The following is a 57072-nucleotide window of genomic DNA, read 5'->3' on the forward strand; positions in this document are numbered from 1 at the left end:
CCACAACCACCTTCAACGGACGGATCGACGCCAGATCCACCAAAGACCGCAGATGCTCCGCATACCCCTTCAGGGAGTCCCGCTCCGTCACCGTCCCCGGCACCGTCCCCGCCGGAACCTCCGGAACACCCCCGTCCAGCCACCCCTCCACCAACACCCGGATCTGCGACAACCCCGTGTCCTGACCCACCGGCGCCGCACCCGCACGACACATCTTGATCCCGTTGTACCGCGCCGGATTATGCGACGCCGTGAACATCGCACCCGGCAGACCCATCGCACCCGACGCGTAATACAACTGATCCGTCGAACACAAACCGATCAACGTCACATCCACACCACGCGCCGCAGCACCCCGCGCAAAAGCCGCCGACAACCCCGGCGACGACGGACGCATGTCATGCCCCACCACGATCGCCGACCCACCCACGACCTCGACGAAAGCACCACCGAACAGCTCCGCCAGCGACTCGTCCCACTCGTCCGGCACAACGCCACGCACGTCATACGCCTTGACGATGTTCGAAAGATCTGCGGCCACTGCCTGCCCTCCTGAGGTTCTGTGCGGTTCGGCAAAACCTACCTTGAACCCACAGCTGTTCCGCAGATGGCCCGAGCGTCAGGAATCCGGCGATCTGAGGACGCGCAGGTGTCCGCGGCGGGTCTCGCCGGTGCTCTGGCCGCCCTTGCCGGACGTGCCGGATCCGCCGGGACCGGCCGGACGGGCCGGCGGGCGCGCGGCTTCGCGAACGGCGTTGGCCAGGGCTTCGAGGTCGTCGCCGCTGGGGCGCGACGGACCGGACCCGTCGGACAGACGGACGACCTCCCAGCCCCGCGGGGCCGTCAGGCGCTCCGAGTGCTCGGCGCACAGGTCGTAGCAGTGGGGTTCGGCGTATGTGGCGAGCGGGCCGAGAACTGCGGTCGAATCGGCGTAGACGTACGTCAGTGTCGCGACGGCAGGGCGGCCGCACGCGGTGCGCGAACAGCGACGTACAAGGCTCACGACGTTGGACGGTACCGCACTCTTGACCGGGCCGCGACGACTCCACCGCTGCTCACTCCCCCGTGTCGTGCTCGGAGCTACCCTGCGGGGGTGACGGACACGCCTCTTCCCCCCTGCCCCGCCGAGCCTCCCGCGGGGGTCCCCGTCGAGCCCAGAACGCGTCGGCGGGACCGGCACGGGCGCGGGATGCGCGGTCCGCTGGCCCCTCCCCAGGTACCCCTGGCGGCGAGCCGGGCGGAGCTGTTCGGGGATCTTGTGCGGGACTCCGTGGAGCGGTTGGAGCGGCGCTGGCCGCAGCTGTCCGAGGTGGAGTTCCTGGTCGGCGACGTGCCGGGGCCTCCGGGCGGTGCCGACGGCGGCTGGAACGACGAGGCGGTGCCGCTCGGTGCGGTGTCGGAGTCCCGGCCGGGACGGCCGGCCCGGATCATGGTCTTCCGGCGGCCGGTGGAGATCCGTACGAAGACGCGCGACGAGAAGGCGCTGCTGGTGCACGAGATCGTGGTGGAGCAGGTGGCGGAGCTGCTCGGACTCACTCCGGAGACGGTGGACCCCCGCTACGGCCAGGACTGATCCGGCCGCGGCGGGGTCCCGGCCCGTCACCTGGTCAGGACGGAGAGGTCCTGCTCGGCCTCGGGGACCGACACCGTGGAGTGGTCGTCGGAGAGCGCCTGGACGGTGAACATCGCGATGCCGTCGTTCGGGAGGGAGAGGGTGCGGGCCGCGTGGACCGGGCCGCCCGAGAGGGTTTCGACGGTGAGGGCGTAGGAGCCCTTTCCGCCCGCGGGGGCCAGGGTCAGCGTCTGGGTGGTGCCTGCCTTGACCGTGACCTCCTGGGAGGCGGGCTCGCCTCCTGCGGTGCCCGGGGACGCCGTCACCCTGACCTTCGCATCAGCGCCCGGCGCGGTCAGCGACAGCAGGGTGGTGTTCTCCTCGGGCCGGTTGTCGGCCACGGTGGCCCGATCGCCGACCGGCCCGGTGGCCGGGATGAAGCCGAGCTCCTGCTTGGCGCCGCTGCCGCGGACCACTCGGACCGCGGCGACCAGCGGTGTGGTCTTCTTGGCGTCCGCCGGGGCCAGCAGCAGCGAGCCCGGCTCGCCCCGGGTCAGGTCCTTGAGGTCCATGACCGCCGTCATGCCCGCCTTGACGTGCAGCTGCTCACTGCCCGCCGGGCTGATGGCGCCGCCCGGTCCGGCCAGGCGCAGCTTCAGGTCCGCGTCCTCCTCGCCGGGCACGAAGGCGACCAGCCGTACGGAGGCGGCGTCCGCCGGGATGCCGGGCAGCACCAGCGAGCCCGCCGGGTCGGTGGAGGCGGGCAGCCAGTCGGCGCCGACGCTCTCCTCGGAGACCTGCACGGAGGCGCCCACCCGACCGGCCCGGGTCGTCACGTGGGCGGTGGCGTCGGCGAGCTGGGTGGCCGGGAGGAGGGAGGAGAGCAGGACGGTCTTGGTGGACTTCGGGTCGACGCGGATGTTCTCGCCGGCGCCCGCGTCGGTCTTGGCCGCACCGTCGGGGCCGAAGAGCGCGATGTCGACGACGGCGGCCGCGTCGTCGGGGTTGGTGAGGTGGACGTAGTCCTCGCGCCCCTTGGCGGTGCTGACCCCGGGGAACCAGAAGTCGGTGCCGGGCTCCGTGCAGCCGACGCCGAGCAGGCCCCGGGCCCGGCCGACCGAGATCCTGGTGGTCAGCTGGGCCGTCCAGCCGGGGGCGAGGACCCCGTCGGCGCTGCCGGTGAGTGCGGGGGCGTCGGCACCACTGGCCGTGGCGCCGACCGGCTTGCCGGGCTCTTTGGGTTCCAGGACGGGTTTGGCGTCCTTGGTCGCGCCGAGCAGCCGGGCCGAGCCCTTGCCCTGGCCGGCGGGGGAACCCGGCGTGAAGGAGGTGTACGTGGTCTCGGCGATGTCCGAGGAGCTGGGCCCCGGGCACACCAGGAGGGATCGCTCGACCGGCATCCGGGCCGAGGCCGCCGCCTTGGCGTCGGGGGCTCCGCCCGCGGGGGCGGGCGCGGTGAGGGCGGCCGCGCCGGTGAGGGCGGCCAGTGCCGCGACCACGGCCGCCAGCGTCAGGGGTGCGCGCTGCTTCACTGCTGGGGGCTCCCGTCGGGACGCGGGTCGTGCTGTGCGTGGACGTCGTGCGGTGGGTACTGCTCGTGGGGCTCGTACGGGTAGGGGTACTGCTGTGGGTGGTGCTGCGGGTGGTGCTGCGGGTAGGGGGTCTCGTAGGCGGCGCTGTCCTGCTGCTGGTCGTACCCGGGGTACTGCTCGTACGGGTACTGCTCCTGGGGCTGCTGGGGCTGCTGGGGCTCGTACGCGTAGCCGCTCGGGTCTCCGTAGGCCTGATAGGCATAGGAGTCCTCGCCGTACGCCGGCTGCGCGGGAATCTGGGCGTAGGGGTCGGCGGCGGCCGCGGTCTCCACCGGTCCGGGGGCGGTGTCCGCCTCGGCCTCGGCGCGGAGCCTGCGGGCGCGGCGGCCCTCCGAGGCTTCGCCGGGGCCGGGCCCCGAGGCGGTCGCGACCTCCTCCTCGGGCAGGTCGTCGTCGAGCTCGGCCCGTCGGCCGGGCAGAGCCATGACCAGCAGGACCAGGGCGAGCAGGCCCTGGGTCCAGTTCCAGGCGGTCCGCAGCAGGGACGTCTCGTGGACGAGGTCGAGGCTGCCTCCGCCGGCGGGGAGCTCGAAGCCCTGGGCCCAGCCGTCGAGGGTCTTCGACGCGAGCGGCTTGCCGTCGAGGGTGGCCTGCCAGCCGCCGTCGGCCCGGTCGGCGATGCGCAGGACGCGGCCCGCCTCGCCCGCGGGGATCTTGCCGTGAACCTCGACGGGGCCCGCGGCGACCGGAATCGGGGCCTCGCCCGGCTGGGCGGAGACGATGACGGCGCGCGGCAGCCAGGGCTCGACGCCCCACAGCGCGGTGCCGTCCTGCTGGTGGCGGCGGCTCAGGCCCGGGGTGGCGTCGAGGACCCGGCGGATCTCCTCGGGACCGCCGGGGCGGAACATCACGAAGCGGATGGCATAGGCGCTGAGCTGGCTGGACTGGTCGGCGCCGGAGCCTGCGACGAGGTTGGAGACGACCTTGTCGAGCCGGGGGTCGTCGCCGGTCCGGGCGGCGATCTCGGCGTCGCCGAGGCGGCCGCCCGGGCCGCGGACGAGGCTGTAGGAGACCTTGGCGGGGCCGTCGAGGTCGAGGAGCAGGGTGCGGGTCTGGTTGTCGTCGTCGCCGGCGTCGGCGACGAAGGCCGGTACCTGCACCGGGTCGCGCCGCTGGAGCGGGCCGTCGGCGCCGGCGAGCGTCCAGGTGGCCGCGGCGATCAGCGGGCCCGCGGCGGCGGCGAGGGCGATCAGCGCGGCCAGTGGCTGGCGCCAGCCGAAGTTGCGGGCGGCGACGCGGTCCTTGGCGCCGTCCGCGCCGACCATGGCGGCAGCGAGGAGGGCGGCCCCGTACACGAGGGTGGCCGGTCCGGCCCAGGCGGTGCGGTTGGCGAGGACCGCAAGGAGGAGGGCGGCCAGGGCGGTGGCCCAGGCGGTGCGGACGGCGAACTGCCGGTCGGCGCGGAGCAGGGCGGCCAGGGCGGCCAGGACGATGCCGGCGAGGATCAGGCGCGCGCCGGTGCCGGGACCGCCGGGGCTGATGCCGAGCAGGTCCAGCGCGCCCGCGGAGCCGGCTCCGTAGGGCAGTCCGGCCTCCTGGAGGAGGCGGCCCGGGTGGGTGAGCAGGCCGAGCGACCAGGGGGCGAGGACGACGAGGGGGACGGTGAGGGTGGCGAGCAGCCGCAGGCCGTACGTCTTCCACTGCGCGCGGCGCAGGACGAGCGCGGCGGCGCCGAGGAGGACGGCGAGCGGCCAGACGGCCGGGGTGAAGGCGGTGGCGAGGGTCAGCAGGAGCGTGTAGGTCCACACCGCGCGCCAGCCGCCCCGCTGTTCGGCGGTGGCCGCCGGCTCGCCGAGGCCGAAGGCGGCGATCGCGGAGCGGGCGATGAGGGGGAGCACGAGGGCGAGGACGGCGGTGCCGAGGCGGCCGCCGGCGAGGGCGCCGGTGACGGCAGGGAGGAAGGCGTAGGCGGTGGCGGCCCAGGCGCGCAGCAGCCGGGACTCGACGAGCGGCCGGGAGGCGAAGTAGGCGGTGAGGCCGGCCAGCGGGACGGAGCCGACGAGCAGGAGGGTCAGGGCGGCCTGGGTGGAGCCGAGGAGCAGGGTGGAGAGGGCGCCGAGGACGGCGAGGTAGGGCGGGGCGGCGGCGGTGGAGCCGGTGCCCACGGGGTGCCAGCCGTCGGTGTGGATGCTCCACAGGTCCAGGCCGCCGGCGGGGGCGGGCAGCAGGGCGCCGCCCATGAGGGATCCTCCGCCGATCAGGGCGCGGCAGGCGGCGAGGGAGACCAGGAGGAGGAGGCCGAAGAGGAGGGGCGCCGGGTTGCGGGCGATCCGCTTGAGGCGCGCGAAGCGCTCGGTCTCCTCGTAGGGGCCGTCCTCGCCGGGCGCGTTCAGGATGCTGCCGCCACCGTGCCGGCCGGCGGGGGCGGCGGCGGTGTGGCGGTCGCCGCCGAAGTAGCCGGCGAGCTGGTCGGCGTTGGCCCGCAGGGAGGCTCCCGGCGGGGGGAAGAGCCGGCGCAGTTCGGAGGCGGGGACGGCGGGGCGGCGGCGGGCCCTGCGGGCGGCGAGGAGGCGGCCGGGGCGCAGCAGTGTGGCGAGGAGGCCGGTGATCTCGTCGACGGCCTGGCCGGGGGCCTTGCCGACGAGGTAGGCGAGGGTGCGCAGCACGGTGCCGAACAGGACGCGCAGCAGGACGTAGGGCAGGGCGCGGCCGGAGCTGTTGGCGAGGATCGTGTAGACGGCGCCGGCCTTGTCGACGCGGTGCGGGCTGGCGGTGGTGCGGCCGGCGCAGTCGACGGTGCGGCGTTCGCGGGCGGAGGCCTCGGCATGGCGCAGGACGGCGTCCGGGGCGACCAGGACGGTGTGGCCGGCGCTCTGGGCGCGCCAGCACAGGTCGACGTCGTCGCGCATGAGGGGCAGGCGCCGGTCGAAGCCGCCGAGCTCTTCGTAGACGTCGCGGCGCACGAGCATGCCGGCGGTGGACACGGACAGGACGGGGCGGACCTGGTCGTGCTGGCCCTGGTCCTGTTCGCGGCGGTCGAGCCCGGTCCAGCGGCGGCCGCTGCGGGCGATGGTGACGCCGGCTTCGAGGAGCTGCTTGTTGTCGTACCAGCCGCGGAGCTTGGGGCCGATGATCGCGGCGTCGGGGTTCTCGTCGGCGACGCGGAGCAGTTCGGCGAGGGCGTCGGGTTCGGGGGCGCTGTCGTCGTGGAGGAGCCAGAGCCACTGGACGGGTTCGCCGTGGGGCAGGTCGGGGAGGTCGTAGGCGTCGTCGCGCCAGGTGCGGCTGACCGGGTCCCAGCCGCTGGGGCGCTTGAGGTACGGGAGGTCCTCGGGGGTCAGGGTGCCGGCGGTGCGGGCGGATTCGTCGACGGCGGTGCCGAATCCGGTGCGGCGGGCGAGGTGCAGGACGCGGTCGTCGCCGAGGGCCTCGGTGAGCAGCCGGGCGGAGTCGTCGGCGCTGCCGGTGTCGGCGGCGACGTGGCTCTGGGCGGGGCGTTCCTGGCCGAGGAGGCCGGCGAGCGTCCGGGGCAGCCAGCGGGCGCCGTCGTGGGCCACGAGGACCGCGGTGACGACGTGCCGGGGGAACTCGGGTGTGACGGGCGCCTGGTAGGAGGCCGTCGACTGGCTGTGCAGGGACATCGCGGTACGGGCCCTCCGGCCGGGGGTCCGGGGGTGGTGTGCCCTCGGAGGCTGCTGGACAGCGCCCCACCCTAACGGCTGCCACAGCAGCGGTCCGCCTCCTGCGGGGAAGGTGCAGGAGGCGGACCGTGTGCGGTGCTCTGTGTTCGGCCGTGCGTCGCGTTCGACGCCGTGCTCCGATGTTCGGATATGTCGTGCGGGGTACTGCGGGTGCCGGGCCGGTGGGGCTCCGGCGGTGTCAGACGGCCGCCTTTTTCAGGCGGCGGCGCTCGCGCTCGGACAGGCCGCCCCAGATACCGAATCGCTCGTCGTTGGCGAGGGCGTACTCAAGGCATTCGGAGCGGACCTCACAGGCGAGGCAGACCTTCTTGGCCTCGCGGGTGGAGCCGCCCTTCTCGGGAAAGAAGGATTCGGGGTCGGTCTGGGCGCACAGGGCGCGCTCCTGCCATCCGAGCTCCTCGTCCGCTTCCTCGACCAGCAGTTCCTGAAACAGCTCGGTCATGTGCGCCCCTCGCTCTGTTGGTGCGTCCCCGTGGTCACGTCGTCACTCATAGCTACGTAACGACACGAGTGAAATTACAAGTGCGTGGCTCCGGGGCAGTCAAGCCGGGATCTGCTATCGGGCCCCTTATTCACTCTGCGGAACCAAGCCTATGCAGAAAGTGTTGATATCGCCAAAAATCGTGACACATGCCATCGGCGCCATCAGATGTCACCTTCACCCGTAATGCACGCGCCACCCCGACACGAGGTTGCGGCGCATCCCGAAGAGCGGCGTAGATCACATTCAGGTCACGACATGGCCGGATCAGGTTTGACTTCCGATGCAGCGCCGCATGCCCCGCCGCCGACTGCACAAACCTTTCTCCATGCGCGACAACCGGATGAGGTGAAACTTTTCCCCCAAACCAGACATTGAGTTGACAGCCGGACCCCTCACCCGTTCTCCTTATTCGCATGTCAGCGCCCGCAGCCACCACCCGGACCCCCATTCGTGGGTTCCTGTGCGCTGCCCAGGTTCGCTGCTGCTGTTGCTGCTGTTGATGCCCGTGGAGCCCCGGCTCCCCAGAGCTCCAGCCCTCCCCCCACAGCAACCGCCAGCACAACTGACATCCGTCGAGGTACACCCCGATGAACAGCACCACCACCAGCACGACCGCCGCCCCCGCGACCGTCGAAAGCGACCTGCAGATCGCCGGCGACATCCTCGCCGTCCAGCACCTCCTCCAGCCGGCCCGCGAACATCCGGCCACCGTCGCCGAGTTCGTCGGCCTGGCCCGCTCCATCGCCGAGGACCGCGCCTCCTGGCAGCACCTCGTCCAGTACGACGCCACCACCCGCTGGTACCACCGGCTGCGCACCGGCCCCGGCTACGAGGTCTGGCTGCTCAGCTGGGTCCCCGGCCAGGGAAGCGGCCTGCACGACCACGGCGCCTCCTCCGGCGTCCTGACGGTCCTGGAGGGCGAGCTCACCGAACACACCTCCCGCGGACGGCTCACCCACCGCGCCGGCGGCCAGCGCGTCTTCGCCCCCGGCTACACCCACGAGGTCGTCAACGACACCCTCGAAGGCGCGGTCAGCCTGCACGTCTACTTCCCCGGGCTCACCCAGATGCCGATGCACAACTGCTCCCCGGCCGCGTCCGCGTCCGAGTCCGAGTCCGTCCCCGCCTGAGCACGACCGGCCCGCGGCTCCCACCCGCCGCCCGACCACCACCCCTCGCATGACAGCCTTCGGCTGACAGACTGTCTGCATGCGCATTGTTGTTCTGGCCGGCGGTATAGGCGGCGCCCGGTTCCTTCGCGGACTCAAGTCGGCGGTGCCCGACGCGGACATCACGGTCATCGGCAACACCGGTGACGACATTCACCTCTTCGGGCTCAAGGTCTGCCCCGACCTGGACACGGTGATGTACACCCTCGGCGGTGGCATCAACGAGGACCAGGGGTGGGGCCGCACCGACGAGTCCTTCACCGTCAAGGAGGAGCTCGCCGCCTACGGGGTCGGACCCACCTGGTTCGGCCTCGGGGACCGCGACTTCGCCACCCACATCGTCCGCACGCAGATGCTCGGCGCCGGCTACCCGCTCAGTGCCGTCACCGAGGCACTCTGCGACCGCTGGCAGCCCGGGGTGCGGCTGCTGCCGATGTCCGACGACCGCGTCGAGACCCACGTCGCGATCACCGAGGCCGGAACGGGCGAGCGCCGGGTCATCCACTTCCAGGAGTACTGGGTCCGGCTGCGCGCCTCGGTGGACGCGGAGGCCGTCGTACCCGTGGGAGCCGAGCAGGCCAAGCCCGCGCCCGGCGTGCTGGAGGCCATCGCCGCGGCCGACGTGATCGTCTTCCCGCCGTCCAACCCCGTGGTCTCGGTCGGCACGATCCTCGCCGTGCCCGGCATCCGGGACGCCGTCGCCGCCGCCCGGGCCCCCGTCGTGGGCCTCTCCCCCATCGTCGGCGGCGCGCCCGTGCGCGGGATGGCCGACAAGGTGCTCGCCGCGGTGGGCGTCGAGTCCACCGCCGCCGCGGTCGCCCTGCACTACGGGACCGAACTGCTCGACGCCTGGCTCGTCGACACCTCCGACGCGGACGCCGTCGCCGAGGTCGAGGCGGCCGGCATCACCTGCCGCGCGGTGCCGCTGATGATGACCGACCTGGCGGCCACCGCCGTGATGGCCCGGGCCGCGCTGGAGCTGGCGGAGGCCTCCCGGTGACGGCGGCCCCTTCGTACGAGGTGCGGGCCGTCGACGGGATACCGGAGATCAGGCCGGGCGACGACCTGGCCAAGCTGATCACGACGGCCGCCCCCGATCTGTGCGACGGCGACGTCCTGCTCGTCACCTCGAAGATCGTGTCCAAGGCCGAGGGGCGGATCGTACGGGCGGAGTCGCGCGAGGCCGCCGTCGACGCGGAAACCGTACGGGTGGTCGCGCGGCGGGGCACCCTGCGGATCGTCGAGAACCGGCAGGGCCTGGTGATGGCCGCGGCCGGTGTGGACGCCTCCAACACCGCCCCCGGCACCGTGCTGTTGCTCCCGGAGGATCCGGACGCCTCGGCCGCCGCGATCCGCGCCGGAGTGCGCGACGCGCTCTGCGTGGACGTGGGCGTGGTCGTCACGGACACCTTCGGGCGGCCGTGGCGCAACGGGCTGACGGACGTCGCCATCGGCTCGGCCGGCGTGCGGGTCCTGGACGACCTGCGCGGCGCCACCGACGCCCACGGCAACCCGCTCAGCGCGACCGTGGTGGCGACGGCGGACGAGCTCGCCGCCGCCGGCGATCTGGTCAAGGGCAAGGCCGCCGGCCTGCCGGTGGCCGTCGTGCGCGGACTGGCGCACGTCCTGGGCGAGGGGGCGACGGCGCGGGACCTGGTGCGCACGCCGGCCGACGACATGTTCCGGCTGGGCACCTCGGAGGCGGTACGGGAAGCCGTGACGCAGCGCCGCACCGTACGGGCCTTCACGGCGGAGCCGGTGGACCCGGGCGCGGTGCGGCGGGCGGTGGCGGCGGCCGTGACCGCCCCGGCACCCCACCACACGACGCCGTGGCGGTTCGTGCTGCTGGAGTCCGAGCCCGCACGGCTGCGGTTGCTCGACGCGATGCGCGACGCATGGATCGCGGACCTGCGGTCGGACGGCAGGTCCGAGGAGTCCATCGCGAAGCGGGTGCGGCGCGGGGACGTGCTGCGGGCCGCCCCGTACCTGGTGGTGCCGTGTCTGGTGACGGACGGGGCGCACCACTACGGGCACGCCCGGCGGGACGCCGCTGAGCGGGAGATGTTCGTGGTGGCCATGGGCGCCGGCGTGCAGAACCTGCTGGTCGCGCTGGCCGGTGAGCGGCTGGGATCGGCGTGGGTGTCCTCGACCATGTTCTGCCGGGACGTGGTGCGGGAGGTCCTGGAGCTGCCGCCGGACTGGGATCCGATGGGGGCGGTGGCGGTGGGCCACCCGGCGGCGGCCCCGCCGCAGCGGCCGAGCCGCTCCGCGGAGGACTTCGTCGAGGTCCGCTGACGACCGCCGTGCCCCCTCCTCCCCCTGCCCTGCCCCTCAGAAGCGGCCGATGTCGCCGCGGGGCATGCGGGGGGTGCGGCGGGGCGGGGTGCGGCCCGCGAGGAGGACGAGGCGGGCCGCCCGGTGGCGCTGGCCGGCGTACGGCGCGAGGAGTTCCAGCATGGCGGCGTCGTCGGCGTCGCGGTCGCCGGCGAGGGCGAAGCCGATGATGCCGGGCAGGTGCAGATCGCCGGTGGTGACGGCGTCGGGGTGGCCATTGCTGCGCTGGAGGGTCTCGGCGGAGGTCCACGGGCCGATGCCGGGCACGGCCTCCAGCCGGCGCGCGGCCCCGGCCAGGTCCATGGCCGCCGCCTCCTCCAGACGGTTCGCGACGCGTACGGCCCGGACGATGGTGTCGGAGCGCTTGGCGTCGACACCGGCCCGGTGCCAGTCCCAGGACGGGATCATCGCCCAGGTGCGGGGGTCGGGCATGACGTGCAGGTTCTGCCCGTGGGGGCCGGGCGCGGGCTCGCCATACTGCTGTACGAGTCGGCGCCAGGCCCGGTACGCCTCGTCGGCGGTGACCTTCTGTTCCAGCACCGTGGGAATCAGGGACTCCAGCACCAGGCCGGTACGCGTCAGGCGCAGGCCCGGGCGGCGGCGGTGGCTGGCGTGCACGAGGCGGTGGCGCGGCACGAAGACCGCCGGGTCGTCGCCCGCACCGAGCAGTGCGGGCAGCTGGTCGAGCAGCCAGGCACCGCCGGCTCCCCATGCCTCGGCCTCGATCTCCGTGCCGGTCCGGGAGACCCGGAGAGTGGCGGGCCCGTCGGGGGTGCGGGTGGCGCGCCAGACGGAGCCGTCGGGCGTGGTGCGGAAGGTGGGGTCGGCGGGGCCGCGGCGGAGCGGACCGAGCGTGAGGCCGAGGTCGACGGGCCCGTCGGGGGTCCAGCGGCGTTCCTTCGCACCCGCGCCGGCGGCTCGGCCTCGGCCCGGGGGCACGTCGGTGCGGCCGCCGCGTACGGCGGTCCGGTCGAGGGGGTCGAAGCGGCCGGCCATGGGTCGAGCGTAGCCCGCCGGCCGGCCCGCCCCGGAGCCGTGGCTTCGTCCGCGGGCGAAGCCACGGACGCGGACGCGGCAACCGTGTTGCGGCCCCGCCCGCCATGCCCGGGGCGGGTCGGGGCGGGGCGGGGCGGCGGGGCCGTCGGGTTCCGGGCGGAGCCCGCCGTCCCGGCCCGCCCCGGGGACTACGGGCGGCCCTGGAGCTTGGCCGAGGAGGTGCGGGTGGTGGGGAGCTTGCCGTACAGCTGCCTGCCGGGGCATTCCGTCGCGAAGCCGTCCCGGTGGCCCGAGATGACGTTCATCGAGACGTTCCTGCCCTTCGGGTAGCGGTTGCCGCCGCCCGACTTGAGGGTGGTCTTGGCGCGCGGGTCCCGGCCGAAGAGGCCGAGCTTCCAGGCGGTGAGGCGGGCGACCGCGTCGACGGCGGCCGCCGGCGGCGCCGAGTTCGTGAAGGTGCCGAGCACCGCCACGCCCATGCTGTCCGTGTTGAAGCCCATGGTGTGCGCTCCGAGGACCGGCTTGGAGACACCGCCCGCGCGGCCCTCGTAGACCGTGCCGCACTTGTCGACGGCGAAGTTGTAGCCGAAGTCGCGCCAGCCGCTGCTGACCACGTGGTAGCGGTACAGGCTGCGCAGCACCGCCGGGGCGTCCTTGCAGGCGTAGTTGTTGCCGGAGGCGCTGTGGTGGACGAACGCCGCCTTGACGGTGCGCGTGTAGGCGAAGGCCTTCTCGCGCAGGGACTCGTCCGCGCCCCACCCCCTGCGGGTGACGATCCGCGGGCGCGGCCCGATGTAGGGGGCGGCTGCCGCGGTGAGTTCGCCGGCGAAGACGGCGTCGGCGGTGGAGTCGGCCTTGTTGAGCTCGGTGATCTCGTTCGCGCCGAGCGGGGCGTGCGGCACGTTCGCCGCGGAGGCCTCCGCCATCTCCATGGTCAGGCCGGGCGCGACCACCTCGCCCTTGTCGTCGGCCGGGCCGCTGTTCTTGCCGTCGGTGGACCCGGCCGGCACCTGCGCGCCCGGGTCGACGAGTTCGATGCGCATGCCCGAGGGGAGCCCGGTGCCCTCCGGAGTGGCCGGGGCGTCCGGTTCCGCCTGGACGCGGACCTCCACGCCGTCGGACTCACCGACCCACAGGGGGGCGGTGGCGCCGCGCACCCGGCCGGAGTCGCGCTCCACCGCGTCGGGGTCGGCCGCGTGCTCGCTGTTGTGGACCTCGACGTCCTGCCAGTCGGACCAGGTGGCGGTCCGGACGGAACGCGTACGGACCTGGACGCGGCCGTTGAGCTGGGTGGTGACGTCGTCCCAGACGACACCGACGAGGGAGAACGTCCTGACCTCACGGGCGGGCAGCCCCTGCGTCTCCGGGCCGCGGGGCGAGGCGCTCATCCCGGGGACGCCGGGCATGCGGTCCGCCGCGGCCCCCATGGGGACGAGCGGCAGCGACTGGGTGGACCCGGCCGGGGTTACGGGGACGGTTTCGGCGAGTGCTGGAGTCGGGAGCGCGAGGGGCAGGGCCAGTGCGGCGGCCGTCGCGACGCCGATCGAGGAAGCAAGGAATCCACGCATGACAAGGATGGTGGGCACGCTCACCGCGGGGCGCCATCCGAGATCTGATGCTCCGTCCGCTGCCCCGCGGACACCCCTCCTCCGTACGGAGGTACCGGCGCCCCCGTACGGAGGAGGGCGCCCGCGTACCCTGTGCCGGGTGAACGCCACTGACCGCACCCCTGCCGACCTGCTGCAATCCGCGCTCGCGGCCGATCCGGGCCGCCCGCTCGTCACCTTCTACGACGACGCCACCGGCGAACGCGTCGAATTGTCCGTCGCGACCTTCGCCAATTGGGTGGCCAAGACCGCGAACCTGCTCCAGGGCGACCTGGGAGCCGAGCCCGGGGACCGGCTCGCGCTGCTGCTGCCCGCGCACTGGCAGAGCGCCGTGTGGCTGCTCGCCTGCGACGCGGTCGGGGTCGTCGCCTCGGTGGGCGGGGAACCGGGTGACGCCGATCTCGTCGTCAGCGGTCCGGACACGCTGGAACGAGCGCTGGAGTGCGACGGCGAGCGGGTGGCGCTGGCCCTGCGGCCGCTGGGCGGGCGCTTCCCGCAGCCTCCGGCGGGGTTCGCGGACTACGCGGTGGAGGTGCCGGGACAGGGCGACCGCTTCGCCCCCTTCGTCCCGGTGCAGCCCGAGGGTCCCGCGCTGGTCGTCGGCGGCGAGGAGCTCTCGCACACGGCGCTGGTCGCCCGGGCCCGCGAGGACGCGGCCGGGCTCGGCCTCGGCGAGGGGTCGCGGATCCTGACCGGCCTCGGCTACGACACCTGGGAAGGGCTGTCCGCGGGGCTGTACGCCGCACTGGCCGCGGGGGCCTCCGTGGTGCTCTGCCGGAACCTGGAGCGGCTGTCCGCCGAGGCGCTGGCCCAGCGCACCGAGAGCGAGCGCGTCACCCACACGGCCTGATACCGGGGCGCGCTCCGTCACCCGGACCGATCAATGTCGGGAACGGCCGATCTGTCACCCGTACGGCCCTAGACACGACCCCGCCCCCGGGCCGCTCCGGCACCCCGGGGGCAGGATCGGCAGTGGCCGTGCTCACCCGTACGGCTGCTCGCAGCGGCGAGGGGACACACGCCAGTGACGGACAGCTCAGGCATACCGGACGGCACCGACGCGGCCGGAGGCGGGCGACGGCCTCCGCGGGACCGCAGGCACCGGTTGCTGCGCTGGATCGGCCTGGGGCTCGCACTGCTGGTGCTGGCGGGGGCGGCCACCGGGTGGTGGCTCTACGGCAAGCTCGACGCGAACATCACCGAGGACACCTCCGCCGCTGCCGAGCTGGAGCGCTACGAGCGCGAACGCCCGGCGCGCCTCGCCACGGGCGCCCAGAACATCCTGCTGATCGGCTCCGACTCGCGTGCGGGCAGGGGCAACGCCGGCTACGGGGAGGACAAGGGCACCCAGCGCTCGGACACCACCATCCTGCTGCACCTGCCGAAGGAGCGCCGGAGCGCGACCGCCGTGTCGATCCCCCGGGACCTGATGACGGAGATCCCCTCCTGCCTGCAGCCGGACGGAAGCCGCACCGGGGGCTCCTTCGCTCAGTTCAACTGGGCGTTCGAGTGGGGCGGGGCCGCCTGCACGATCCGGACGGTGGAGAAGCTCACGGGTATTCGCATCGACCACCACATGGTCATCGACTTCAGCGGGTTCAAGCGGATGGTCGACGCCGTCGGCGGGGTGGACGTCTGCCTCACCCAGCCGATCGACGACGTGCAGGCCAAGCTGAAGCTGCCCGCCGGCCGGCAGACCCTGCGGGGCGAGCAGGCACTGGGGTTCGTCCGGGCCCGGCACAGCCTGGGCAACGGCAGCGACACCGAACGGATGGAGCGTCAGCAGCAGTTCCTCGGCTCGCTCGTCAAGAAGGTGCAGAGCAACGGCGTCCTGCTGAACCCGGCACGGCTGTACCCGCTGCTGAGCGCCGCCACCTCCTCGCTGACCACCGACCCCGGGCTGGCGTCGCTGCGCGACATGTACGAACTCGTCCGAGGTATACGGGACATACCGACCGATCGCATGACGTTCCTGACGGTGCCGCGCCGCCCCTACGCCCCCGACCCCAACCGGGACGAACTGGTGGAGCCCGACGCCGGGCGACTGTTCCGACAGCTGAGGGAGGACGGGCCGCTGACGGTGACCCCGCCCGGGGCGACGGCCTCGGCGCGGCCTCGGACCCCCGGGAACGCCGCCCCGACCCCGGCCGCGACGGCAACGGACGCCGCTCCGGAAGGGAATTCGGCCGGCGAGGGAACCCCGACCCCCTCCGCGCCCATCCCTACCTTCACAGGAACGACCGCAGGGCACACCGGGTGCCGGTAAAGCAATCCAAAAGCCGGCGACCGGACCGAGTGGAATGGGCTGTTCACCCCGTTATAAGGGGAGTGGAATGTGTCACCACCATGGTTTGCGGCCGAACAGGACGGATAAGGTGAGCGATCCGGTGCCCGGCCGGACCGGAGACCGGGTACCAGCAGCCGGATCGTTGACCGTGCGCCTTGGGGAGGCGCGTCGCGAGGCACCCGACGGAGGATTCGAGCAACCGTGGATGCGCAAAGCCGTGGGCGGGCGGACGAGATCGACCCCGCAGACCAGTGGGTGCTCAATCCCCGCACCGGCCACTACGAGCTGCAACTGAACGACTCCGCAGCGCGAGAGCGGCCCAAGGTCGCCGCGCCCCGTAGATCCTCGTCGGCCCCCACCGCCCCCACCGCGCCCTCCCCCGGCGTACCCAAGCCGCGCCGTGGCGACGCCCCGCCCGGCGGCCGCAGGAGCGGCCGCTCGCGCAAGGGCGGCGGCGGTGGCGGACGGCGCAAGAAGGCCCTGCTGATCACCAGCGGCAGCCTGGCCCTGCTGCTGGTCGGCGGCGCCGCCGCCGCGTACCTCTACTACGACCACCTCAACGGCAACCTCAGCGTCACCGACATCGCGGGCGCGGGCACCGGCGGGTTCAAGAAGGACCAGGCCATCAACATCCTGGTCATCGGCACCGACAAGCGCAGCGGTGCGGGCAACGAGGGGTACGGCGACAAGGACAGCGTCGGCCACGCCGACACCACGATCCTCTTCCACATCGCCAAGGACCGCTCCAACGCCACCGCGCTGTCCATCCCCCGCGACCTGATCACCAACATCCCCGACTGCCCGACGAAGCAGCCGGACGGCACCACCAAGACCATCCGCGGCACGAAGGGCACACGCTTCAATACCAGCCTGGGCCAGGAGGGCCGCGACGCGGGCTGCACGATGCGCACGGTCAAGGAGGTCACCGGCATCGAGGTCGACAACTTCATGATGGTCGACTTCAACGCGGTGAAGACCCTGAGCACCGCGGTGGGCGGCGTGCCCGTGTGCCTGGAGAAGGCCGTCGACGACAAGGACTCCAAGCTGAAGCTCTCCGAGGGCGAGCACCGGCTGGAGGGCGAGCAGGCGCTGGCCTTCGTGCGGACCCGGCACGCCTTCGGCAACCAGAGCGACCTGGACCGCATCAAGACCCAGCAGCAGTTCCTCGGTTCGATGATGCGCGAGATGAAGTCCAAGGAGACGCTGACCAGTCCGAAGAAGTTCTTCTCGCTGGCGGAGGCGGCCACCAAGTCGCTGACCGTGGACCCGGGCTTGGGTTCCATCGGCAAACTCACCGATCTCGCCAGCGAGTTGAAGGACATCGACCTCAAGAACATCACCTTCACCACCCTGCCGGTCCTTGACAACCCGGCCGAGCCCGCGAACCGCAAGGCGACCGTGGTGGTCAACAAGGCGCTGGCCGATCCCCTGTTGCAGATGATCCGGGGGGACGTCTCGCTCACGGAGGTCGAGAAGAAGGAGCAGGCCGCCAAGGACGCGGCCGACGCCGACGCGAAGGCCAAGCAGGACGCGCTGCTCCAGGGCGACCGGGCGCCCGCCGGGGACGTACGGGTGAACATCTACAACGGCGGCGGCCCCAAGGGCGCCGCCTCCGGCACGCTGAACTGGCTGCAGAACACCAAGGGGATGTCAAAGGCCAGCAACGAGGGCAACGCCCCGTCGAAGGTGGACGCCACGCAGCTGGAGTACGCCCCCAACCAGGCCGCCCAGGCCCGCGCGCTCGCGGACGCCCTGGGACTCCCGGCCACCGCGCTGAAGATGGGCACGGCGGACGCGGCGGCGAAGACCCCGATGAAGCTGACCCTGGGTCCGGACTTCCAGCAGGCGGGTTCCCCGCTGGCGCCGCCGGTGCCGCAGGAGCTGTCCAAGGACGTCCAGCAGGCGCAGGCCGACAAGTCCGTCTGCGCCAAGTAGCGGTACGTGCCCGGTCGCACCGGGACAGCCATGACCAAGTAGGACCTTTGAGGGGGATGCGCGTGAGGCACAGCGACGTGCGGGAGGAGGGGGCGGGCGCCCAGGCCGACGGGGACATACCCGACGGCGGGGCCGGCGCGCCCGGCACGGTGCCCCGCCAGCGGAACGGCTCGGATCCGACCCGCACGGCCGGCACCCGTCCCCCCGCGAGGAGCCGCCGGCGCGTGCTGCGCTGGGTCTCCGCGATCCTGTCCCTGCTCATACTCGGGACGGCGGCGGCCGGCTACCTCTACTACCGGCACCTGAACGGCAGCATCCAGACGGACGCGCTGAACCTCGGCGAGAACAAGCTGGGCGGTTCCAAGCCCAACGCCTTCGGGCAGACCCCGCTGAACATCCTGCTCATCGGTTCCGACGCGCGCGACGACGCGGAGAACCAGGCCCTCGGCGGAGCCAAGGACACCTTCGACGGCCCGCCGCTCGCGGACGTCCAGATGCTGGTGCACCTGTCCGCGGACCGCAGCAACATGTCCGTGGTCTCGATGCCCCGCGACACGATGCTGATGATGCCCAAGTGCACCGAGCCGGGCGGGACGGTGCACCCGGCCAGCAAGGGCCTCGTCCAGACGAACGAGTCGATCCAGCGCGGTGGGCCGGGCTGCACGGTCGCCGCCTGGACCGAACTGACCAAGATCCCCATCGATCACTTCATGATGATCGACTTCAAGGGCGTGGTCCGCATGGCCGACGCCATCGGCGGTGTCCCGGTCTGCGTCGAGCAGAACGTGCACTCCCGCACCCGGGACGGCAAGGGCTCCGGCCTGAAGCTGCCCAAGGGCACGAGCGTCATCCAGGGCGAGACGGCCCTGCAGTGGCTGCGCACCCGGTACGGCTTCGAGGACGGCACCGACATAGGCCGTACCCACGCCCAGCACCAGTACATGAACTCGATGGCCCGGGAGTTCCGCAAGAACGCCAAGCTCAGCAACCCGGTCAAGCTCAACAGCCTGGCCCAGGCGGCGATCGAGGCGATGGTGGTGGACACCGGCCTGAACAAGATCGACAAACTGTTCGACCTCAGCATGGAGCTGAAGAAGGTCCCGCCGGGCCGGATCACCATGACCACCATGCCCTGGGTCTACAGCTCCAAGCCCGGCCTGGACGGCCGTGTCGAGCCCAAGCCGGGCGAGGCCGAGGACCTGTTCCGGATGGTCCGCGAGGACATCCCCCTCGACGGCCAGGGCTCGGGCAACCCGGCGGCCACCGCGACCCCGGGCACGCCCGCGTCGCCCTCCGCCCCGGCCCAGCCGGCGACCTCGGCACCGGCGGCCGCCGCCACGACCGCGCCGCCCGCGAAGATCGCGGTAGCCGTCCGGAACGCGACCGGGGGCAAGGACGGCGCCCAGGCCGTCGCGAAGGGCCGGGCGAGCGAGGTCGCCGCCCTGCTCACCGGCAAGGGCTTCACCAAGGCCGTCGCCGACAACCGGACGGGCGCCGAGGACACCTCGGTGGTCCGCTACGCCACCGACGCCCAGGCGGCCGACGCGGCCGCCGTGGCCACCGCGCTCGGCCTGCCCGCCGGCTCGGTGCAGAGGTCCGACCAGGTCGCCGGGATCGTCGTGTTCGTCGGCAAGGACTGGCGGACCGGCGCCACGCCCACCCCGCCGCCGCCGGCCCCGACCAAGGCGCCGGACTCCGCCCACGCGCTCAACGGCGACAACGACCAGGCCTGCATGGCGGTCCAGCCCGGCTTCACCTGGTAGCGGGCACACAGGAGGGGCCCGGTGGGGAGGCCGCGCACGATCGCGCTCTCCCCGCCGGGCCCCTCGGTCCCTGCCGTCGAAGTCCCGCCCGGACGGCGCTGCTTCGACGACAGGAGCTGCTGTGCCTCAGGCCTGCGGGACACCGGGGACCACGGCCGGGCGGCGGCTCGCGATGAGCTTGTCGGCCAGGGCGCGCGGGCTGGTCAGGAAGCCGAAGCCCCAGGACAGGTGCATGGTCGCCAGGGCGAGGGGGATCTGCACCCGGGCCTTCGGCGACAGCCCCCTGCCCGCCGGGACGGAGCCCGCGGCGATGGCCGCGAGGTAGCCGGCCGGCACGGCGAAGCCCAGCGGGCTGACGGTCACGCCCACGACCACGCCCGCGGCGATCGCGCAGACGAGGGCCGGCGGGGCCAGGTAGCGCAGGTTGATGGAGCCCGAGTGGTAGCGGGCCACCACGTGCCGCCACCGGCCGTAGTCCTTGTACTGCTTGGCCAGCGCCCTGACCGAGCGGCGCGGACGGTACTGGACCTTCAGCTCGGGCGAGAACCAGATCAGCCCGCCGGCTTCGCGGATGCGGAAGTTCAGCTCCCAGTCCTGGGCGCGGATGAACTCCTCGTTGTAGCCGCCCTGCTGCTCCAGCGCCTCGCGGCGGAAGACGCCGAGGTAGACGGTCTCGGCCGGGCCGGCCCGACCACCGGTGTGGAAGGGGGCGTTACCGACGCCGATCTTCGAGGTCATCGCGGCGGCGACGGCCTCCTCCCAGGCGTTCTCGCCCTCGGCGTGCATGATCCCGCCGACGTTCTGCGCACCGGTCTCCTCCAGAAGGCGGACGGCGGTGGCGATGTAGTTCGGTGAGAGCATGCCGTGGCCGTCGACGCGTACCACGATCGGGTGACGCGAGGCCTTGATCGCGGCGTTGAGCGCCGCCGGGGTCCGGCCGGTGGGATTCGGGACGGTGTGGACTCGGGGATCCTCGGCGACGAGTTCGGCGGCGATCTCGTCGGTGCGGTCCGTGGACGGCCCGAGTGCGATCACCACCTCCATCTCGCCCGCGTACTCCTGTTCCAGGATGTGGCGGACGGACTCGCGGAGGTAGTGCTCCTCGTCGAGCACCGGCATGATCACCGAGACTGCGGGCTGCTGGGCGGGCATGTGGTCCTTCAAGGTCGGGTATCGGTGTCACGTTACCGCGTACGGGGGAACCGGGTGCGCGCCGAACGACCGGTAAGGACAGAGGCTGATCGTATGGGCCTACTGTTCTGTCGAATCAGCCGGCTGAGCCACCCGAAGGCCGGCCCGTCCTTCGACCGGTATCCCTGTGCTCCCGCGGAGGTGTCCACCGTGCCCCAACCGCACCGCCCCATCCGTCCCGCCGGCCCGCCCCGGCCGCAGCGCGTGCGGCGCGGCGGCGGCGGACCGGCCCGGCCCCGGGAGGGCCGGCCCCGCTGGGGGCTGCGGATCGCGGCCGGGCTGTCGGTGGCGGTGCTGGGCTCCGGGGCCATCGGGCACGCCGTGATGACCGGATTGGACACCGGGATCGAGCGGGTGGACCCGTTCAAGGACATGAAGAACCGCCCGCAGGCCGGACACGGCATCAACTTCCTGCTGGTGGGCACCGACGGCCGGGAGAAGATCAGCCCCGAGGAGAAGCGCGAGTACCGCCTGGGCGGGGCGCCCTGCCACTGCACGGACACGATCATGCTGGTGCACCTGTCGGCGGACAAGGAGCGGGCGAGCGTCGTCAGCCTGCCCCGCGACAGCTACGCCGAGGTGCCCGCGCACCATGACCTCGTCACCGGCAAGGAGCACAAGCCGCACCCCGTGCGGCTGAACGCGGCGTACGCGGAGGGCGGGCCCAACCTCACCGTGCGGACGGTCGAGAACATGACCCGGGTGAAGATCGACCACTACCTGGAGGTCGACTTCACCAGCTTCATGAAGACGGTCGACGCCATGGGCGGCGTGGAGATCTGCACCGCCAAGACCATGCGCGACCCGAACACCGGCCTCGACCTGCTGCCCGGCACCCATCGGCTGACCGGCGGGCAGGCCCTTCAGTACGTGCGCTCGCGCCATGTCGACGGTGCCTCCGACCTCGGCCGGATGCAGCGCCAGCAGCGGTTCGTCGCCGCGCTGATCAAGCAGGCAACCGCCGGCGGGGTGCTGCTGAACCCGGTCAAGTTCAAGGAGCTCAGTTCCACCCTGCTGGGCTCGGTCCGCGCCGACCGGGGCTTCGGCTCGGAACAGCTGCTGGCGCTCGGGCAGGCGATGCGGGGCTTCACCCCCTCCTCCTCCGAGTTCGCCTCGGTGCCGATCGGCAGCCCCTCCTTCCGCGTCAAGGGCATCGGGTCCACCGTGAAGTGGGACGAGCCGAAGGCCGCCAAGCTCTTCGAGGCGCTGCGCGAGGACCGGCCGCTGGCCCCGGCCCGGACCGGGAAGGGGGCCGCCGGCCGCCCCGCGGCGGTACCGGTGGATGTACCCCCCGCGCAGGTCCGGGTCCAGGTGGAGAACGGGACCCGGATCGACGGGCTGGGCGGGCGCGTCGACTCCGCGCTGCGCGCCACCGGTTTCGACACCACGCGGGCCCCGGGCAACGGCGCGAGCCGCGACGTCAAGCGCACGGTGATCACCTACGACCCCCGCTGGGACCGCTCGGCGCGGTCGGTGGCGACGGCGCTCCCGGGCAGTGAGCTGCGGGCGGTCGCCGGGCAGGGCCGGACGGTCACCGTGATCGCGGGCACCGACTACCGCAAGGTGGTGCCGGTGCGCGCGGAGGACCCCTACCAGGGCTCCCTCGGTGTCGTCAGCGGCGATCAGGTGGTCTGCGGCGGCTGAGGAGGCTCCCGCCCCGGGCCGCCGGAGACCCCCCGGAGGGTCCGCGGGCGCCGCCGTCCCGGGCCCGCGCCGTACGGGCCCCGGCAGCTCAGTCGTCGCAGGTCAGTCGTCGCAGGTCAGTCGTCGAAGCCCTGGGCGGCGCGCTCCTCGCGCAGGGCCACGATGGCCTGGCGGCGGGCGAGCCGGTGGGTGCGGCGGATCTGGGCCTCCTGGTAGCGGCGCTCGTCCTGCTCCGTCTCCGGGAGCACCGGCGGGACCCGGCGGGGCTTGCCGTCGGAGTCCACCGCGGTGAAGACCAGGTAGGCGCTGCCGACCTGGGTGGCGGGGGTGGACTCGTTCCACCGCTCGGCCAGGACGCGCACACCGATCTCCATGGAGGAGCGGCCGGTCCAGTTGCACTGGGCCTTCACGTGGACGAGGTCACCCACCCGCACGGGGGCGAGGAAGGCCATCTCGTCCATGGAGGCGGTGACCGCCGCACCGCCGGAGTGACGGCCCGCCACGGCGCCTGCGGCGTCGTCGACCAGCTTCATGATGACGCCACCGTGCACCGTGCCGAGGAGGTTGGTGTCGTTGGCGGTCATGATGTGGCTGAGGGTCGTCCGGGAGGCGGCGGTCGGCTTCCCGGGCAGCTCGCCCGGTATCTGTGTCATACGGACACCTTAGTTGGGTCGTGGAGGCATCAGCTCTGCAACAGCACCGGTACGGAATCTCCCCCGGGCTGTCGGAGGCGCTGCCCGGCCGGGCATCCTTGGCCCATGAATGACTGGCCAGAAGGTCGTGACGACGCCTACGGACGCGGCAGCGCGCGTCCGCAGCCCGAAGGCGTGCAGCGGATGCGGCACATCCAGCGGCAGCCCCAGCAGCCGCCCAGGCCCCCGCAGCCCGCGCCGCCGCGGCCGCAGCGCCCGGCCGGGCCGCCGCCCGGCGTCCCCCAGCAGCAGGCCGGCGGCCACGACGCGTACGGCGGTTTCGACAGCGGCTACAACACCGGCCAGGTGTACGGCTCGCCCTCGGGCGGCGCCCCGGGCCGGCCGCAGGGTCCCGGCGGACCGTCGGGCCCCGGAGGCCCCGGGCGCGCGCCCGGTCCGGCCCCGGACTGGCGCAAGCGCATCAAGATCGGCTCGATCGTGCTGGGCTCCGCGCTCCTCGTGACGTCCGTCTCCACCTACTTCTGGGCCGATTCCAAGGTGCGCCGCGAGGTGGACCTCTCCAAGGTCATCGAGCGGCCGAAGGAGGGCGACTGCACGACGTACCTGATCGTGGGCTCGGACAGCCGTGAGGGCATGTCCGACGAGGAGAAGAAGAAGCTCCACACCGGCTCGGCCGAGGGCAAGCGGACCGACTCGATGATGATCCTGGCGAAGTGCTCCAGCGGGAACACGATGGTCTCGCTGCCGCGCGACTCGGACGTGGAGATCCCCTCCTTCGTCGGCTCCGAGTCCGGCAAGAAGTTCGCCGGGACGGGGCGGCGGGTCAAGCTGAACGCGGCGTACGCGGAGGACGGCCCCGAGCTGCTGGTGCGGACGGTCGAGCACAACACGGGGCTGCGGATCGACCATTACGCGGAGATCGGATTCGCCGGCTTCGCGAACATCGTGGACGCGCTGGGCGGCGTCGAACTCGACATCGAGCAGGGCTTCAAGGACGAGAAGTCGGGCGCCGACTTCAAGGCGGGCAGGCAGACGCTGAACGGCGAGCAGTCGCTGGCCTTCGTACGGACCCGCTACGCCTTCGCCGAGTCGGACCTCCAGCGGACGAAGAACCAGCAGAAGTTCCTGGCGGCGCTCGCCAACCAGGCCGCGACCCCCTCCACGATCCTGAACCCGTTCGCGCTCTACCCGATGCTCGGTGCAGGCCTGGACACCCTCATCGTCGACAAGGACATGAGCCTGTACGACATGGGCCAGATGTTCTTCGCGATGAAGGGCGTCAACGGTGGTGACGGTGTGTCGATGAACATCCCGATCTCCGGCCAGCGCGGCGGCAACCTCGTCTGGGACAAGGCGAAGGTGCAGCAGCTGGTGAAGCAGATCCAGAACGACGAGAAGGTCACCGTCCGCGGCAACTGACCGCGGCGGCGACCCGCCCGCCTCCCCGGGCCGGGCTTCAGGCGTCCGGGGAGAAGCGGATGGCGGCGGCGGGCAGCTCCGCCTCGCACCACACCCGGGCGCCGGCCCGCAGTTCGTTGTCGGCGCCGACGACGGCGCCGTCACCGACGACGACGCCGTCCAGCACGGTCCGCGCACCCACACGGGCGCGGGCGCCGATCAGGCTGGCGTTCACCTGCGCGTCGGGGCCGATGAACGCGTCGCCGAGCACGATGGTGCCCTGGACGTCCGCACCGGCCTCGATCCGGGCGCCGGCGCCGACGACGGTGCCGCCCGACAGCTTGGCTCCGGCGGCGACCTGCGCGCCGGGCAGCACCAGGGACTCGCCGCGGCGGCCGGGAACGGCCGGGGAGGGGACGACGCCGCGGACGAGGTCGGCCGAGGCCTGGATGATGGACTCGGGCTTGCCGAGGTCCATCCAGTAGGTGTTCTCGGTGACTCCGTGCAGCGTGGCACCGGAGGCGAGCAGGCCCGGGAAGGTCTCGCGCTCGACGGAGACCGGGCGGCCGGCCGGGATGGAGTCGATGACGCTGCGGCGGAAGACGTAGCAGCCGGCGTTGATCTGGTCGGTGATGATCTCCTCAGGCGTCTGCGGCTTCTCGGTGAAGGCGAGCACCCGCCCGTCGGGGTCGGTGGGGACGAGGCCGAAGGCACGCGGGTCCTCGACCCGCACCAGGTGCAGGGAGACGTCGGCGTCGGCCGCCTCGTGCGCGTCCACGAGGCCACGGATGTCCAGGCCGGTGAGGATGTCGCCGTTGAAGACGAGTACGGAGGAGTCGGGGCCGCCGGTCAGGCGCTGCCCGGCGTTGCGGATGGCGCCGCCGGTTCCCAGGGGCTCGTCCTCGACCACGTACTCCAGGCTGAGACCGAAATCGGAACCGTCCCCGAAGTAGGGCTCGAAGACCTCGGCGAGGTAGCAGGTGGCCATGACGATGTGGGTGACACCGGCGGCGGCGGCCCTGGCTATCTGGTGCGCGAGGAACGGGACGCCTGCCGTGGGGACCATGGGCTTGGGCGTGTTCACCGTCACGGGACGCAGCCGTGTCCCCTGTCCGCCGACCAGCAGGATCGCTTCCGTCATTGCGTTCTCCCCAACCGATTCCGGCGTACGAAGGTCCAAATTTAGCCCATCCGGGGGCGCCCTCAGGCCGGTGCCGGATGTGTCGAACTGCGCGCGCACCGCACGGGCTCCGCGCTCGGTATGTCATGGAATGACCGGGTGTTCACCCTGCCAGGGAGTGAACGGACCGGTGGGGGCGGGCAGTTGCCGCCCGGGCCGCCCGGAGCCGGTCCCTCCGCAGGCGCCCCGTACCGGGACGAACCCGGCGACGGCGAGCCCGAGGGGTGCTCCGCCGCGGCGGATCCCGTACAGGACGACCCCCGGCCGTGGCCGGGGGTCGTCCTGGTTCACGCTGGCCGGAGCCCTGCGGCTACGGCAGGTTCCTCGCCATGACGATCCGCTGAACCTGGTTCGTGCCTTCATAAATCTGCGTGATCTTGGCGTCGCGCATCATGCGCTCCACCGGGTAGTCACGGGTGTAGCCGTAGCCGCCGAGGAGCTGGACGGCGTCCGTGGTGACCTCCATGGCCACGTCGGAGGCGTAGCACTTGGCCGCGGCACCGAAGAAGGTCAGGTCGGAGTCGACGCGCTCGGACTTGGCGGCGGCCGCGTAGGTCAGCTGGCGGGCGGCCTCGATCTTCATGGCCATGTCCGCGAGCATGAACTGCACGCCCTGGAAGTCGCCGATCGGCTTGCCGAACTGCTTGCGCTCCTGGACGTAGCCCTTGGCGTAGTCCAGGGCGCCCTGGGCGATGCCGAGCGCCTGGGCGGCGATCGTGATGCGGGTGTGGTCGAGGGTCTTCATCGCGGTGGCGAAGCCGGTGCCCTCGGCGCCGATCATGCGGTCGGCGGGGATCCGGACGTTGTCGAGGTAGACCTCGCGGGTCGGGGAGCCCTTGATGCCGAGCTTCTTCTCCGGGGCGCCGAAGGACACACCCTCGTCGGACTTCTCGACGACGAAGGCGCTGATGCCCTTGGAGCGCTTCTCGGGGTCGGTGACGGCCATGACCGTGTAGTACTCGGAGACGCCCGCGTTGGTGATCCAGCGCTTGACGCCGTTGAGCACCCAGAAGTCCCCGTCGCGGACGGCGCGGGTCTTCATGCCGGCGGCGTCGGAGCCCGCGTCCGGCTCGGAAAGGGCGTACGAGAACATCGCGTCGCCCTTGGCGAGCGGGCCGAGGTACTTGGCCTTGAGCTCCTCGGAGCCGGAGAGGATCACCGGGAGGGAGCCGAGCTTGTTCACGGCCGGAATGAGGGAGGAGGAGGCGCAGACGCGGGCCACTTCCTCGATCACGATCACGGTGGCGAGGGCGTCGGCGCCCGCACCGCCGTAGCTCTCGGGCACGTGGACGGCGTGCAGGTCGTTGGCGACCAGCGCGTCGAGGGCCTCCTGCGGGAAGCGGGACTCCTCGTCGACGGCGGCTGCGAACGGCAGGATCTTCGCCTCGGCGAGCGAGCGGACCGACTCGCGGAGCATGTCGTGCTCCTCGGCCGGGCGGTACAGGTCGAAGTCGGCAGAACCCGCCAAGATCTCTCACTCCCCAGGGTGATACGCGATACGTGATGCTAACTACCGTTAAGTAACCCAAGTTTAGTGTCCCGGTCACGGATGGCGATATGGAAAGGCCACGTGAGCTGCGTGACAGAGACGGTGCTCCTGGGGAACGTCCCCGTGTGTCGGCCCGACTATGCTCAGTGGCCGCACACGGCCCCGCACCTCTGGAGCACCCATGGCCCCCCTCAGGATCACTGTGATCGGCACCGGCTACCTCGGCGCGACCCACGCCGCGGCGATGGCGGAGCTGGGCTTCGAGGTGCTGGGCCTGGACGTGGTGCCGGAGAAGATCGAGATGTTGGCCGCGGGCCGGGTGCCGATGTACGAGCCCGGCCTGGAGGAACTCCTGGCCAAGCACGTGGCCGGACTGCCCGGCTCGACCGGGCGGCTGCGGTTCACCACCTCCTACGAGGAGGTGGGCGCCTTCGGCGACGTCCACTTCGTCTGCGTGAACACTCCGCAGAAGCACGGCGAGTACGCGTGCGACATGTCCTACGTCGACTCCGCGATGGCCTCGCTGGCCCCGCACCTGACGCGACCGGTGCTGGTCGTGGGCAAGTCCACGGTGCCGGTCGGTTCCGCGCAGCGGCTGGCGGCGAAGCTGACGGAGCTGGCCCCGGCGGGCGACGGCGTGGAGCTGGCCTGGAACCCGGAGTTCCTTCGGGAGGGCTTCGCCGTCCAGGACACCCTGCACCCCGACCGGATCGTCATCGGCGTCCAGGGCGAGCGCGGCGAGAAGCTGCTGCGCGAGGTGTACGAAACCCCCGTGTCGGAGGGGTCCCCGCTGGTCGTCACCGACTTCCCGACCTCCGAGCTGGTGAAGACCGCCGCCAACTCCTTCCTCGCCACCAAGATCTCCTTCATCAACGCGATGGCGGAGGTCTGTGAGGCCGCCGGCGGTGACGTGGTCAAGCTGGCGGAGGCCATCGGCTACGACGAGCGGATCGGCGCGAAGTTCCTGCGCGCCGGAATCGGCTTCGGCGGCGGCTGCCTGCCCAAGGACATCCGGGCCTTCATGGCCCGGGCAGGCGAGCTGGGCGCGGACCAGGCACTGACCTTCCTGCGCGAGGTGGACTCCATCAACATGCGGCGGCGCGGCCACATGGTGGAGCTGGCCCGCGAGGCCGTCGGCGGGTCCTTCCTCGGCAAGCGGGTCGCCGTACTCGGCGCCACCTTCAAGCCCGACTCGGACGACGTGCGCGACTCGCCCGCCCTGAACGTGGCGGGCCAGATCCACCTGCAGGGCGGCCAGGTCACCGTCTACGACCCCAAGGGCATGGACAACGCCCGGCAGGTCTTCCCGACCCTCGGGTACGCGGACTCCGCGCTCGCGGCGGCCCGGGGCGCGGAGGTGGTCCTCCACCTCACCGAGTGGCGCGAGTTCCGCGACCTCGACCCGGCGGAGCTCGCCTCCGTCGTCACCGACCGGCTCGTGCTGGACGGTCGCAACGCGCTGGACCCGGTGCGGTGGCGTGCCGCCGGCTGGACCTACCGGGCGATGGGCCGGCCCCGGGCCTGACCCCTGCGGGGAGGCTGCGCTGGTCCGCCCGGCGCGGCGCGTGCCCCCCGGACGCGTACCCCCGGGCCCGGAGGCGTCGCCGGGGGGGGTGCCCGAGTACCGCGCCTTGATCCGCCGGCCAGGCTCTAGACGGGGGCGGTGGGGCCGGGGTGGCGGCGCGCGGTGAATTCCGCGTCGCGGACCACGCGGAGGGCGTTGCCCCAGGTGAGCAGGGCGAGATCGGACTCCGACCAGCCGCGGTCCAGGAGTTCCGCGATCAGCCGCGGATAGCCCGAGGGGTCGGTCAGACCGGTTGGGCGGGGGCCCAGCGGCTCGGTTCCGAAGGCCGCTCCCAGTCCGACGCCCTCGGGGCCCGCGACCGCCCGTACGTGGTCGAGGTGGTCCGCCACCGCGTGCAGGGAGTCCCCAGTGCGCGCGGCGTCGAAGGTGACCATCGCGAGGCCGTTCGCCTCGCGCAGCAGGGCGAGCACCTCGTCGGGCACGTTCCCCGGATGCGGGTTCAGCGCCGCAGCCGCCGTGTTCGAGATAACCACCGGAGCCTTGGATGCCTCCGTGAGCCGGCGGGCCACCGCCGGCACGCATCCCGTGAGGTCCAGCAGGATCCCCAGCCGGTTCGCCTCCCGCACGACCTCGTGACCGAAGGCCGTCAGCGTCTCCTGCGCCCAGGGCGCTCCCGCCGGCGCCAGGGCCCGTACGCCCAGCGCGTGAAAGGCGCGCAGCGCGCCCAGCGAACCGGTCAGCGTCCGGCCCGGCACGGGGCCGAGGAACGAGGCGATGCGGCCGCGGTTGCGGGCGTCCGCCATGTCGTCGGCGCTGAGCGCGAGGCGGAGGCTGTCGGGGTAGCGGCGGACCAAGGTCAGCGCGGCATCGATCTGCTCCAGGGTGTCGGCGACCGCCCAGTCGCCGGCCGCGTCCTCGCGGGACGGGGCCTCCGGCGGCACGAGCAGGGACCAGAACTGGGCCCCCACTCCCCCCGCGCGCAGCCGCGGGATGTCGGTGTCGACGCCCGCTTCGGAGGTCTCGATGTCGTGGTACGGGCTCTGACGCAGGGTCCACACCAGGGTGTTGCACCCGTCGGCCACGGGGTGGGCGGACAGCAGCGCGGCGGCCCGTTCGAGAGCGCTCGCCCTCGTCTCGGGTCCGGCGGGGGCCGGGAGGTCCTGGGCCCCGATGCCCGCGGAGTGGGGTTCATCCTGCAGGTCGGCCATGGCGTTCGCTCCGGTCTCGGCGGCAGCAGGGAGAGGTGCTGACACCGTGACACGTGCCACGCCGCGGACGCCCGGTAGGTGCGGCGTTCGAGTGAACCTCGGTCACACCCCGTCACCGCACTGGGGCGGTGACGGGGGCCGTACCGCACCGGTGCCGCGGCCCGGCGAACCCGGCGGCGCGCCCGCCCCCCGATCTGCCGGACGGGCCCTAGATCACCGCGTTCGACGGTCCCCGGGTCGCCGACAGGTCGCGCGCCACCGCTTCCGCGTCGCGGAGCGCGCGGACCGCGTTGGACCAGGTCAGCTTCGCCAGGTCGGCCCTGGACCAGCCGCGCGCCAGGAGTTCGGCGACCAGGTTCGGATAGCCGGCCACGTCGTCCAGGCCGGACGGGGTGAAGGCCGTCCCGTCGTAGTCCCCGCCGATGCCGATGTGGTCGACGCCGGCCACCTCCCGCATGTGGTCCAGGTGGTCGGCCACGGTGGCGGCCGTGGCCACCGGCCGCGGACGGTCCGCCTCGAACGCCCGGTGCAGGGCCATCGCCGCAGGGGTGGTGTCCAGGTGGTGGAAGCCGTGCGTCCGCAGGTTCTCGTCCGCGGCGAGGGTCCACTCGACCGCCTCCGGCAGGATGAACTTCGGCACGAAGGTGGCCATCGCCACCCCGCCATTGGCCGCAAGCAGCGCCAGCACGTCGTCGGGGATGTTGCGCGGGTGGTCACAGACCGCGCGCGCCGAGGAGTGCGAGAAGACCACCGGCGCGGACGAGACGGCGAGGGCGTCCCGCATCGTCGTCTCGGCGACGTGCGAGAGGTCCACCAGCATGCCGACGCGGTTCATCTCGCGGACGACCTCGCGGCCGAATGCGGTCAGGCCGCCGTGCCGGGGCTCGTCGGTCGCCGAGTCCGCCCAGTCGATGGTGTCGTTGTGGGTGAGCGTCATGTACCGCACGCCCAGCCGGTGCAGGGCGCGCAGCGTGGCGAGCGAGTTGTTGATGGAGTGGCCGCCCTCGGCGCCCATCAGCGAGGCGATCCGGCCGCCGGCTCGGGCCTGCTCCATGTCGTCCGCCGTCAGCGCCCGCACCAGGTCGCCGGGATAGCGGTCGATCAGCTGGGCCACGGCGTCGATCTGCTCCAGGGTGGCGCTGACCGCTTCGTCGCCCGCGTAGTCGGACCTGACGTAGACCGACCAGAACTGGGCCCCGACCCCCCCGGCGCGCAGCCGGGGGATGTCGGTGTGCAGGTGTGCGGACTGGTCGCCCGCGATGTCCCGCTGCGCGAGGTCGTAGCGCACCTGCTGGCGCAGCGCCCAGGGCAGGTCGTTGTGACCGTCCACGACGGGGTGCTCGGCCAGCAGCTCGCGCGCCTCCGCCAGGCGCTGCGCCGCGCTCACTTGCCGAACCCGAAGGACTCCGAGTTCGCGACCTTGGTGCGCAGCCGCTTGCCCTTCTCGGTGGCCTGGTCGCGGAGCTCCTGCTGGAAGTCGCGCATCCGGGCCAACAGCTCCGTGTCGTGGGCGGCCAGCATCCGTACGGCCAGCAGGCCCGCGTTGCGCGCGCCGGCGACCGAGACGGTGGCGACGGGAACCCCGGCCGGCATCTGGACGATCGACAGCAGGGAGTCCATGCCGTCGAGGTGCTTCAGCGGCACCGGCACGCCGATGACCGGCAGCGGGGTGACCGAGGCGAGCATGCCGGGCAGGTGGGCGGCTCCGCCCGCGCCCGCGATGATCGCCTTCAGGCCGCGCTCGGCGGCCTGCTCCCCGTACTCGATCATCTCGCGCGGCATCCGGTGGGCGGAGACGACGTCGACCTCGTAGGGGATCTCGAACTCGTCGAGGGCCTGGGCGGCGGCCTCCATCACGGGCCAGTCCGAGTCGGACCCCATGACGATGCCGATGACGGGGCCTGCGGCGGTGGTGCTCATTCCGTGACCGTTCCTCTGAGGTAGTCGGCGGCGTGGCGTGCGCGCTCCAGCACATCGTCCAGGTCGTCGCCGTAGGTGTTGACGTGGCCGACCTTGCGACCGTGTTTCACGTCCTTGCCGTACATGTGGATCTTCAGCTGGGGGTCGTGGGCCATGCAGTGCAGGTAGGCCGCGTACATGTCGGGGTAGTCCCCGCCCAGCACGTTCGCCATGACGGTCCACGGGGCGCGGGCGCGCGGGTCGCCCAGCGGCAGGTCCAGGACCGCGCGCACGTGGTTGGCGAACTGGGAGGTCACGGCCCCGTCCTGGGTCCAGTGACCGCTGTTGTGCGGACGCATCGCCAGTTCGTTGACGAGGATCCGGCCGTCGGTGGTCTCGAACAGCTCCACGGCCAGGTGACCGGTCACGCCGAGTTCCTGCGCGATGCGCAGGGCGAGGGCCTGGGCCTCGCCGGCCAGCTCCTCGGAGAGGTCCGGCGCGGGAGCGATCACCGTGTCGCAGACCCCGTCCACCTGGCGGGACTCGACGACGGGATAGGCGACCGCCTGCCCGTGCGGGGAGCGGACGATGTTCGCCGCGAGCTCGCGGACGAAGTCCACCTTCTCCTCGGCGAGGACCGGGACGCCCGCCTTGAACGGGGCCTCGGCGTCCTGCGGGGTGCGGACGAACCACACCCCTTTGCCGTCGTAGCCGCCGCGCACGGTCTTGAGGATGACGGGGAAGCCGCCCACCTCGTCCGCGAAGGCGGTCACGTCCGCCGGATCGCTCACGATCCGGTGGCGGGGGCTGGGCGCGCCGATCTCGTCGAGTTTGGCGCGCATCACCCCCTTGTCCTGGGCGTGTACCAAGGCGTCGGGCCCCGGGCGGACGGGGATGCCGTCCGCTTCCAGGGCCCGAAGGTGCTCCGTGGGTACATGCTCGTGGTCGAAGGTGATCACGTCACAGCCGTGCGCGAAGGCACGCAACGTCTCCAGGTCGCGATAGTCGCCGATGACGACCTCGCTCACGACCTGGGCCGCCGAGTCCTGTGGTGTGTCACTGAGGAGCTTGAATCTGATGCCGAGGGGGATACCCGCCTCGTGGGTCATGCGGGCGAGCTGACCGCCGCCGACCATGCCGACTACCGGGAACGTCACTCCTCCAGGGTATCCGCCGGTATTCCGCCATCCGGACGTGGCCCCGGGGGTGTCCCTCCGGCATCGCCCCCGATGTGCCGTGCGTCGCACGGTGCGGGAAGGCACAGACGGAGCGCGGGGAGGAGACTTAGCATGGGTGGGTTGACGGAGACCGGACGCCCCGTGAGGGGGCGGTGACCGACAGGACTGGCCTACTGATGACCACGCAGCGCGGATCGGTCCTCGCACGCGTACGGGGCCTCGTGCGCGAGGTGGCCAAGTTCGGGGCGGTCGGCGGACTGGGGGTCCTGGTCAACCTGGGTGTCTTCAACCTGATCCGCAGCACCACCGACCTCCAGGTGGTCCGCGCGAGCGTGATAGCCACCACCGTGGCCATCGCCACGAACTACCTCGGCTTCCGCTACTTCGCCTACCGGGACCGCGCCCAGCGCGGCCGCACCCGCGAAATGGCGCTCTTCGCCGGCTTCAGCGCGCTCGGCCTGGTCATCGAGAACGGCGTGCTCTACACCGCCACCTACGGCTTCGGCTGGGACGGCCCGCTCGCCAGCAACGTCTTCAAGTTCATCGGGATCGGTACGGCCACCGTCTTCCGCTTCTGGTCGTACCGGACCTGGGTCTTCAAGGCCCTGCCGCCCGTCCCCCCGCCCGCCGCCGAAGCGGCACCGGCGCCGCTGCCCCGGCCGGAGCGCAGGTCCGAGCCGCTGCCGGAGCCCGCGAACAACTAGCCGTCCTGGTCTAGCGCACCGTCTTCTCGCGCTCGGCGGGCGGCGGGGCCGTACGGCTGAGGAACAGCGCGAACACCGGGGGCTGCGTTTGGAGCAGCTCCAGGCGCCCGCCGTCGGCCTCGGCGAGGTCCCGGGCGACCGCGAGGCCGATCCCGGTGGAGTTCCGGCCGCTGATGGCCCGCTCGAAGATGCGGTTCCCGAGGTCGGGCGGGACACCCGGGCCCTCGTCCGTGACCTCCAGCACCGCCTGGTTGCCGATCACCCTGGTGCGCAGGGCGACGGTGCCGCCGCCGTGCATCAGGGCGTTCTCCACGAGGGTGGCCAGGACCTGGGAGACCGCGCCGGGGGTGCCGACGGCCCGTACGCCCTGCTTCCCGGAGCGCACGATGGCCCGTCCCGCGCTGCGGTAGGCCGGCCGCCACTCCTCCACCTGCTGTTTGACGACCTCGTCGAGGTCGAAGGGGACCGCGGAGCCCGTGCGCGGGTCCCGCGAGTTCGTGAGCAGCCGCTGCACCACGTCGGTGAGCCGCTCGACCTGGGTCAGGGCGATCGTGGCCTCTTCCCGTACGGTCTCCAGGTCGTCGGTGACCGTGATCTCCTCCAGTCGCATCGACAGCGCCGTGAGCGGGGTGCGCAGCTGGTGGGAGGCGTCGGCCGCGAGGCGTCGCTCGGCGGTGAGCATCCGGCCGATCCGTTCGGCGCTGGAGTCCAGCACGTCCGCGACCCGGTCGAGCTCGGGTACCCCGTAACGCTTGTGCCGGGGCCGCGGGTCGCCCGAGCCGAGCCGCTCCGCGGTCTCGGCGAGGTCGGTGAGCGGGGAGGCCAGCCGGTTCGCCTGCCGTACGGCGAGCAGTACGGCCGCCACGACGGCCAGCAGGGCCACCGCGCCGACGACGGCCAGGGTCCGTACGACCTCCCTCGTCACGGTGGCGCGGGCCTCCTCCACGACGACGATCTCGCCCTGTTCGCCGCGCGCGGTGCCGCGCACGACGCTGTCGGGGATCGGCACGCCCACTTCCAGGGCCGGCTGCCCGGGGATCGTGATGCGCGCGAAGTGGCCGGCGTCGAGCTGCTCGGCGAGGGTGGAGGGGTCGTTGGGCTTCTTCTCAAGGACGTTCGCCTCGACGATGCCCACCAGGCGCAGCGCCTCGGCCTCGACCCGGTCCTGGGCGCTGCTGGTGATGGTCCGGGTCTCCACAATGACGAGGGAGACCCCGAAGACGGCGATCACCACGAGCACCACGGCGAGCGTGGACTGGATGAGGCGGCGGCGCATGGGCTGGGGCCTTTCTTCCGGATCAGGCCGGATCGGGGGGCGGGGTCCGGTGCGCCCGGTCGTCAGGCGGAGGAGGGGGACGACGCGGTGAGCGGGCGCGGCGGAGCACGCGGGCCCGGCCGGATCCGGGAGGAAGGCCCCGGGGGTCAGCTCTTCTCGAAGCGGAAGCCGACGCCGCGGACGGTGGCGATGTAGCGCGGGTTGGCGGCGTCGTCGCCCAGCTTCTTGCGCAGCCAGGAGATGTGCATATCGAGGGTCTTGGTGGAGGACCACCAGGTGGTGTCCCAGACCTCCCGCATGAGCTGGTCCCGGGTAACGACGCGGCCGGCGTCGCGCACCAGGACGCGCAGCAGGTCGAACTCCTTGGCAGTGAGCTGGAGCTCCTCCTCGCCCATCCAGGCACGGTGCGACTCGACGTCGATCCGTACGCCGTGGGTGGCGGGGGGCTGGGCGGCCTCGGTGGCGCCGCGCCGGAGCAGGGCCCGGACCCGGGCCAGGAGCTCGGCCAGGCGGAAGGGCTTGGTCACGTAGTCGTCGGCGCCCGCGTCGAGGCCGACGACCGTGTCGACCTCGTCCGCCCGGGCGGTGAGGACCAGGATCGGGAAGCCGTGGCCTTCGGCGCGCAGTCTGCGGGCGACTTCGAGTCCGTCCATGCCCGGCAGGCCCAGGTCCAGGACGACGAGGTCGACTCCTCCCTGAAGTCCCGCGTCCAGGGCGGTGGGGCCGTCCTCCCGGACCTCGACCTCGTACCCCTCCCGGCGCAGGGCGCGGGCCAGGGGCTCCGAGATGGATGCGTCGTCCTCGGCGAGCAGTACACGCGTCATGTGGGTGATGGTAGTCCGAGGCGACCTGGTCGAGAGGCCTGCGTGCACGCCCCTTCCGATCTGGTCTTATGAGCTGCTGAACGCCTTCGAATATGGCCGAACGGTTCCCGACTCACCTTGTGATCCATCTCTCAAGTCCTTTCATATGCCGCAGTGTCGTGTCGTATGGTGGCGAGACGCCTGATGCAATACCTCAGGGACCTTTGTGCCGAAAAGCAGCACATGGGTCTCTGTTTCTGTCCTGAACCGGACGGGCGGCCCCCCAGAGGGACCGAACCGGCCGGACTCGACGTGAATGACCTGTTGGCCGGGCCCCTCGCGTGATGGTGCGCGGGTGGGCGTGGATCCCGGTAGCGGATTCCCCTCACCCCCTGTTCGACGGGGGGCGAGACCCCCCGGGGCGTGGGGCGGGACTCCGTCCGCCGGTGCCGGCCACCCCCCACCGGGCGCGGATGGGCTCACGAAGCCGAAGCGTCCCGAGCAAGCAAGGATCGACCATGGCTTCCAGCCTGACGACGGCCTCACCGAGCCCCGCTCACGAGAAGACCGTCCTCGGCCACCCGATCGGCCTGGCCACGCTGTTCATGACCGAGATGTGGGAGCGCTTCTCCTACTACGGCATGCGTGCGCTTCTCGTTCTGTACCTGGTCTCCGGCGGCGTCGACGCCGCGACCGGCAGCCAGGGCGGCGGCCTCGGCTTCACCGCGGCGACGGCCACGGCGATCTACTCCGTGTACGTGGCCATGGTCTACCTGATGGCCATGCCCGGCGGCTGGTTCGGTGACCGCGTCTGGGGCGCCCGCAAGACGGTCGCCATCGCCAGCTTCGTCATCATGGCAGGCCACGTGGCGCTCGCCGTCCCCGGCCAGCTGGCGTTCTTCGTCGGTCTGCTGCTGGTCGCGGTCGGCTCCGGTCTGCTGAAGGCCAACATCTCCACGATGGTCGGCCACCTGTACAAGGACGCGGACGACCCACGTCGCGACAGCGGCTTCACGATCTTCTACATCGGCATCAACGTGGGTGCCCTCCTCGCCCCGGTCGGCATCGGCATCGTCGGCGAGACGGTGAACTGGCACCTCGGCTTCGCGCTCGCCGCCGTCGGCATGGGCATCGGCCTGGCCGTCTTCCTGCTGGCCGGCCGCACCCTGAGCCCGAAGAGCAGCATCGTCCCGAACCCGCTGAGCCCGGCCGAGCGCAAGGCCGTGATCACCAAGGCCCTGGCCGTCCTCGCCGTCGTCGCCGTCTTCTACGGCGCCGTGGTCGCGGCGGACATGTTCACCATCAAGTGGGCGCTGTACCCGATCACCATCGCCGGTCTGGTCATCCCGGTCGCCGTCCTGGCCCGCATCAAGCGGGACAAGGACCTCAGCCCCGGCGAGCAGACCCGGATGAGCGCCTACATCTGGTTCTTCGTGGCCGCCGCCGTCTTCTGGATGATCTACGACCAGGGCGGTTCGACCCTCTCGCTGTTCGGTGACAAGAACTCCGAGCGCAGCCTGTTCGGCTGGGAGGTCCCGACCACGATCTTCCAGTCGCTGAACCCGCTCTTCGTGGTGGCCCTGGCCCCGGTCTTCGCCGCCGTGTGGGTGGCGCTGGCCCGCCGCAACCGCGAGCCCAGCACCATCGCGAAGTTCTCCACGGCCCTGATCATCGTCGGTGCCTCGTTCTTCGTCTTCGCCATCCCGCTGAGCCAGACCGCCGGCAACGACACCAAGGTCACCATGTGGTGGCTGGTGCTGATCTTCCTGATGCACACGCTCGCCGAGCTGTGCCTCTCCCCGGTCGGCCTGTCGGTCACCACGAAGATGGCGCCGCAGAAGTACGGCTCCCAGATGATGGGCGTCTGGTTCCTGGCGGTCACCGCCGGTGACTGCGTCACCGGTCTGCTCAGCCTGGCCGACGTCCAGCTGAACGGTGTCGGCGTGATCCTCTTCCAGGCGTTCGCCGCCGTCCTCGCCGGTGTCGCGATCTTCATGTACCGCAAGAAGGTCAACATGCTGATGGGCGGCATGAACTGACCCGTCCCGCTCCGGCGGGACGACGGCCCGGCACACCGGAAGGTGTGCCGGGCCGTTCCCGTGTCAGCGGGTGCCGCGCAGGCGGCGCCACGGGGTGAAGGTGAACACCGCGCCGCCGAGCAGGATCACCGTGCCGGCGACCAGCGCGAGGGCCTTGACGCCGCCGCCGTCCCGCGCGCCGGTCTCGGCCAGGCCGCCCGAGGCGGTGCTGCCGGTGGTGCCGGTCGCGGAGCCGGAGCCGCCCGGCTGGGCGGTGGTGTCCAGTTCCAGCGAGACGCCGCTGCTCGTCGCCCGGCAGGGGACGTTGATGGGCGTGGAGCCGGGGGCCATCGTGACGTCGATGGTCAGCCGGTCCGGGCTGAGCGTCACCCTGCCGGACCCGCCGGGTGTGTAGGTGCCGGTCATGTCGCTGAGGCTGACCGGGGCCTTGTCCGGGATCGGCTCGGCGTTGGCCGGGCCGGAGACCTTGACCGTGCCGCTGTCCGCCCCGCCGAGCCTGACGTCCATCGAGGGCTTGAGGGCGCCCGCGGGCAGGGCCATGGGCGCCGCCATCGCGCCCTTGGCGGTCTTGACGGTGAGGCCGTAGCTGCCGCCGTTCTTCCTGGCGTTGATCGTGACGGGGGTCTTGATCCCGCCCGGGACGACCGCCCCGCAGTCGAAGGTCACCTCGACCGCCGTGCCCGGGAAGTCGCTCTGACCGCCTCCGCCGCCGCTGCCGCCCGAGGCGGTGGAGCCGCCGGTGGTGGAGCCGCCCGACGTGGTGCCGCCCGACGTGGTGCCGCCGGTGGAGCCGCCCGACGTGGTGCCGCCGGTGGTGCCGCCGTTCGCCGTTCCGCCGGCGGTGGTGGTGCCGCCGGTGGTCGTGCCCGCGCTGGAGTCGCCCGACACGTCGATGGCCGCTCCGCCGGCGACCTCGCCGACCGGCGCGCACTTGGTGACGAAGGTGCCGAAGGAGAAGGTGACGGCGACGTCGTACCTGCCGGGCGTCAGGGTGATCCGGCCGGCCTTGGTGAGCTTGAGCTTGCCCTTCATCGTGGACATCTGCATGGGGGCCTTCTTCGGGATCGGCGGGTTCTTCTTCTCCCCGACGACCTTCAGCTCCCCGCCACCGCCGCCCACGGTGATCCAGCCGGTGGGCTGGACGGAGTCCTTCGGGATGTCCATCAGGTCGGTGTTGTTCGAGGCCGGCTTGAGCGTCTCCCAGGACACGTCGACCTCGTCGCCGACCTTGGCCGCGGCCGGTGCGGTGATCTTCGCGGTGGTCTCGCCCTCCACCGGGGAGCCGCCGCCGGCCGGCGGCACGCACCTGACCTTGAACGTGGCCTCGGCGGCCTGGGCGGTTGGAGCCGTGATGGCGAGGCCCGCGCCGCCGAGCAGCAGCGCGACCAGGGCCGCGGTCGCCCTCCGTCGGTTCTTCACGATGGTCCCTTCGTCGTCGAACGGTTCTCAGACGGTGCGGACGTCTGGGGTGGCGTCTCCGGCGCGTTGTCCGGGGTGAACCACGGCAGGACCGCCGTGGAGGTCGCGGAGGGCTGCTCCGGCCGCCCGCTACGGGCCGGCCCGGCCGGGCGCGGACGCGGGAGCCGGGGAAGCCGGGCCGTCACCGCGGCCGCGGCCCCGGCCCGTCGTGCGCCCCGGCGGTGTGCGGCGCCGCCCGCGGTGTGCGGCCGGACCCTGTCGACGACGGCCATGCCGATGCGGAAGAGGGCGGCCGGGACCACCACGAGGAGCAGGCCCCAGAAGAGCACGACCCCGTAGGGGCGGGCCACGCCCCAGGGCTGGGTGGCCATGACGGTCTCGCCGTACTTGAGGGAGACTGTGTAGTCGCCGTGGGCCCCCGCGGGCAGGACGACGTCGAGCGCGACCTCCGCCGTGCCGCCGGGCGGGACGGTCCCCTTCCAGCGGGCCTCCTCCCACAGCGGTGCGAACACGCCGTGGGCGGTGCCGAGCTGGAAGACGGGGTCCTTGACGGGGGCCGTGCCGAGGTTGCCGACGGTGACCTTGAACTTCCGGGCGGGTGGGGCTCCGAACCAGGTCAGGACGCCGTCCTCGCCCTCCAGCCGGACCCCGGTGAGCAGGGCGAGGCGGCCCGTGCCGGATGCGGCCGGCAGGTCGGCCACCGGATGGCCGGTGATCTTCAGGGGGACGGCGACCGTGGCCCCGTCCCCGTTGACGGAGGTGACGTTGACGACGCACGGGCAGGGCTTCGGCGGGGGTGCCACGGGCAGCCGGGCCGCGAAGTGCCCGTCCTCGGCGACGGAGACGGCCGCCCCGTCGGCGTTGGCGCAGCTGTTGGTGCCGCCGATCATGTTCTGCCCGCAGACCAGCAGCATCACGAGGGTCTTGGCCCGCCAGCCGGTGCCGGTCACGGTGATCTCGCTGCCCCGGGCGGCCTCCTGGAGGGAGAGCGCGGCGGTGGGTTCTGCCCCGTCCGCGGCGGAGGGGGCGGCGGGAAGGAGTACGAGGATGCATGCCGCGAGCGCCGCGAGCAGGGACCGGGTGGTGCCGCCGGCCCTGCCCCGTGCTGTGCCGCCGACCATGGCGCTCACCTGGAGGCTCCCGTCAGTTCGTGTTCCGGTGCGGGGGTCGCCGCTCCGGGCTTCCCTCCGGGTCCGCCACCGGCGCCGTCGGCCCCGCCGTCCGCCGGCCCCCGTCGCAGGCGCCGCCGGCCGCGTACGAGGGTCAGCGTGACCAGCGCGGTCCCGCCGAGGCCGAGCAGGCCGAGACCGGTCCGGCCGGCGGCCCGCCAGGGCACGCACCAGGCCGACGCGGACGCGGTGGACGCGGCACCGCCCGGGGCGGTGGCGGTGACGGTGACGCGCACCCGGTCGAAGACCGGGGCGCCGGGCCAGGGCTCGGTCAATTCGACCCTCCGGCCGGGCGGCAGTTCGACCGGCACGGGGCGCGGCCCGCGGCCCGGAAGCTCGCCGAAGGCGCCCTCGGCGCGGAGGTACAGCTCGGGGACGAGGGCCACGTTGCCGCGGTTGACCAGGGTGTAGGCGACGACCGCGGCCGTGCCCCGGCCCCGTATGGCGACGTCCTCGACGGTGAGGGCCGCCAGGGTGGGGCCGGAGACCCGCAGGTGGACCCGTACGCCCGCCTCCCGGCCCGCTTCGGCGGCGATCACGGCGGCGGGGTGGTCGCCGGGCGGTGCCGTGGGCGGCACGGTGACGGTGAACGGGACCACCGCGCGGGTGCGGGGCGGGATCGTCACGGTGGCCCCGGCGCCGAAGCTGAACCAGGACCCGGCGCCGCCCGCACCGGGGGCGGGAGCGGCCGGGGGCACCGCGGGGACGCCGTCGACGGCGTCGGATCCGCGCAGGGTGACGGTGTGTTCCCGGTCGGTGGTGTTGGTCAGGGCGAGGCGGTCCTCCAGCACGGTGGCGGGGGCGCCCTCCAGGTAGAAGTACGGGCGGGCGCCGCCGGGCCGGGCCGCGGCCGCTCCGGCGGCGGGTTCGGCGGTCCAGCCCGGTGCGTCGGCGGCCGCGGGCACGGCGGGGACCGTGTGCAGTGCGGCCGCCGCGAGCAGGGCCAGGAGGCGGCGGACGGTCCGGGGGGTGTGCGGTACGGGCATGGCCGGGGTGCCCCGTTCAGGACCGGGCCCGCCGGCCGCGCCGGGTCAGCCAGAGCACTCCGGCCGCGCCGGTGAGCATCACGGTGCCGCCGAGGGTGCCGAGGGCGAGGGCCGAATCGGTCGGTCCGGTCTGCGGGAGGGTGTCGGGCGGGGAGTCGCCGCCGGACGGCGTGCCGGCCCCGCCCGGGGCGGTGACGTCCAGTTCGAGGGAGGGCCCGGGGTGGTTGCCGGGGGTGCAGGTGGTCGTGGTGCCCATCGCCTTGATGGTGAGCACGCCTGCGGTGAAGGTGACCCTGCCGGTCTTCCCCGGCGTGTAGGTGCCCGAGAGGTCGGTGATCTTGATGGGGGTGTCGGGCGGTACGGCCTCGGGGTTGGACGGCCCGGCGACCGGTACGGAGGCCTTCTCGGCCCCGCCGACGACGATGACGGCGCTGGGGCTCATGGCGCCCTTGCCCAGCTCGATGGGGCTGGACGAGACGCCCTTCTGGAAGGACATCGTCAGTGTGTAGCCGTCGCCCGCCTTGACGGCCTTGATGGCGATGGGCGACACCGCCGACTTGTCCCCGATCGGGGTCTTGCAGTCGTAGGCCACGTCGACGACCGCGGCGTGGGCGGTGGGGGCGGCGAACAGCACCGCCGATCCGGCCAGCGCGGAGGCCAGCGCGAGCGCGGTGGAGCGTTTGCGGTCGGACACCTTCGTCTTCCCCTCGGGCCACAAATACCTGACGGCACATCAGATCGGTGGCTCAAGGTACGCCGGGGGCCTTGCGGAGGGAAGACAAAGGACAGGCCCGGATCGGCCGTGCGTCAGGAGGCGCGGACGCCCCGGTGCCACACCTCGGAAACCAGCGGCACGCCCGGCCGGTAGGCCAGGTGGACGTGGCTGGGGGCGTCCAGCAGGGCCAGGTCGGCAAGGGCCCCCGGGGTCAGGACGCCGATGTCCGCACGGCGCAGCGCGCGGGCGCCGCCGGCGGTCGCCGACCACAGGGCCTCGTCGGGGGTCATCCGCATGTCGCGGACGGCGAGCGCGATGCAGAAGGGCATGGAACTCGTGTAGGAGGAGCCGGGGTTGCAGTCCGTGGACAGGGCGACGGTCGCACCCGCGTCGATCAGGCGGCGGGCGTCGGGCCACTGGGCGCGGGTGGAGAACTCGGCGCCGGGCAGCAGGGTGGCGACCGTGGTGTCCGCCGCCTGGGCGAGGGCGTCGACGTCGGCGTCGGTGAGGTGGGTGCAGTGGTCGGCGGACGCGGCCCGCAGCTCGACGGCGAGCTGCACGCCGGGCCCGTGGGAGAGCTGGTTGGCGTGGACGCGCGGGATGAGCCCGGCGGCGGCGCCCGCGGTGAGGATCGCGCGGGCCTGTTCGCCGTCGAAGGCGCCCTTCTCGCAGAAGACGTCGACCCAGCGCGCGTAGGGGGCGCAGGCCGCCAGCATCTCGCCGGTGACGAGGTCGACGTAGCCGGCGGGGTCGTCGGCGTAGTCCGGGGAGACGATGTGCGCGCCGAGGTAGGTGACCTCGTCGGTGTGCGCGGCGGCGATGCGCAGGGCGCGGGCCTCGTCGGCGACGGTGAGGCCGTAGCCGGACTTGGTCTCGAAGGTGGTGGTGCCCTGGCGGCGGGCCTCGTCGAGGTGGCGGACGAGGTTGGCCTCCAGCGCGGCGTCGGAGGCGGCGCGGGTCGCGGCGACGGTGGTGCGGATGCCTCCGGCGGAGTAGGCGCGGCCGGACATCCGGGCGTTGAACTCCTGCGTGCGGTCCCCGGCGAAGACGAGGTGGCTGTGGCTGTCGACGAAGCCGGGGATGACGGCGCGGCCCTGCGCGTCGTACGCGGTGTCGGCGGCCGGAGCCTTGTCCGCGGGACCGACCCAGGCGACCGTGTCACCGTCGATGACGAGGGCGGCGTTCTCGATCAGGCCGAGGGGGCTGCCGTCGCCGACGGACGGGTCGTTGGTGACGAGGGCGGCGATGTGGGTGATGGCCGTGGTGGTCACTGGGTTCCTCTCAGAACTCGCCCGCCCCCGCGCCGCTCCTTCCGGAGCCCCGGGAAGCGGGGAAGGGGCGGGGGCGGGCCGGGTCAGGCGCGGAGGGCCGCGATCGCTTCGGACAGGGCGGACGGTACGTCCTCGACCAGGGTGTGGTGGCCGTCGCGGACGACGTGGCGGCCGCCGACCACCGTGTGGCGGACGTCCGCGGCGGTGGCGGCGAAGACCGCCGTCTCGGCGCCGAACCGCGGCGGCGGGCCGGCGGTGCGGACGGAGTCCAGCGCGATCGTGGTGAAGTCCGCGAGCGCGCCCGCCTCCAGGCGGCCCGCGTCGGGCAGCCCCAGCGCCGCGTGCCCGTCGCCGGTGGCGGCGGTGAGCAGCGCGTCGGCCGTCCAGTGGCCCCGGGTGCGGCTGCGCAGGCGCTCGTTCAGCTCCATCGCACGGGCCTCTTCGAGCAGGTCGATCACGGCGTGGCTGTCGCTGCCCAGGGAGAGCGGGCTGCCCGCCCGCTGGAGCCGGGTGGCCGGGCCGATGCCGTCGGCGAGGTCGCGTTCGGTGGTGGGGCACATGCAGGTGCCGGTGCCGGTGGCGCCGAGCAGGGCGATGTCCGCGTCCGTGAGGTGGGTGTTGTGGACGCCGGTGGTGCGCGGGCCGAGCACCCCGTGGTCGGCCAGCAGTTGGCTCGGGGTGCGGCCGTGCGCGGCTTGGCAGGCCTCGTTCTCGGCGGTCTGCTCGGAGAGGTGCACGTGCAGCGGGGCCTGCCGCTCCGCGGCCCAGTGGGCGACGGTGGCCAGCTGGTCCGCGGGTACGGCCCGCACCGAGTGGACGGCCGCGCCGATCCGGGCGTGACCGCGGGGCTTGAGGGCCGAGACGCGTGCGGCCCAGGCGTCGGCGGTGCCGTCCGAGAAGCGCCGCTGGTGGGCGTTGGGGGCCTCGCCGAACCCGGACGAGAGGTAGGCGGTGTCGAGGAGGGTGATGCGGATGCCCGCCGCGGCGGCGGCCTCGATCAGGGCCTCGCCCATGGCGTTGGGGTCGGTGTACGGGGTGCCGCCGGGCGCGTGGTGGACGTAGTGGAACTCGCCGACATGGGTGATGCCGGCCAGCGCCATCTCGGCGTACGCGGCGCGGGCGAGCGCGAAGTAGCTGTCGGGGGTGAGGTTCTGGGCGACCTCGTACATGAGCTCGCGCCAGGTCCAGAAGGTGCCGGAGCCGATCTGGACGACGCCGCGCAGGGCCCGGTGGAAGGCGTGGCTGTGCGCGTTGGCCAGGCCCGGGACCGTCAGGCCGCGCAGCGGCTCCGCGCCGGGCGGCGGGCTGGCGACCCCGGTGCGCAGGGCGCCGATCCGCCCGTCCTCGGTGACCTCCAGGGCGACGCCCTGCTCGACGGGGGTGCCTCCCGGTGTCGGCCGGGGGCGGGTGCCGAGCCAGGCGTGCTCCAGCCAGTACGTCGTCAGCGGCATGCCAGGCCCTCCAGTACGTCGGCGAGGGCGAGGACACCGGCCACGCAGTCGTCCTCTGCGGCGAACTCCCGCGGGGAGTGGGAGACGCCGGTCGGGTTGCGCACGAACAGCATGGCGGTCGGGACCGCGGCGGAGAGGATTCCGGCGTCGTGTCCCGCCCCGGTGCCCAGGACGGGGACGGACCCGCCCAGGATCCGGTTCATCTCGTCGCGCAGGGCGTGCTCGAACTCGACGACCGGGGTGAAGGACTCCCGGACGATCCCGAGGTCGACGCCATCCTGGTCGGCGCGCTCGCGGGCGGCCTTCTCGATGGCGGTGACGACCGTGTCGAGGGTGGCCTGGTCGGCGGCGCGGGAGTCGAGCCAGCCGCGCACCAGCGACGGAATGGCGTTGACCCCGTTGGGTTCGACGGAGATCTTCCCGAAGGTGGCCACGGCACCGGCGAGGGCCGCCTCCGTACGGGCAGCCAGGACGGTCGCCGCGTACGTCAGCATCGGGTCGCGCCGGTCCACCAGGCGGGTGGTGCCGGCGTGGTTCGCCTCGCCGCGGAAGTCGAACCGCCAGCGGCCGTGCGGCCAGATCGCCGAGGCGATGCCCACCCGGTCCCCGGACAGGTCCAGGGCGCGGCCCTGTTCGACGTGCAGCTCGACGAACGCGCCGATCCGGCCGAGCCGTTCGGGGTCGGCACCGATCGCCTCGGGGTCGTACCCGGCGGCCTCCATGGCCTGCGGCAGGCTGACGCCGTCGGCGTCGCGCAGCTCGTGGGCCTTCTCCTTGGTCAGCTGGCCGGCGGTGAGCCGGGAGCCGACGCAGGCGAGCCCGAAGCGGGCGCCCTCCTCGTCGCCGAAGTTGGTGATGGCCAGCGGCCTGGAGAACTCCGCGCCCCTCCTGCGGAGTTCGTCCAGGGCCGCGAAGGAGGAGACCACGCCGAGGGGGCCGTCGAAGGCCCCGCCGTCGGGGACGGAGTCCAGGTGTGAGCCGGTGACCACGGCGTCCCCGGCGAGGGGGTCGCCGAGCCAGGCCCACTGGTTTCCGTTGCGGTCGGTCTCGTAGGCGAGTCCGCGCGCCTCGGCCTGCTCCTGGAACCAGGTCCGACAGTCGGCGTCGGCCCCGCTCCAGGCGTAGCGGCGGTAGCCGCCGGTGTCGGCGCTGCGGCCGACGGGCGCGAGGTCGGCCCACATCTGGTGGAAGGAAACGCTGGTCACGCGTCGTCGCCCTCGCGCATCGGGACGCGGACCCCGCGCTCGTCGGCGACCGTCTCGGCGATGTCGTAGCCGGCGTCGACGTGGCGGATGACGCCCATGCCCGGGTCGTTGGTGAGGACGCGGCGGATCTTCTCGCCGGCCAGCGCGGTGCCGTCGGCGACCGTCACCTGGCCCGCGTGGATGGAGCGGCCCATGCCGACGCCGCCGCCGTGGTGGATGGAGACCCAGGAGGCGCCGGAGGCGACGTTGACCATGGCGTTGAGCAGCGGCCAGTCGGCGATGGCGTCGGAGCCGTCGAGCATGGCCTCGGTCTCGCGGTACGGGGAGGCCACCGAGCCGCAGTCGAGGTGGTCGCGGCCGATCGCGAGGGGCGCGGCGAGCGTGCCGTCGGCGACCATCTCGTTGAAGCGCTCGCCCGCCTTGTCGCGTTCGCCGTAGCCGAGCCAGCAGATGCGCGCGGGCAGGCCCTGGAAGTGGACGCGCTCGCCGGCCATCTTGATCCAGCGGTGCAGGGACTCGTTCTCGGGGAAGAGTTCGAGCATCGCCTTGTCGGTCTTGTGGATGTCGGAGGCCTCGCCGGACAGGGCGGCCCAGCGGAAGGGACCCTTGCCCTCGCAGAACAGCGGGCGGATGTAGGCCGGGACGAAGCCGGGGAAGGCGAAGGCGCGGTCGTAGCCGGCCAGCTGGGCCTCGCCGCGGATGGAGTTGCCGTAGTCGAAGACCTCGGCGCCGGCGTCCATGAAGCCGACCATGGCCTCGACGTGCTTGGCCATGGACGCGCGGGCCCGGGTGGTGAAGCCGGCCGGGTCCTTGGCCGCGGCGGAGGCCATGTCGTCGAAGTCGACGCCGACGGGCAGGTAGGACAGCGGGTCGTGAGCGGAGGTCTGGTCCGTCACGATGTCGATCGGGGCGCCCTCGGCGAGCATCTGCGGGAGCAGTTCGGCGGCGTTGCCGAGCAGGCCGATGGAGAGCGGCTTGCGGGCGTCGCGGGCCTCGACGGCCAGCTGGAGGGCGTGGCGCAGGTCGTCGGCCTTGACGTCCAGGTAGCGGTGCTCGATGCGGCGCTCGATGGCGCGCGGGTCGACGTCGATGCAGATGGCGACGCCGTCGTTCATCGTGACGGCCAGCGGCTGGGCGCCGCCCATGCCGCCGAGGCCGGCGGTGAGGGTGATCGTACCGGCGAGGGTGCCGCCGAACTTCTTGGCCGCGACGGCTGCGAAGGTCTCGTAGGTGCCCTGGAGGATGCCCTGGGTGCCGATGTAGATCCACGAGCCGGCGGTCATCTGGCCGTACATGGTCAGGCCGAGGTGCTCCAGGCGGCGGAACTCCTCCCAGTTGGCCCAGTCGCCGACCAGGTTGGAGTTGGCGAGCAGGACGCGCGGCGCCCACTCGTGGGTCTGCATGACGCCGACCGGGCGGCCGGACTGGACGAGCATCGTCTCGTCCTGCTTGAGGGTCCGCAGGGTGCGGACCATGGCGTCGTAGGAGCGCCAGTCGCGGGCCGCCTTGCCGGTGCCGCCGTAGACGACCAGCTTGTCGGGGTGCTCGGCGACCTCGGGGTCGAGGTTGTTCTGGAGCATCCGCAGCGCGGCCTCCTGCTGCCATCCCAGGGCGCTGAGCTCGGTGCCGCGCGCGGCGCGTACGGGGCGGGGTCCTGACATGGCGGGTGCCTCCTCCGATGTGGTTGATTTCATTCACATACTCGCTCTCTGAATAGATTCAGTCAACAGCTGCGGTCGGCCACGCCGGATGATGGGATGGCTGACATGGCCGCAGACACGGAGGGCGAGGGCGCCGCCGAGCGCCGGGATCTGGTCGTACGGGCCGCCGTCGAGCAGGGGCTGGTGGGCGGCGCCGACTCCTCGGAGCCCCTGGTCTGCCTGCTGGACACCGACCGGATCAGGGCCTCGGCCGCCGCCCTGACCCACGCCTTCGCGGATGCCCTGGCACCCGGTACGGCCGTCCTGCACGCCTTCGCGGTGAAGGCCGCCCCGCTCGTCCCGGTGCTGCGGCTGCTCGCCGACGCCGGGCTCGGCTGCGAGGTCGCCAGCCCCGGCGAGCTGGCACTGGCCCGAGCCGCCGGGGTCCCCGCCGCCCGCACCGTCCTGGACTCCCCCGCCAAGACCACGGCCGAGCTGCGCGAGGCACTGGCACTGGGCATCGCCGTCAACGCCGACAACGGCCAGGAGCTGGAACGCCTCGACGCCCTCGTCGCCGCGGCGCCCACGACGTCACCGATCGGCGTCCGGATCAACCCGCAGACCGGCGCGGGCGCCGTCGCCGCGCTGTCGACGGCGACGTCGACCTCGAAGTTCGGCGTCGCCCTGCGCGATCCCGGGGCGCGCGAGTGGCTCGTACGGGCCTTCCTGGACCGGCCGTGGCTGACCCGCCTGCACATCCACTCGGGCTCGCAGGGCGTCCCACTGGAGCTGATCGCGCAGGGCGTGCGGGACCTGCACGTGCTGGCCGAGGAGATCAACGCGGCGGCCGGGCGGCGCCGGATCGACACCCTCGACATCGGCGGCGGGCTCCCGGTCAACTTCGCCTCCGACGAGGTGACCCCGACCTACGCCCGGTACGTGGCCGTCCTGCGCGAGGCGGTACCGGCGCTCTTCGACGGGTCGTACGGTCTGGTCACCGAGTTCGGCCGGTCCCTGCTGGCCAAACACGGCCTGGTGCTGGCCCGGGTGGAGTACACCAAGAGCAGCGGCTCCCGGCCGATCGCGCTCACCCACGCTGGCGTCCAGCTGGCGACCCGCACCGCCTACGCCCCGGCGACCTGGCCGGTGCGGATCCTGCCGTACGACGCGAAGGGGGCCCCGAAGGCCGGCGGCCCGGTGGCGCAGGACGTCGCCGGCCCGGCCTGCTTCGCGGGGGACCTGCTCGCCGCGGCCCGCGAGCTGCCGCCGCTCGCCCCCGGCGACCTGATCGGCATCCCCGACACTGGCGCGTACTTCTTCACGGCCCACTACGGCTACAACAGCCTGCCGCGCCCGGCGGTCCACGGCTTCACGGTGACCCCGCGGGGCCGGGTCCGCTTCAGCCTCGCCAGGCCGGCGCAGTCCGCCGCGGACATCGTGGCGGAGGCGGGCGGCGCCCTGCGTGACGCGCTGCTGTAGCGGGCCGCCGTCTGCGCGGCGCACTGCTGCAGCGGGCCGCCGTCGCGGACGGGCGCGGGCCCCCGCCCCGCCTCACCCGGCCAGGACGGCCGCCAGCGCCGGGGCCAGGCCCGCGACCAGGTCGTCCGGGCTCAGCGCGGTGACCGCGGGCAGCCGCAGCAGGTAGCGGGTCAGGGCCAGGCCCAGCAGCTGGCCGGCGACCAGTCCGGCGACGCGGGCCGCCCGTTCGGGGCCGAGGGCCGCCGCCAGCGCCGGAGCGACCTGCGCCGCGAAGATCTCCCGCATCCGGTCCGCGGCCTGCTCGTTGGTGACCGCCGAACGCAGCAGCACCAGCAGGGCGTCGTCGGCCGGGTCGCCCTCCCACCGCTGCACGAAGTGGCGCACGAGGACGGCGGGAAGTTCCCCGGCCGGCACGGCGCCCAGATCAGGCAGGCGCAGGTCCACCGCCAGGGCGGCGCCGAAGAGCTGCTCCTTGCTGCCGAAGTACCGCATGACCATCGACGGGTCGATCCCGGCGTCCGAGGCCACCGCCCGGATGGTCGTGCGCTCGTACCCCTGGGCGGCGAACCGCTCGCGCGCGGCGCGCAGGATCACACCCCGGGTCCGGTCGGATGAGCGTCGCTCTGTCATGTCAACAACCGTAGGCCAACAAGCGTGTGCCAACAACCGTTGACATGTGAGCGGGGCAGGCGCATCCTGATGTCAACAGCCGTTGGCCAACAAACGTTGGCATGCCGGAGGAGGCCTTCATGACCAGCACCGCCGCACTCCCGCTCCCCGCCCGCACCGAAGTCGCCGTCGTCGGCGCCGGCCCCACCGGCCTCGCCCTCGCCGTGACTTTGGCCGAGGCCGGCGTCGACTTCGTGCTCCTCGACCGGCAGGGCGAGGGTGCCAACACCTCCCGGGCCGCGGTCGTCCACGCCCGCACCCTGGAGGTCCTCGACGAGCTCGACCCGAGCGGGGCGCTGACCGCCGACCTCGTCGGCCGCGGCCTGCCCGTCTCCCGGTTCCGGATCCGCGACGGCGCCCGCCCGCTCGCGGCCGTCGACTTCGACCGCCTCCCCACGGCCCACCCCTACGCGCTGATGGTTCCCCAGTACGAGACCGAGGCCGTCCTCCTGCGCCGCCTGCGGGCGCTCGGCGGCGACGTCCACCGCCCGTACGAGGTGACCGGCGTCACCCAGGACGCGGACGGGGCCACCCTGACCACCGCCACCGGCGAGACCCTGCGCGCCGCGCACGTCGTCGGCGCCGACGGGATGCACAGCGCGGTCCGCGCGGCCGCGGGCATCGCCTTCGAGGGCAGCGCGTACGGGGAGTCCTTCGTCCTCGCCGACGTGGTCATGGACTGGGCTCCGGGCCCGCGGGAGGTCTCGCTCGTCTTCGGCGCGGCGGGCCTCATGGTGATCGCCCCGCTGCCCGGGGAGACCTCCGGGACCTGCGGGCGCTACCGGATCGTCGCCACCGTCGCCGAGGCCCCCGCCGAGCCGGACCTCGCCTTCGTCCGGGGCCTGCTGGAGGAACGCGTCCCCGACGGGGCGGCCGTCCGCGAACTCGTCTGGTCCTCCCGGTTCCGGATCCACCACCGCGTCGCCGACCGCTACCGCGCCGGGCGCCTGCTCCTCGCCGGGGACGCCGCCCACGTGCACAGCCCGGCCGGCGGGCAGGGCATGAACACCGGCATCCAGGACGGCCACGCCCTCGGCCGCGCCCTGGCCGGCGGCGACCTCGACGGCTACGAGGCCGCGCGCCGCCCCGTGGCCCTGCGCGTGGTGGCCCTCACCGACCGGATGACCCGCGTCGCGACCACCCGGAACGGGGCGCTGCGCGCCGTGCGCAACACCCTGCTGCCCCTGCTCGCCCGCATCCCGGCGCTGCGCGTGCGCCTCGCCACCGAGCTGGCCGAGCTCGACTACCGCTGAGGCTCACTCCACGAACAGCCCCCGGGCCGCGGCCCGGGCGTCGAAGGCCTCCAGCCGGGCCTGGGCGTCGGGCAGGGCGTCCGCCATCGCCTCCAGCAGCACCCGGCCCAGCAGCATCGGCGCGCACGCCGTGTCGAAGGCCAGGCCGGTGCCGACCGGGGCGGGGATCAGGAGGTCGGAGTGGCGGGCCACCGGGGCGAAGGCCGAGTCCGCGACCGTCACCACGGTCAGGCCGGCCTTCCGTGCGCGTTCCAGCGTGTCCACGACCTCCCGCGGGTGGCGGGGCAGCGCGAAGCACAGCAGGGCCGTGGCGCCCTCGTAGAGGGCCGCGTCGATGCGGTCCTCCATCATCGAGCCGCCCTCGTCGAGGAGGCGTACGTCCGGATGCACCTTGGCGGCGAAGTACGCGAACCCGCGCGCCTGCGAGGAGGCCGCCCGCAGACCGAGCACCGGCAGCGGGGTCGAGGCCGCGAGCAGCCGCCCCGCCTGCTCGACCGGCGCGGGGTCGGCGAGCATCTCGGCGAGCTGCCGCAGGTTCTCGATCTCGCCCAGCACGGCCTGCTGGTACTCGTTGGAGGAGTCCTCGCCGGGCGCGGCGGCCCGCTCGGCCGGAGCCACCTCGCGCAGGTGCCTGCGCAGCGCCGGGTAGCCGTCGAAGCCGAGCGCCACGGCGAACCGGGTCACCGAGGGCTGGCTCACCCCGGCCAGCTCGGCGAGCTCGACGCTCGACAGGAACGGGACCTCCGCCGCCCCGCGCACCATGCAGTGCGCGATCCGCCGCTGGGTCGGCGTCAGCCGGTGCCCCTCGAACAGCGCCTGGAGCCGCGCCGCCGGGCTGTCGCTCATACCGTCCCCCTCCGTCCCGGTGATTTATTCAGTCACGGAGCACTCTGCATGCGGTTATGCAGCGGGGCAAGCCGGTGCCCGCGATGCGGATACGGGGGCCAGCCCCAGTGCCGGGGCAGGCGGCCCTTCCTACGGTGAGGGCATGGACACCCACGCCCAAGAGCTGAAGAAGCAACTCGACGCGACCGTGAAGGCCCGGCGGGAGCTGGGACCGGAATACGAGGCCGCACTGGTGGACTCCTTCGTCGAGAAGGTCGACACCCAGGTCAGGCGCCGGCTCGCCGAGGAACGCCTGGCCGCGGCCCGCGGCGCGAGCCCGTACGGCGGCCCGGTGGAGGGCAACTTCGGCGAGCGCTTCGGCTTCGCGATCATCACGCTGGTGCTGGCGATCCCGCTGTCGGCCATCGGCGCCACGCAGGCGGGCTTCAAGGGGCTGGTGGTGGCCTGGGCCGGCATCGTGGGGGTGAACTTCGTCCATGCCGCGCACCTGCGGCGCGCCCGGCCCGTCGAGGCGGACTGACCGCCCCGTCCGGGACGCGGCCTCCGCCGCACACGAGGCGCGCACCTGCGCAGAGGGCGTACGCCGGGGCGTTCGGGGCGATGAGGGCGGGTGCGGGACACCGCAGGGCACGGGCGGCCTTCGAGCGCGGCCGGCGTCGGGAGGCTGCACAGGGGTCCCCGGAAGCGGGCCGGGCCCGGACGAGCGGGAGGTGGTGCGTGGGGACCGCCGCACCCTCGCGGACGAGGGGCGGGACGACGGCGGTCCCCACGCGGGACACGGCCGGGTCAGGGCCGTCCGCGTCCGTGGTGTTCGCCTGTCCGGGAGCCGCTCCGGAGGGTGTGCGAACACCGTCGGTGATGCCGGCCTGGTCCGGTCTCCCGGGCTCCCTGCCGACAACCACCACTGTGCCGGAGCCGTGTTAAGGCCGTGCTGCTGTCACGTGTCCGGCCCGTACCGTTTGCGCGACGGCCGGAAAACGCCGGTGCCCGGGGCGGGCGGCGGGCCGTGGCCCCTCGCCCCGTCCCCGGGCGGGCCGCGGGCTACTTCGAGGTCTTCGCCAGGAAGGCGAGGAGGTCCTGGCGGCTCACCACACCGGTGGGCTTGCCCTCGACCAGCACGATCGCCGCGTCGGCCTCGCCGAGCACCGCCATCAGCTCGGACACCGGCTCGCCCGAGCCGACCTGCGGCAGCGGCGAGCTCATGTGCTTCTCCAGCGGGTCGGAGAGCGAGGCGCGCTGTGCGAACAGCGCCGCGAGCAGCTCCTTCTCGACCACGGAGCCGATGACCTCGGCCGCCATCACGTCGGGGTGGCCGGCGCCGGGCTTGACGATCGGCATCTGGGAGACGCCGTACTCGCGCAGGACCTCGATGGCCTCGCCGACGGTCTCCTCGGGGTGCATGTGGACGAGGGAGGGGATGCCGCCCTCCTTGTCGTCCAGCACGTCGCCGATGCGGGCGGCCGGCCCGGCCTCCTCCAGGAAGCCGTGTCCCGCCATCCACTCGTCGCTGAAGATCTTGCTCATGTAGCCGCGGCCGCTGTCCGGCAGCAGGACGACGACCACGTCGTCCGGGCCGAGGCCCTCGGCGACCTTGAGCGCGGCCACGACGGCCATGCCGCAGGAGCCACCGACCAGGAGGCCCTCCTCCTTGGCCAGCCGGCGGGTCATCTGGAAGGAGTCCTTGTCGGACACGGCGATGATCTCGTCGGTGACGTTCGGGTCGTAGGCGGTCGGCCAGAAGTCCTCGCCGACACCCTCGACGAGGTAGGGGCGGCCGGAGCCGCCGGAGTAGACCGAGCCCTCCGGGTCGGCGCCGATGACCTTGACCTTCCCGCCGCTGACCTCCTTGAGGTAGTTGCCGGTGCCGGAGATCGTGCCGCCCGTGCCAACGCCCGCGACGAAGTGGGTGATCTTCCCCTCCGTCTGCTCCCACAGCTCCGGACCGGTGGTCTCGTAGTGCGAACGGGGGTTGTTCGGGTTGCTGTACTGGTCGGGCTTCCAGGCACCGGGGGTCTCGCGCACGAGGCGGTCGGACACGTTGTAGTACGAGTCCGGGTGCTCGGGATCGACGGCGGTCGGGCAGACGACCACGTCGGCGCCGTAGGCGCGCAGCACGTTGATCTTGTCCATGGACACCTTGTCAGGGCAGACGAAGATGCACTTGTAGCCCTTCTGCTGGGCCACGATGGCGAGTCCTACCCCCGTGTTGCCGCTGGTCGGCTCCACGATGGTGCCACCGGGCTTGAGGGCTCCGCTCTGCTCGGCGGCCTCGATCATCCGTACGGCGATCCGGTCCTTCACGGATCCACCGGGATTGAAGTACTCGACCTTCGCAAGGACGGTGGCCTGCAGGCCTTCGGTCACACGGTTGAGCTTCACCAGCGGGGTGTTGCCGACGAGGCTGATCATCGAGTCGTGGAATTGCACCATGTTCTCCAAGGAGGGGACTCCACGGGTTCTCCGGGAGGTCCGGCCAGGGTATGCGGAAAGGGATTGACCGACCGCTTGTACGGGGCAGGTAGGGGTCAATGAGACGCGAGGAGGTGGCCTGAGGGATGTCCAGGGCGAGAACAGCCCGCCGGATCGCGGCGGGGGCGGCGTACGGCGGAGGCGGCCTCGGACTCGTCGGGGCCGCCGCGGTCGGGCTGGTGCTGGCGGAGGTGCAGTTCGCCAAACGCACGGTGGGATCCGGGCTCCCGGACCCGCCGCGCGCGGACGGACTGTACGGGAGCGAGTTCGGCGGCCCGGAGCAGAGCCCGGGCCCGCTGCGGCTGGGCATGCTGGGCGATTCCACGGCCGCCGGGCTCGGGGTCCGGCGGGCCCGGCAGACTCCTGCGGCGCTGCTGGCCTCGGGGCTCGCGGCGGTCGCGGAGCGGCCGGTCGAGCTGCGCAACGTCGCCCTGTCGGGTGCCATGTCGGACGACCTGGACCGCCAGGTGGGGCTGCTGCTGGACCCGGACGCACCCCCACCGGACGTTTGCGTGATCATGATCGGCGCGAACGACGTGACCCGCCGGATGCCGCCGACCCAATCGGTGCGGCTGCTGACGTCGGCCGTGCGCCGGCTGCGCCTGGCGGGTTCCGAGGTCGTCGTGGGAACCTGCCCGGACCTGGGCACGATCGAGCCGGTGTACCAGCCGCTGCGCTGGCTCGCGCGCCGGGTGTCCCGGCAACTGGCCGCCGCGCAGACCATAGGAGTGGTCGCGCTGGGCGCCCGTACGGTCTCGATGGGGGACCTGCTGGGCCCCGAGTTCGCCGCGAACCCGCGCGAGATGTTCGGCCCGGACTCCTATCACCCGTCGGCGGAGGGCTACGCGACGGCCGCGATGGCCGTGCTGCCGACGCTGTGCGCCGCGCTCGGGCTGTGGCCGGAGTCGGACCGGCTGGACGTGTCGCGGGACGAGGACATGCTGCCGGTGGCGAAGGCCGCGTCGGCCGCCGCGGGCCAGGCGGGTACCGAGGTCACGGCGGCCCGCGGTCCCTGGGTCCTGCTCAAGCACCGCCGGCGCCGGCGGGTGCCGGGCGAGGATCCGGCCCCCGCCGCCCCGGACACGGCGGAGCTCGCCCCGTAACCGGGCGGTTCCCCACGGCTCACGCCGGGGAGGCGCACCCTTGGGGGGGGGCGGCCCCCGGCCGGGGAGGCCGGCCGGAGCGACCGGCATCACACCCCCGGGCCGGTGACCTCGACCATACGGGGCGGTAACTTCGCATCCGGTCCCCGCAACGACGCACCCCTTGGAGTCCCGATGCCCGAAGCCGTCATCGTTTCCACCGCACGCTCTCCCATCGGGCGCGCCGTCAAGGGATCCCTCAAGGACATCCGCCCGGACGACCTGACCGCGACGATCATCCAGGCCGCGCTCGCCAAGGTCCCCGAGCTGGACCCGCGCGCGATCGACGACCTGATGCTGGGCTGCGGCCTCCCGGGCGGCGAGCAGGGCAACAACCTGGCCCGCATCGTGGCCGTGCAGATGGGCATGGACTTCCTCCCGGGCACGACCATCACCCGGTACTGCTCCTCCTCCCTGCAGACCTCGCGGATGGCCCTGCACGCCATCAAGGCGGGCGAGGGCGACGTGTTCATCTCCGCGGGCGTGGAGACGGTGTCGCGCTTCGCGAAGGGCAGCTCGGACTCCTGGCCGGACACCCACAACCCGCTCTTCGCGGACGCGGAGGCCCGTACGGCCGCCGTCGCCGGGAGCGAGGGCTCGTCCTGGCACGACCCCCGCGAGGACGGCCTCGTCCCCGACGCCTACATCTCCATGGGCCAGACCGCGGAGAACCTCGCCCGCCTCAAGGGCGTGACCCGCCAGGACATGGACGAGTTCGGCGTCCGCTCCCAGAACCTGGCCGAGGAAGCCATCAAGAACGGCTTCTGGGCACGCGAGATCACCCCGGTGACCACCCCGGACGGCACGGTGGTCTCCACCGACGACGGCCCGCGCGCCGGTGTGACCCTGGAGGGCGTGCAGGGCCTCAAGCCGGTCTTCCGGCCCGACGGCCTGGTCACGGCCGGCAACTGCTGCCCGCTGAACGACGGCGCCGCCGCGCTGGTCATCATGAGCGACACCAAGGCCCGCGAGCTGGGTCTGACCCCGCTGGCCCGGATCGTCTCCACCGGCGTCACCGGCCTCTCCCCCGAGATCATGGGCCTGGGCCCGGTCGAGGCGTCGAAGCAGGCCCTGAAGCGGGCCGGCCTGACGGTCGGCGACATCGACCTCTTCGAGATCAACGAGGCCTTCGCGGCCCAGGTCATCCCGTCGTACCGGGATCTGGAGATCCCCCTTGAGAAGCTGAACGTCAACGGCGGGGCCATCGCCGTGGGTCACCCCTTCGGGATGACCGGCGCCCGCCTGACCGGCACGCTGATCAACAGCCTGCAGTTCCACGACAAGCAGTTCGGCCTGGAGACGATGTGCGTGGGCGGCGGCCAGGGCATGGCGATGGTCATCGAGCGGCTGAGCTGAGCCGTAGCGGAGGGTAGGGGTCGGCCGAGGAACGAGGTCGGCACCTGCCCGCAGCGGTGGCGAAGCCCAGCGCGACCACAATCCGAAGCGGCTGAGCTGAGCCGGGGTACAGGGTCAGGGCCGCGGCCGGCCTTAGCCGAACGTAGGGCTCCGACTACTGGATCAAGAACGGGGTCAGGCGCCGCAAGGGCCCTTGGCCCGTACTGACGCCGTTTCTAATCCGCTCGCGGCCTACCTGTGACCGAATCTCCCCCAGGATGTGACCTATGTCCTGGGGGATCGACGTTTACGCAGGTCAGAACCTGCACAGGGGTGCAAGGTGTGACGAAGGCCCTGTCCATTTCGTGACGTAATGCACTGCACGCCATTCCCAGGCCGGGACACTCTGATGTAGGAAGTCGGGGGATCGAATCACCTCAGGAGTTAGTCAGTGAGCGCCATGTCTCTTGCCCTGC

The 57072-nt window shown here is 72.9% G+C and carries 46 protein-coding genes and 1 pseudogene (1 of these 47 only partly in view); 19 read left to right on the top strand and 28 right to left on the bottom strand.

The features are described 5' to 3' along the window. Both manB and ACFW2G_RS22750 read right to left on the bottom strand, forming a co-directional pair. A pseudogene (manB, locus tag ACFW2G_RS22745) lies at window positions 1–541 on the bottom strand (phosphomannomutase/phosphoglucomutase); the annotation flags it as partial. A 78-nt stretch (window positions 542–619) separates the two neighbouring features. Continuing rightward, window positions 620–1003, bottom strand: a complete 384-nt coding sequence (locus tag ACFW2G_RS22750; protein WP_384447903.1) for a DUF3499 domain-containing protein — start codon at window positions 1001–1003, stop codon at window positions 620–622. Between the two features lie 90 nt (window positions 1004–1093). Between ACFW2G_RS22750 and ACFW2G_RS22755 the strand changes: the two genes are divergently transcribed. Further along, window positions 1094–1573 carry a metallopeptidase family protein gene (locus tag ACFW2G_RS22755; protein ID WP_370466515.1) on the top strand — a complete coding sequence of 160 codons (480 nt, stop codon included), beginning with the start codon at window positions 1094–1096 and terminating at the stop codon, window positions 1571–1573. 26 nt (window positions 1574–1599) lie between these two features. On the opposite strand, the gene ACFW2G_RS22760 is transcribed toward ACFW2G_RS22755, so the two are convergent. The 3 genes from ACFW2G_RS22760 to ACFW2G_RS22770 all read right to left on the bottom strand — a co-directional run bounded on the left by ACFW2G_RS22760 (window position 1600) and on the right by ACFW2G_RS22770 (window position 7227). Beyond that, a complete protein-coding gene (locus ACFW2G_RS22760; RefSeq protein WP_037925329.1) occupies window positions 1600–3084 on the bottom strand; it encodes a DUF5719 family protein in 1485 nt (494 codons plus the stop codon). After that, window positions 3081–6725, bottom strand: coding sequence for a glycosyltransferase (locus ACFW2G_RS22765; RefSeq protein ID WP_384582467.1), 3645 nt, complete (start codon window positions 6723–6725; stop codon window positions 3081–3083). The genes ACFW2G_RS22760 and ACFW2G_RS22765 overlap by 4 nt, the downstream gene beginning before the upstream one ends. 238 nt (window positions 6726–6963) lie before the next feature. Beyond that, window positions 6964–7227: a WhiB family transcriptional regulator gene (locus tag ACFW2G_RS22770; protein WP_003983763.1), complete on the bottom strand. Its 264-nt coding sequence runs from the start codon at window positions 7225–7227 to the stop codon at window positions 6964–6966. A gap of 629 nt (window positions 7228–7856) precedes the next feature. Here ACFW2G_RS22770 and ACFW2G_RS22775 point away from each other — a divergent pair. From ACFW2G_RS22775 to ACFW2G_RS22785, 3 genes are all read left to right on the top strand, one after another. Next, a complete protein-coding gene (locus ACFW2G_RS22775) occupies window positions 7857–8399 on the top strand; it encodes a cysteine dioxygenase (RefSeq protein ID WP_384447910.1) in 543 nt (180 codons plus the stop codon). A 79-nt stretch (window positions 8400–8478) separates the two neighbouring features. Continuing rightward, window positions 8479–9438: a 2-phospho-L-lactate transferase gene (cofD, locus tag ACFW2G_RS22780; RefSeq protein ID WP_037925326.1), complete on the top strand. Its 960-nt coding sequence runs from the start codon at window positions 8479–8481 to the stop codon at window positions 9436–9438. Then, entirely contained in the window at window positions 9435–10733 is a 1299-nt protein-coding gene (locus ACFW2G_RS22785; RefSeq protein WP_384582469.1) for a coenzyme F420-0:L-glutamate ligase, read from the top strand. Before cofD ends, ACFW2G_RS22785 begins: the two co-directional genes overlap by 4 nt. Before the next feature lie 36 nt (window positions 10734–10769). Here the strand turns inward: ACFW2G_RS22785 and ACFW2G_RS22790 are convergent, their stop codons facing one another. Both ACFW2G_RS22790 and ACFW2G_RS22795 read right to left on the bottom strand, forming a co-directional pair. Further along, entirely contained in the window at window positions 10770–11768 is a 999-nt protein-coding gene (locus tag ACFW2G_RS22790; RefSeq protein ID WP_037925322.1) for a DNA-3-methyladenine glycosylase, read from the bottom strand. 188 nt (window positions 11769–11956) lie between these two features. Next, window positions 11957–13336 (bottom strand): peptidoglycan recognition protein, encoded by a 1380-nt coding sequence (locus ACFW2G_RS22795; protein WP_384582472.1) that lies wholly within the window; start codon window positions 13334–13336, stop codon window positions 11957–11959. 139 nt (window positions 13337–13475) lie between these two features. Between ACFW2G_RS22795 and ACFW2G_RS22800 the strand changes: the two genes are divergently transcribed. The 4 genes from ACFW2G_RS22800 (at window position 13476) to ACFW2G_RS22815 (ending at window position 19360) form a co-directional block, all read left to right on the top strand. After that, the gene (locus tag ACFW2G_RS22800; RefSeq protein WP_037925319.1) at window positions 13476–14225 is read left to right on the top strand and encodes a TIGR03089 family protein; all 750 of its coding nucleotides are present in this window, start codon (window positions 13476–13478) and stop codon (window positions 14223–14225) included. A gap of 174 nt (window positions 14226–14399) precedes the next feature. After that, entirely contained in the window at window positions 14400–15641 is a 1242-nt protein-coding gene (locus ACFW2G_RS22805) for an LCP family protein (protein ID WP_384582474.1), read from the top strand. 222 nt (window positions 15642–15863) lie between these two features. Beyond that, a complete protein-coding gene (locus tag ACFW2G_RS22810) occupies window positions 15864–17597 on the top strand; it encodes an LCP family protein (RefSeq protein WP_384447924.1) in 1734 nt (577 codons plus the stop codon). 56 nt (window positions 17598–17653) lie between these two features. Continuing rightward, complete coding sequence (locus ACFW2G_RS22815; RefSeq protein ID WP_384447927.1) at window positions 17654–19360, top strand: LCP family protein; 1707 nt, start codon at window positions 17654–17656, stop codon at window positions 19358–19360. Between the two features lie 126 nt (window positions 19361–19486). Here ACFW2G_RS22815 and ACFW2G_RS22820 read toward each other — a convergent pair whose 3' ends face one another. Continuing rightward, window positions 19487–20512, bottom strand: a complete 1026-nt coding sequence (locus ACFW2G_RS22820) for a glycosyltransferase family 2 protein (protein ID WP_384447931.1) — start codon at window positions 20510–20512, stop codon at window positions 19487–19489. A 300-nt stretch (window positions 20513–20812) separates the two neighbouring features. Between ACFW2G_RS22820 and ACFW2G_RS22825 the strand changes: the two genes are divergently transcribed. Beyond that, a complete protein-coding gene (locus ACFW2G_RS22825; protein ID WP_037925570.1) occupies window positions 20813–22195 on the top strand; it encodes an LCP family protein in 1383 nt (460 codons plus the stop codon). Between the two features lie 116 nt (window positions 22196–22311). Here ACFW2G_RS22825 and ACFW2G_RS22830 read toward each other — a convergent pair whose 3' ends face one another. Further along, the gene (locus ACFW2G_RS22830; RefSeq protein WP_037925311.1) at window positions 22312–22848 is read right to left on the bottom strand and encodes an acyl-CoA thioesterase; all 537 of its coding nucleotides are present in this window, start codon (window positions 22846–22848) and stop codon (window positions 22312–22314) included. A 105-nt stretch (window positions 22849–22953) separates the two neighbouring features. Between ACFW2G_RS22830 and ACFW2G_RS22835 the strand changes: the two genes are divergently transcribed. After that, entirely contained in the window at window positions 22954–24267 is a 1314-nt protein-coding gene (locus ACFW2G_RS22835) for an LCP family protein (protein WP_384447934.1), read from the top strand. A gap of 37 nt (window positions 24268–24304) precedes the next feature. Here the strand turns inward: ACFW2G_RS22835 and ACFW2G_RS22840 are convergent, their stop codons facing one another. After that, window positions 24305–25387, bottom strand: coding sequence for a sugar phosphate nucleotidyltransferase (locus tag ACFW2G_RS22840; RefSeq protein WP_384447938.1), 1083 nt, complete (start codon window positions 25385–25387; stop codon window positions 24305–24307). 349 nt (window positions 25388–25736) lie between these two features. Continuing rightward, entirely contained in the window at window positions 25737–26894 is a 1158-nt protein-coding gene (locus tag ACFW2G_RS22845; RefSeq protein WP_037925307.1) for an acyl-CoA dehydrogenase family protein, read from the bottom strand. A gap of 202 nt (window positions 26895–27096) precedes the next feature. Here ACFW2G_RS22845 and ACFW2G_RS22850 point away from each other — a divergent pair, with 202 nt between their 5' ends. Further along, window positions 27097–28440 (top strand): UDP-glucose/GDP-mannose dehydrogenase family protein, encoded by a 1344-nt coding sequence (locus ACFW2G_RS22850; protein WP_037925304.1) that lies wholly within the window; start codon window positions 27097–27099, stop codon window positions 28438–28440. A 125-nt stretch (window positions 28441–28565) separates the two neighbouring features. On the opposite strand, the gene ACFW2G_RS22855 is transcribed toward ACFW2G_RS22850, so the two are convergent. The 4 genes from ACFW2G_RS22855 to ACFW2G_RS22870 all read right to left on the bottom strand — a co-directional run bounded on the left by ACFW2G_RS22855 (window position 28566) and on the right by ACFW2G_RS22870 (window position 32704). Continuing rightward, entirely contained in the window at window positions 28566–29648 is a 1083-nt protein-coding gene (locus ACFW2G_RS22855; protein WP_384582476.1) for a membrane dipeptidase, read from the bottom strand. A gap of 208 nt (window positions 29649–29856) precedes the next feature. Next, a complete protein-coding gene (locus tag ACFW2G_RS22860) occupies window positions 29857–31035 on the bottom strand; it encodes a dipeptidase (RefSeq protein WP_037925300.1) in 1179 nt (392 codons plus the stop codon). Then, entirely contained in the window at window positions 31032–31568 is a 537-nt protein-coding gene (gene purE, locus ACFW2G_RS22865; RefSeq protein WP_037925298.1) for a 5-(carboxyamino)imidazole ribonucleotide mutase, read from the bottom strand. The genes ACFW2G_RS22860 and purE overlap by 4 nt, the downstream gene beginning before the upstream one ends. Beyond that, window positions 31565–32704: a 5-(carboxyamino)imidazole ribonucleotide synthase gene (locus ACFW2G_RS22870; protein ID WP_078556799.1), complete on the bottom strand. Its 1140-nt coding sequence runs from the start codon at window positions 32702–32704 to the stop codon at window positions 31565–31567. Before ACFW2G_RS22870 ends, purE begins: the two co-directional genes overlap by 4 nt. 197 nt (window positions 32705–32901) lie before the next feature. Between ACFW2G_RS22870 and ACFW2G_RS22875 the strand changes: the two genes are divergently transcribed. Then, window positions 32902–33429, top strand: a complete 528-nt coding sequence (locus tag ACFW2G_RS22875) for a GtrA family protein (RefSeq protein WP_052031125.1) — start codon at window positions 32902–32904, stop codon at window positions 33427–33429. A 10-nt stretch (window positions 33430–33439) separates the two neighbouring features. Here ACFW2G_RS22875 and ACFW2G_RS22880 read toward each other — a convergent pair whose 3' ends face one another. Together ACFW2G_RS22880 and ACFW2G_RS22885 are read right to left on the bottom strand one after the other, a co-directional pair. Beyond that, entirely contained in the window at window positions 33440–34705 is a 1266-nt protein-coding gene (locus tag ACFW2G_RS22880; RefSeq protein ID WP_384447953.1) for an ATP-binding protein, read from the bottom strand. A gap of 146 nt (window positions 34706–34851) precedes the next feature. After that, window positions 34852–35529: a response regulator transcription factor gene (locus ACFW2G_RS22885; RefSeq protein WP_030961403.1), complete on the bottom strand. Its 678-nt coding sequence runs from the start codon at window positions 35527–35529 to the stop codon at window positions 34852–34854. Between the two features lie 497 nt (window positions 35530–36026). Between ACFW2G_RS22885 and ACFW2G_RS22890 the strand changes: the two genes are divergently transcribed. Then, the gene (locus tag ACFW2G_RS22890) at window positions 36027–37547 is read left to right on the top strand and encodes a peptide MFS transporter (protein ID WP_037925292.1); all 1521 of its coding nucleotides are present in this window, start codon (window positions 36027–36029) and stop codon (window positions 37545–37547) included. Window positions 37548–37610: 63 nt separating this feature from the next. Here the strand turns inward: ACFW2G_RS22890 and ACFW2G_RS22895 are convergent, their stop codons facing one another. The 8 genes from ACFW2G_RS22895 to hutU form a co-directional block, all read right to left on the bottom strand. After that, window positions 37611–38966 (bottom strand): hypothetical protein, encoded by a 1356-nt coding sequence (locus tag ACFW2G_RS22895; RefSeq protein WP_384582478.1) that lies wholly within the window; start codon window positions 38964–38966, stop codon window positions 37611–37613. Then, on the bottom strand, window positions 38963–40087 hold the full coding sequence (locus ACFW2G_RS22900) for a hypothetical protein (protein ID WP_384582509.1): 1125 nt from the start codon (window positions 40085–40087) through the stop codon (window positions 38963–38965). The genes ACFW2G_RS22895 and ACFW2G_RS22900 overlap by 4 nt, the downstream gene beginning before the upstream one ends. A gap of 5 nt (window positions 40088–40092) precedes the next feature. Then, window positions 40093–41121, bottom strand: coding sequence for a hypothetical protein (locus tag ACFW2G_RS22905; RefSeq protein ID WP_384447960.1), 1029 nt, complete (start codon window positions 41119–41121; stop codon window positions 40093–40095). A gap of 16 nt (window positions 41122–41137) precedes the next feature. Next, the gene (locus tag ACFW2G_RS22910) at window positions 41138–41815 is read right to left on the bottom strand and encodes an LPXTG cell wall anchor domain-containing protein (protein ID WP_384447963.1); all 678 of its coding nucleotides are present in this window, start codon (window positions 41813–41815) and stop codon (window positions 41138–41140) included. 113 nt (window positions 41816–41928) lie between these two features. Then, window positions 41929–43107, bottom strand: a complete 1179-nt coding sequence (gene hutI / locus ACFW2G_RS22915; RefSeq protein ID WP_384582480.1) for an imidazolonepropionase — start codon at window positions 43105–43107, stop codon at window positions 41929–41931. 83 nt (window positions 43108–43190) lie between these two features. Beyond that, complete coding sequence (locus ACFW2G_RS22920) at window positions 43191–44558, bottom strand: formimidoylglutamate deiminase (protein ID WP_384582482.1); 1368 nt, start codon at window positions 44556–44558, stop codon at window positions 43191–43193. Further along, on the bottom strand, window positions 44549–45739 hold the full coding sequence (locus ACFW2G_RS22925) for an allantoate amidohydrolase (RefSeq protein ID WP_037925559.1): 1191 nt from the start codon (window positions 45737–45739) through the stop codon (window positions 44549–44551). Before ACFW2G_RS22925 ends, ACFW2G_RS22920 begins: the two co-directional genes overlap by 10 nt. Before the next feature lie 20 nt (window positions 45740–45759). After that, window positions 45760–47424, bottom strand: coding sequence for a urocanate hydratase (gene hutU / locus ACFW2G_RS22930; RefSeq protein WP_037925282.1), 1665 nt, complete (start codon window positions 47422–47424; stop codon window positions 45760–45762). 105 nt (window positions 47425–47529) lie between these two features. On the opposite strand from hutU, the gene ACFW2G_RS22935 reads away from it, so the two are divergent. Beyond that, entirely contained in the window at window positions 47530–48882 is a 1353-nt protein-coding gene (locus tag ACFW2G_RS22935; protein WP_037925557.1) for a diaminopimelate decarboxylase, read from the top strand. A 72-nt stretch (window positions 48883–48954) separates the two neighbouring features. Here ACFW2G_RS22935 and ACFW2G_RS22940 read toward each other — a convergent pair whose 3' ends face one another. Further along, window positions 48955–49512 carry a TetR family transcriptional regulator gene (locus tag ACFW2G_RS22940; protein ID WP_037925280.1) on the bottom strand — a complete coding sequence of 186 codons (558 nt, stop codon included), beginning with the start codon at window positions 49510–49512 and terminating at the stop codon, window positions 48955–48957. Between the two features lie 119 nt (window positions 49513–49631). Here ACFW2G_RS22940 and ACFW2G_RS22945 point away from each other — a divergent pair, with 119 nt between their 5' ends. After that, a complete protein-coding gene (locus ACFW2G_RS22945; protein ID WP_384447970.1) occupies window positions 49632–50804 on the top strand; it encodes an FAD-dependent oxidoreductase in 1173 nt (390 codons plus the stop codon). Between the two features lie 3 nt (window positions 50805–50807). On the opposite strand, the gene ACFW2G_RS22950 is transcribed toward ACFW2G_RS22945, so the two are convergent. Continuing rightward, a complete protein-coding gene (locus ACFW2G_RS22950; RefSeq protein WP_384582484.1) occupies window positions 50808–51650 on the bottom strand; it encodes a MurR/RpiR family transcriptional regulator in 843 nt (280 codons plus the stop codon). A gap of 142 nt (window positions 51651–51792) precedes the next feature. Here ACFW2G_RS22950 and ACFW2G_RS22955 point away from each other — a divergent pair, with 142 nt between their 5' ends. Further along, the gene (locus tag ACFW2G_RS22955) at window positions 51793–52170 is read left to right on the top strand and encodes a hypothetical protein (RefSeq protein WP_384447974.1); all 378 of its coding nucleotides are present in this window, start codon (window positions 51793–51795) and stop codon (window positions 52168–52170) included. Window positions 52171–52691: 521 nt separating this feature from the next. Here ACFW2G_RS22955 and ACFW2G_RS22960 read toward each other — a convergent pair. Next, window positions 52692–54077 carry a cystathionine beta-synthase gene (locus ACFW2G_RS22960; RefSeq protein WP_384448055.1) on the bottom strand — a complete coding sequence of 462 codons (1386 nt, stop codon included), beginning with the start codon at window positions 54075–54077 and terminating at the stop codon, window positions 52692–52694. Between the two features lie 128 nt (window positions 54078–54205). Between ACFW2G_RS22960 and ACFW2G_RS22965 the strand changes: the two genes are divergently transcribed. The 3 genes from ACFW2G_RS22965 to ACFW2G_RS22975 all read left to right on the top strand — a co-directional run. Continuing rightward, window positions 54206–55222 carry an SGNH/GDSL hydrolase family protein gene (locus ACFW2G_RS22965; protein ID WP_037925274.1) on the top strand — a complete coding sequence of 339 codons (1017 nt, stop codon included), beginning with the start codon at window positions 54206–54208 and terminating at the stop codon, window positions 55220–55222. A 174-nt stretch (window positions 55223–55396) separates the two neighbouring features. Next, window positions 55397–56617 (top strand): acetyl-CoA C-acetyltransferase, encoded by a 1221-nt coding sequence (locus ACFW2G_RS22970; protein WP_384447977.1) that lies wholly within the window; start codon window positions 55397–55399, stop codon window positions 56615–56617. 439 nt (window positions 56618–57056) lie between these two features. After that, window positions 57057–57072 carry the start of a hypothetical protein gene (locus ACFW2G_RS22975; protein WP_063890629.1) on the top strand. Its footprint extends 800 nt past the window's final position, so 16 of the gene's 816 nt are visible here — the first part of the coding sequence; it begins with the start codon at window positions 57057–57059; the stop codon falls past the right edge of the window.

Source organism: Streptomyces sp. NPDC058880 (assembly GCF_042742535.1).
In the GTDB taxonomy this organism is placed as follows: Bacteria; Actinomycetota; Actinomycetes; order Streptomycetales; family Streptomycetaceae; genus Streptomyces.

Excerpts from the sequence above, each read along its gene's own strand:
- ACFW2G_RS22950 (WP_384582484.1), bottom strand. The coding sequence starts at position 51,650 with ATGAGCGACAGCCCGGCGGCGCGGCTCCAGGCGCTGTTCGAGGGGCAC.
- ACFW2G_RS22795 (WP_384582472.1), bottom strand. The coding sequence starts at position 13,336 with ATGCGTGGATTCCTTGCTTCCTCGATCGGCGTCGCGACGGCCGCCGCA.
- ACFW2G_RS22945 (WP_384447970.1), top strand. The coding sequence starts at position 49,632 with ATGACCAGCACCGCCGCACTCCCGCTCCCCGCCCGCACCGAAGTCGCC.
- ACFW2G_RS22850 (WP_037925304.1), top strand. The coding sequence starts at position 27,097 with ATGGCCCCCCTCAGGATCACTGTGATCGGCACCGGCTACCTCGGCGCG.
- ACFW2G_RS22765 (WP_384582467.1), bottom strand. The coding sequence starts at position 6,725 with ATGTCCCTGCACAGCCAGTCGACGGCCTCCTACCAGGCGCCCGTCACA.
- ACFW2G_RS22835 (WP_384447934.1), top strand. The coding sequence starts at position 22,954 with ATGAATGACTGGCCAGAAGGTCGTGACGACGCCTACGGACGCGGCAGC.
- cofD (WP_037925326.1), top strand. The coding sequence starts at position 8,479 with ATGCGCATTGTTGTTCTGGCCGGCGGTATAGGCGGCGCCCGGTTCCTT.
- ACFW2G_RS22875 (WP_052031125.1), top strand. The coding sequence starts at position 32,902 with ATGACCACGCAGCGCGGATCGGTCCTCGCACGCGTACGGGGCCTCGTG.
- ACFW2G_RS22940 (WP_037925280.1), bottom strand. The coding sequence starts at position 49,512 with ATGACAGAGCGACGCTCATCCGACCGGACCCGGGGTGTGATCCTGCGC.
- ACFW2G_RS22920 (WP_384582482.1), bottom strand. The coding sequence starts at position 44,558 with ATGCCGCTGACGACGTACTGGCTGGAGCACGCCTGGCTCGGCACCCGC.
- ACFW2G_RS22905 (WP_384447960.1), bottom strand. The coding sequence starts at position 41,121 with ATGCCCGTACCGCACACCCCCCGGACCGTCCGCCGCCTCCTGGCCCTG.
- purE (WP_037925298.1), bottom strand. The coding sequence starts at position 31,568 with ATGAGCACCACCGCCGCAGGCCCCGTCATCGGCATCGTCATGGGGTCC.
- ACFW2G_RS22935 (WP_037925557.1), top strand. The coding sequence starts at position 47,530 with ATGGCCGCAGACACGGAGGGCGAGGGCGCCGCCGAGCGCCGGGATCTG.
- ACFW2G_RS22830 (WP_037925311.1), bottom strand. The coding sequence starts at position 22,848 with ATGACACAGATACCGGGCGAGCTGCCCGGGAAGCCGACCGCCGCCTCC.
- ACFW2G_RS22890 (WP_037925292.1), top strand. The coding sequence starts at position 36,027 with ATGGCTTCCAGCCTGACGACGGCCTCACCGAGCCCCGCTCACGAGAAG.
- ACFW2G_RS22790 (WP_037925322.1), bottom strand. The coding sequence starts at position 11,768 with ATGGCCGGCCGCTTCGACCCCCTCGACCGGACCGCCGTACGCGGCGGC.
- ACFW2G_RS22880 (WP_384447953.1), bottom strand. The coding sequence starts at position 34,705 with ATGCGCCGCCGCCTCATCCAGTCCACGCTCGCCGTGGTGCTCGTGGTG.
- ACFW2G_RS22925 (WP_037925559.1), bottom strand. The coding sequence starts at position 45,739 with ATGTGGGCCGACCTCGCGCCCGTCGGCCGCAGCGCCGACACCGGCGGC.
- ACFW2G_RS22775 (WP_384447910.1), top strand. The coding sequence starts at position 7,857 with ATGAACAGCACCACCACCAGCACGACCGCCGCCCCCGCGACCGTCGAA.
- ACFW2G_RS22820 (WP_384447931.1), bottom strand. The coding sequence starts at position 20,512 with ATGCCCGCCCAGCAGCCCGCAGTCTCGGTGATCATGCCGGTGCTCGAC.
- ACFW2G_RS22855 (WP_384582476.1), bottom strand. The coding sequence starts at position 29,648 with ATGGCCGACCTGCAGGATGAACCCCACTCCGCGGGCATCGGGGCCCAG.
- ACFW2G_RS22955 (WP_384447974.1), top strand. The coding sequence starts at position 51,793 with ATGGACACCCACGCCCAAGAGCTGAAGAAGCAACTCGACGCGACCGTG.
- ACFW2G_RS22885 (WP_030961403.1), bottom strand. The coding sequence starts at position 35,529 with ATGACGCGTGTACTGCTCGCCGAGGACGACGCATCCATCTCGGAGCCC.
- ACFW2G_RS22965 (WP_037925274.1), top strand. The coding sequence starts at position 54,206 with ATGTCCAGGGCGAGAACAGCCCGCCGGATCGCGGCGGGGGCGGCGTAC.
- ACFW2G_RS22970 (WP_384447977.1), top strand. The coding sequence starts at position 55,397 with ATGCCCGAAGCCGTCATCGTTTCCACCGCACGCTCTCCCATCGGGCGC.
- ACFW2G_RS22770 (WP_003983763.1), bottom strand. The coding sequence starts at position 7,227 with ATGACCGAGCTGTTTCAGGAACTGCTGGTCGAGGAAGCGGACGAGGAG.
- hutU (WP_037925282.1), bottom strand. The coding sequence starts at position 47,424 with ATGTCAGGACCCCGCCCCGTACGCGCCGCGCGCGGCACCGAGCTCAGC.
- ACFW2G_RS22840 (WP_384447938.1), bottom strand. The coding sequence starts at position 25,387 with ATGACGGAAGCGATCCTGCTGGTCGGCGGACAGGGGACACGGCTGCGT.
- ACFW2G_RS22815 (WP_384447927.1), top strand. The coding sequence starts at position 17,654 with ATGCGCGTGAGGCACAGCGACGTGCGGGAGGAGGGGGCGGGCGCCCAG.
- ACFW2G_RS22900 (WP_384582509.1), bottom strand. The coding sequence starts at position 40,087 with ATGGTCGGCGGCACAGCACGGGGCAGGGCCGGCGGCACCACCCGGTCC.